The organism is Micromonospora sp. NPDC047793, assembly GCF_040642635.1.
GTDB lineage: Bacteria > Actinomycetota > Actinomycetes > Mycobacteriales > Micromonosporaceae > Micromonospora.
Genome location: NZ_JBEYSG010000004.1, coordinates 1 through 57,671 on the forward strand (window position 1 = coordinate 1; position 57,671 = coordinate 57,671).

Annotated in this window: 53 protein-coding genes (1 of these 53 running past the window's edge); 33 read left to right on the forward strand and 20 right to left on the reverse strand. The window is 72.6% G+C overall.

Going from position 1 to position 57,671, the window contains the following annotated elements:
- Positions 1–245: 245 nt before the first annotated feature.
- Positions 246–485 carry a DUF5522 domain-containing protein gene (locus tag ABZ738_RS10175; protein WP_131057813.1) on the forward strand — a complete coding sequence of 80 codons (240 nt, stop codon included), beginning with the start codon at positions 246–248 and terminating at the stop codon, positions 483–485.
- A gap of 30 nt (positions 486–515) precedes the next feature.
- On the opposite strand, the gene ABZ738_RS10180 is transcribed toward ABZ738_RS10175, so the two are convergent.
- Positions 516–1,205: a metal-dependent transcriptional regulator gene (locus ABZ738_RS10180; RefSeq protein ID WP_131057812.1), complete on the reverse strand. Its 690-nt coding sequence runs from the start codon at positions 1,203–1,205 to the stop codon at positions 516–518.
- A 97-nt stretch (positions 1,206–1,302) separates the two neighbouring features.
- On the opposite strand from ABZ738_RS10180, the gene ABZ738_RS10185 reads away from it, so the two are divergent.
- From ABZ738_RS10185 to ABZ738_RS10195, 3 genes are read left to right on the forward strand one after another with little or no spacing between them, the layout of a single operon-like run.
- Positions 1,303–2,157, forward strand: coding sequence for a sulfurtransferase (locus ABZ738_RS10185; protein ID WP_357212286.1), 855 nt, complete (start codon positions 1,303–1,305; stop codon positions 2,155–2,157).
- Between the two features lie 37 nt (positions 2,158–2,194).
- A complete protein-coding gene (locus ABZ738_RS10190; RefSeq protein WP_357212288.1) occupies positions 2,195–3,376 on the forward strand; it encodes an acetoin utilization protein AcuC in 1,182 nt (393 codons plus the stop codon).
- A 25-nt stretch (positions 3,377–3,401) separates the two neighbouring features.
- Positions 3,402–5,954 carry a GNAT family N-acetyltransferase gene (locus ABZ738_RS10195; protein ID WP_357212290.1) on the forward strand — a complete coding sequence of 851 codons (2,553 nt, stop codon included), beginning with the start codon at positions 3,402–3,404 and terminating at the stop codon, positions 5,952–5,954.
- Between the two features lie 48 nt (positions 5,955–6,002).
- On the opposite strand, the gene ABZ738_RS10200 is transcribed toward ABZ738_RS10195, so the two are convergent.
- Both ABZ738_RS10200 and sigB read right to left on the reverse strand, forming a co-directional pair.
- Positions 6,003–6,419, reverse strand: a complete 417-nt coding sequence (locus tag ABZ738_RS10200) for a VOC family protein (RefSeq protein WP_176093052.1) — start codon at positions 6,417–6,419, stop codon at positions 6,003–6,005.
- Positions 6,420–6,595: 176 nt separating this feature from the next.
- A complete protein-coding gene (sigB, locus tag ABZ738_RS10205) occupies positions 6,596–7,606 on the reverse strand; it encodes an RNA polymerase sigma factor SigB (protein WP_131054431.1) in 1,011 nt (336 codons plus the stop codon).
- A 272-nt stretch (positions 7,607–7,878) separates the two neighbouring features.
- Between sigB and ABZ738_RS10210 the strand changes: the two genes are divergently transcribed.
- Positions 7,879–8,667 carry a sporulation protein gene (locus ABZ738_RS10210; protein ID WP_131054434.1) on the forward strand — a complete coding sequence of 263 codons (789 nt, stop codon included), beginning with the start codon at positions 7,879–7,881 and terminating at the stop codon, positions 8,665–8,667.
- Between the two features lie 60 nt (positions 8,668–8,727).
- On the opposite strand, the gene dtd is transcribed toward ABZ738_RS10210, so the two are convergent.
- Both dtd and ABZ738_RS10220 read right to left on the reverse strand, forming a co-directional pair.
- Entirely contained in the window at positions 8,728–9,150 is a 423-nt protein-coding gene (gene dtd / locus ABZ738_RS10215) for a D-aminoacyl-tRNA deacylase (RefSeq protein ID WP_131054430.1), read from the reverse strand.
- Entirely contained in the window at positions 9,150–10,634 is a 1,485-nt protein-coding gene (locus tag ABZ738_RS10220) for a methyltransferase (protein WP_357212293.1), read from the reverse strand. Before ABZ738_RS10220 ends, dtd begins: the two co-directional genes overlap by 1 nt.
- A gap of 178 nt (positions 10,635–10,812) precedes the next feature.
- Between ABZ738_RS10220 and ABZ738_RS10225 the strand changes: the two genes are divergently transcribed.
- Positions 10,813–12,033 carry a S8 family peptidase gene (locus tag ABZ738_RS10225; RefSeq protein ID WP_131054429.1) on the forward strand — a complete coding sequence of 407 codons (1,221 nt, stop codon included), beginning with the start codon at positions 10,813–10,815 and terminating at the stop codon, positions 12,031–12,033.
- A 128-nt stretch (positions 12,034–12,161) separates the two neighbouring features.
- Here ABZ738_RS10225 and ABZ738_RS10230 read toward each other — a convergent pair whose 3' ends face one another.
- From ABZ738_RS10230 to ABZ738_RS10240, 3 genes are all read right to left on the reverse strand, one after another.
- Positions 12,162–13,220: an ABC transporter ATP-binding protein gene (locus ABZ738_RS10230; protein WP_131054428.1), complete on the reverse strand. Its 1,059-nt coding sequence runs from the start codon at positions 13,218–13,220 to the stop codon at positions 12,162–12,164.
- A 239-nt stretch (positions 13,221–13,459) separates the two neighbouring features.
- Entirely contained in the window at positions 13,460–14,995 is a 1,536-nt protein-coding gene (locus ABZ738_RS10235) for an iron ABC transporter permease (protein ID WP_176093056.1), read from the reverse strand.
- Positions 14,996–15,060: 65 nt separating this feature from the next.
- Positions 15,061–16,119 carry an iron ABC transporter substrate-binding protein gene (locus tag ABZ738_RS10240; protein ID WP_357212296.1) on the reverse strand — a complete coding sequence of 353 codons (1,059 nt, stop codon included), beginning with the start codon at positions 16,117–16,119 and terminating at the stop codon, positions 15,061–15,063.
- A 137-nt stretch (positions 16,120–16,256) separates the two neighbouring features.
- On the opposite strand from ABZ738_RS10240, the gene ABZ738_RS10245 reads away from it, so the two are divergent.
- Together ABZ738_RS10245 and ABZ738_RS10250 are read left to right on the forward strand one after the other, a co-directional pair.
- Entirely contained in the window at positions 16,257–16,838 is a 582-nt protein-coding gene (locus ABZ738_RS10245) for an HhH-GPD-type base excision DNA repair protein (RefSeq protein ID WP_357212298.1), read from the forward strand.
- Positions 16,839–16,949: 111 nt separating this feature from the next.
- On the forward strand, positions 16,950–17,306 hold the full coding sequence (locus ABZ738_RS10250) for a DUF3099 domain-containing protein (RefSeq protein WP_131057093.1): 357 nt from the start codon (positions 16,950–16,952) through the stop codon (positions 17,304–17,306).
- A gap of 73 nt (positions 17,307–17,379) precedes the next feature.
- Here the strand turns inward: ABZ738_RS10250 and ABZ738_RS10255 are convergent, their stop codons facing one another.
- Both ABZ738_RS10255 and ABZ738_RS10260 read right to left on the reverse strand, forming a co-directional pair.
- Positions 17,380–18,321, reverse strand: a complete 942-nt coding sequence (locus ABZ738_RS10255) for a sugar kinase (protein WP_357212301.1) — start codon at positions 18,319–18,321, stop codon at positions 17,380–17,382.
- A complete protein-coding gene (locus tag ABZ738_RS10260; protein ID WP_357212303.1) occupies positions 18,318–19,253 on the reverse strand; it encodes a pseudouridine-5'-phosphate glycosidase in 936 nt (311 codons plus the stop codon). Before ABZ738_RS10260 ends, ABZ738_RS10255 begins: the two co-directional genes overlap by 4 nt.
- An 89-nt stretch (positions 19,254–19,342) precedes the next feature.
- Between ABZ738_RS10260 and ABZ738_RS10265 the strand changes: the two genes are divergently transcribed.
- The 3 genes from ABZ738_RS10265 (at position 19,343) to ABZ738_RS10275 (ending at position 22,301) form a co-directional block, all read left to right on the forward strand.
- Complete coding sequence (locus ABZ738_RS10265) at positions 19,343–19,561, forward strand: DUF3039 domain-containing protein (protein WP_131057695.1); 219 nt, start codon at positions 19,343–19,345, stop codon at positions 19,559–19,561.
- A gap of 40 nt (positions 19,562–19,601) precedes the next feature.
- Entirely contained in the window at positions 19,602–20,255 is a 654-nt protein-coding gene (locus ABZ738_RS10270) for a trimeric intracellular cation channel family protein (protein ID WP_357212306.1), read from the forward strand.
- Positions 20,256–20,576: 321 nt separating this feature from the next.
- Positions 20,577–22,301, forward strand: coding sequence for a DEAD/DEAH box helicase (locus ABZ738_RS10275; RefSeq protein ID WP_357212308.1), 1,725 nt, complete (start codon positions 20,577–20,579; stop codon positions 22,299–22,301).
- 212 nt (positions 22,302–22,513) lie between these two features.
- On the opposite strand, the gene ABZ738_RS10280 is transcribed toward ABZ738_RS10275, so the two are convergent.
- A complete protein-coding gene (locus tag ABZ738_RS10280; protein WP_117226588.1) occupies positions 22,514–22,747 on the reverse strand; it encodes a hypothetical protein in 234 nt (77 codons plus the stop codon).
- Positions 22,748–22,989: 242 nt separating this feature from the next.
- Entirely contained in the window at positions 22,990–24,588 is a 1,599-nt protein-coding gene (locus ABZ738_RS10285; protein ID WP_176093060.1) for an RNA polymerase sigma factor, read from the reverse strand.
- 287 nt (positions 24,589–24,875) lie between these two features.
- Here ABZ738_RS10285 and ABZ738_RS10290 point away from each other — a divergent pair, with 287 nt between their 5' ends.
- Positions 24,876–25,697, forward strand: a complete 822-nt coding sequence (locus tag ABZ738_RS10290) for an inositol monophosphatase family protein (RefSeq protein WP_357212311.1) — start codon at positions 24,876–24,878, stop codon at positions 25,695–25,697.
- 93 nt (positions 25,698–25,790) lie between these two features.
- Here ABZ738_RS10290 and ABZ738_RS10295 read toward each other — a convergent pair whose 3' ends face one another.
- Positions 25,791–26,306 (reverse strand): LytR C-terminal domain-containing protein, encoded by a 516-nt coding sequence (locus tag ABZ738_RS10295; protein WP_201272485.1) that lies wholly within the window; start codon positions 26,304–26,306, stop codon positions 25,791–25,793.
- Between the two features lie 433 nt (positions 26,307–26,739).
- On the opposite strand from ABZ738_RS10295, the gene ABZ738_RS10300 reads away from it, so the two are divergent.
- Entirely contained in the window at positions 26,740–27,036 is a 297-nt protein-coding gene (locus ABZ738_RS10300; protein ID WP_007075406.1) for a DUF4193 domain-containing protein, read from the forward strand.
- A 222-nt stretch (positions 27,037–27,258) separates the two neighbouring features.
- Positions 27,259–28,098: a hypothetical protein gene (locus tag ABZ738_RS10305; protein ID WP_236145961.1), complete on the forward strand. Its 840-nt coding sequence runs from the start codon at positions 27,259–27,261 to the stop codon at positions 28,096–28,098.
- Between the two features lie 95 nt (positions 28,099–28,193).
- Here ABZ738_RS10305 and ABZ738_RS10310 read toward each other — a convergent pair whose 3' ends face one another.
- Positions 28,194–28,694 carry a DUF3093 domain-containing protein gene (locus ABZ738_RS10310; RefSeq protein WP_131056242.1) on the reverse strand — a complete coding sequence of 167 codons (501 nt, stop codon included), beginning with the start codon at positions 28,692–28,694 and terminating at the stop codon, positions 28,194–28,196.
- A 77-nt stretch (positions 28,695–28,771) separates the two neighbouring features.
- Here ABZ738_RS10310 and dut point away from each other — a divergent pair, with 77 nt between their 5' ends.
- The 4 genes from dut (at position 28,772) to ABZ738_RS10330 (ending at position 31,188) form a co-directional block, all read left to right on the forward strand.
- Positions 28,772–29,302 (forward strand): dUTP diphosphatase, encoded by a 531-nt coding sequence (gene dut / locus ABZ738_RS10315; RefSeq protein ID WP_131056240.1) that lies wholly within the window; start codon positions 28,772–28,774, stop codon positions 29,300–29,302.
- Positions 29,299–29,967, forward strand: a complete 669-nt coding sequence (locus ABZ738_RS10320) for a DUF3710 domain-containing protein (protein WP_176093063.1) — start codon at positions 29,299–29,301, stop codon at positions 29,965–29,967. Before dut ends, ABZ738_RS10320 begins: the two co-directional genes overlap by 4 nt.
- Before the next feature lie 128 nt (positions 29,968–30,095).
- Positions 30,096–30,476 (forward strand): OB-fold nucleic acid binding domain-containing protein, encoded by a 381-nt coding sequence (locus tag ABZ738_RS10325; RefSeq protein WP_131056108.1) that lies wholly within the window; start codon positions 30,096–30,098, stop codon positions 30,474–30,476.
- A 31-nt stretch (positions 30,477–30,507) separates the two neighbouring features.
- Positions 30,508–31,188: a DUF3159 domain-containing protein gene (locus ABZ738_RS10330; RefSeq protein WP_131056110.1), complete on the forward strand. Its 681-nt coding sequence runs from the start codon at positions 30,508–30,510 to the stop codon at positions 31,186–31,188.
- A gap of 13 nt (positions 31,189–31,201) precedes the next feature.
- Here ABZ738_RS10330 and ABZ738_RS10335 read toward each other — a convergent pair whose 3' ends face one another.
- Both ABZ738_RS10335 and ABZ738_RS10340 read right to left on the reverse strand, forming a co-directional pair.
- Positions 31,202–31,891, reverse strand: coding sequence for a TrkA family potassium uptake protein (locus tag ABZ738_RS10335; RefSeq protein WP_131056112.1), 690 nt, complete (start codon positions 31,889–31,891; stop codon positions 31,202–31,204).
- Position 31,892: 1 nt separating this feature from the next.
- Positions 31,893–32,555 (reverse strand): TrkA family potassium uptake protein, encoded by a 663-nt coding sequence (locus ABZ738_RS10340; RefSeq protein ID WP_131056114.1) that lies wholly within the window; start codon positions 32,553–32,555, stop codon positions 31,893–31,895.
- Positions 32,556–32,707: 152 nt separating this feature from the next.
- On the opposite strand from ABZ738_RS10340, the gene ABZ738_RS10345 reads away from it, so the two are divergent.
- From ABZ738_RS10345 to dxs, 3 genes are all read left to right on the forward strand, one after another.
- Positions 32,708–34,783 carry an APC family permease gene (locus ABZ738_RS10345; RefSeq protein ID WP_357212316.1) on the forward strand — a complete coding sequence of 692 codons (2,076 nt, stop codon included), beginning with the start codon at positions 32,708–32,710 and terminating at the stop codon, positions 34,781–34,783.
- Entirely contained in the window at positions 34,780–36,015 is a 1,236-nt protein-coding gene (locus ABZ738_RS10350; protein WP_357212318.1) for a TRAM domain-containing protein, read from the forward strand. The genes ABZ738_RS10345 and ABZ738_RS10350 overlap by 4 nt, the downstream gene beginning before the upstream one ends.
- Positions 36,016–36,127: 112 nt before the next feature.
- The gene (gene dxs, locus ABZ738_RS10355) at positions 36,128–38,086 is read left to right on the forward strand and encodes a 1-deoxy-D-xylulose-5-phosphate synthase (protein ID WP_131053359.1); all 1,959 of its coding nucleotides are present in this window, start codon (positions 36,128–36,130) and stop codon (positions 38,084–38,086) included.
- A 289-nt stretch (positions 38,087–38,375) separates the two neighbouring features.
- Here dxs and ABZ738_RS10360 read toward each other — a convergent pair whose 3' ends face one another.
- Positions 38,376–39,572, reverse strand: coding sequence for a hypothetical protein (locus ABZ738_RS10360; protein WP_357212320.1), 1,197 nt, complete (start codon positions 39,570–39,572; stop codon positions 38,376–38,378).
- Positions 39,573–40,011: 439 nt separating this feature from the next.
- Between ABZ738_RS10360 and ABZ738_RS10365 the strand changes: the two genes are divergently transcribed.
- The 8 genes from ABZ738_RS10365 (at position 40,012) to ABZ738_RS10400 (ending at position 49,872) form a co-directional block, all read left to right on the forward strand.
- Positions 40,012–41,787 (forward strand): hypothetical protein, encoded by a 1,776-nt coding sequence (locus ABZ738_RS10365; RefSeq protein WP_357212718.1) that lies wholly within the window; start codon positions 40,012–40,014, stop codon positions 41,785–41,787.
- Complete coding sequence (locus ABZ738_RS10370) at positions 41,751–43,583, forward strand: hypothetical protein (RefSeq protein WP_357212322.1); 1,833 nt, start codon at positions 41,751–41,753, stop codon at positions 43,581–43,583. Before ABZ738_RS10365 ends, ABZ738_RS10370 begins: the two co-directional genes overlap by 37 nt.
- 48 nt (positions 43,584–43,631) lie before the next feature.
- Entirely contained in the window at positions 43,632–44,297 is a 666-nt protein-coding gene (locus tag ABZ738_RS10375; protein WP_131053366.1) for a GntR family transcriptional regulator, read from the forward strand.
- Positions 44,298–44,372: 75 nt separating this feature from the next.
- Positions 44,373–46,286 (forward strand): allophanate hydrolase, encoded by a 1,914-nt coding sequence (gene atzF / locus ABZ738_RS10380; RefSeq protein WP_131053365.1) that lies wholly within the window; start codon positions 44,373–44,375, stop codon positions 46,284–46,286.
- A gap of 17 nt (positions 46,287–46,303) precedes the next feature.
- Positions 46,304–46,993, forward strand: coding sequence for an isochorismatase family cysteine hydrolase (locus ABZ738_RS10385; protein WP_131053364.1), 690 nt, complete (start codon positions 46,304–46,306; stop codon positions 46,991–46,993).
- Positions 46,994–47,002: 9 nt separating this feature from the next.
- Positions 47,003–47,695 (forward strand): cysteine hydrolase, encoded by a 693-nt coding sequence (locus ABZ738_RS10390; protein ID WP_131053363.1) that lies wholly within the window; start codon positions 47,003–47,005, stop codon positions 47,693–47,695.
- A gap of 13 nt (positions 47,696–47,708) precedes the next feature.
- Positions 47,709–49,388 carry a regulator gene (locus ABZ738_RS10395; protein WP_131053362.1) on the forward strand — a complete coding sequence of 560 codons (1,680 nt, stop codon included), beginning with the start codon at positions 47,709–47,711 and terminating at the stop codon, positions 49,386–49,388.
- Entirely contained in the window at positions 49,381–49,872 is a 492-nt protein-coding gene (locus tag ABZ738_RS10400; RefSeq protein WP_357212326.1) for an AtzH-like domain-containing protein, read from the forward strand. Before ABZ738_RS10395 ends, ABZ738_RS10400 begins: the two co-directional genes overlap by 8 nt.
- Before the next feature lie 65 nt (positions 49,873–49,937).
- Here the strand turns inward: ABZ738_RS10400 and ABZ738_RS10405 are convergent, their stop codons facing one another.
- Complete coding sequence (locus tag ABZ738_RS10405; protein WP_357212328.1) at positions 49,938–51,797, reverse strand: hypothetical protein; 1,860 nt, start codon at positions 51,795–51,797, stop codon at positions 49,938–49,940.
- Between the two features lie 79 nt (positions 51,798–51,876).
- Between ABZ738_RS10405 and ABZ738_RS10410 the strand changes: the two genes are divergently transcribed.
- From ABZ738_RS10410 to ABZ738_RS10425, 4 genes are all read left to right on the forward strand, one after another.
- Positions 51,877–53,178, forward strand: coding sequence for a PQQ-binding-like beta-propeller repeat protein (locus ABZ738_RS10410; protein ID WP_357212330.1), 1,302 nt, complete (start codon positions 51,877–51,879; stop codon positions 53,176–53,178).
- Positions 53,179–53,255: 77 nt separating this feature from the next.
- The gene (locus ABZ738_RS10415) at positions 53,256–53,924 is read left to right on the forward strand and encodes a response regulator transcription factor (protein ID WP_357212332.1); all 669 of its coding nucleotides are present in this window, start codon (positions 53,256–53,258) and stop codon (positions 53,922–53,924) included.
- On the forward strand, positions 53,921–55,120 hold the full coding sequence (locus ABZ738_RS10420; protein ID WP_236145613.1) for a HAMP domain-containing sensor histidine kinase: 1,200 nt from the start codon (positions 53,921–53,923) through the stop codon (positions 55,118–55,120). Before ABZ738_RS10415 ends, ABZ738_RS10420 begins: the two co-directional genes overlap by 4 nt.
- 45 nt (positions 55,121–55,165) lie before the next feature.
- Positions 55,166–55,561 (forward strand): VOC family protein, encoded by a 396-nt coding sequence (locus ABZ738_RS10425; protein WP_131051957.1) that lies wholly within the window; start codon positions 55,166–55,168, stop codon positions 55,559–55,561.
- Between the two features lie 57 nt (positions 55,562–55,618).
- On the opposite strand, the gene ABZ738_RS10430 is transcribed toward ABZ738_RS10425, so the two are convergent.
- Both ABZ738_RS10430 and ABZ738_RS10435 read right to left on the reverse strand, forming a co-directional pair.
- Entirely contained in the window at positions 55,619–56,422 is an 804-nt protein-coding gene (locus ABZ738_RS10430; protein WP_131051956.1) for a hypothetical protein, read from the reverse strand.
- A gap of 124 nt (positions 56,423–56,546) precedes the next feature.
- Positions 56,547–57,671, reverse strand: partial view of a 3-hydroxyacyl-CoA dehydrogenase NAD-binding domain-containing protein gene (locus ABZ738_RS10435; RefSeq protein WP_357212334.1) — the 3' portion only. It continues 942 nt past the right edge of the window; only the last 1,125 of its 2,067 coding nucleotides appear in the window; the start codon falls outside the window, past its right edge; it ends in the stop codon at positions 56,547–56,549.

The following is a 57,671-nucleotide window of genomic DNA, read 5'->3' on the forward strand; positions in this document are numbered from 1 at the left end:
CCCCACCCCACCCACCCCGCCTCGCCCCCACCCCCCGGTCCCAACCCACCCGGCTCGCCCCGTCGATCATGGAGTCGTGGCGGTGACGAAACTGGGCATTCAGGTGCTTTCCGAGTGCCACAAGTCCATGATCGGCGAGCTCACGGCCGGCCGGGCTGCGACCCGGGACACGGCGGATAGGGCGAGGCGCGGCAGGGCGGCGGGCGGGGCCGGGTGGAGGGCGGTGGCTGCCTAGACTGCGCGGGATGAGTGGAGAGCGACGACCTCTGGCGGCGCGGCCCCTGACCGAGCCGCACCCGTCGCGGCTGTCGCCCGGGCACCCCGGCCGGGAGCAGATCATCGCCGCGCACGACGCGGCACTGGCTGCCGGGGACGCCGGTTACCTCGACCCGGACACCGGGCTGTTCGTACTCAGTGCCGGCTTCCTGGCCCGCCGGGGAACGTGCTGCGGGCGGGGTTGCCGGCACTGCCCGTACGTGGAGTGAAAACGGTCAGGCCGTAGGTGGAGTGAACGGTCAGGCAGCGGCGACGAAGACCCGGGAGGCGACCTCGCGGGGCAACCGGACGCTCTCGCCGGAACGGTCGATCGACACGCCGTCGCGTTCCTGCGCCACGGTGACCGTGGCCCCCGGGTCGACCCCGGCGGCGTGCAGTTGGCGGAGGACCTCGGCGTCGGTCTGCACGCTCTCGCAGATCCGCCGGACGATCACCTTGCCGCTCAGGCCGGGGAAGGCGAGGTTGCGCTCGCTCTCGGCCAGTTCCGGCTCGGTCTGCGTCGGCGGACCGAGCTCGTCCAGGCCCGGGATCGGGTTGCCGTACGGCGACCGGGTGGGCCGGTTGAGCAGGTCGTAGACCCGCTTCTCGACCGCGTCGCTCATCACGTGCTCCCACCGGCAGGCCTCTTCGTGAGCCTCCTCGTAGGGCATCCCGATCACGTTGACCAGCAGCAACTCGGCGAGCCGGTGCTTGCGCATCACCGAGACGGCGGTGGCGCGGCCGAGGTCGGTGAGTGTGAGGTGCCGATCGCCCTCCACGGTGAGCAGTCCGTCGCGTTCCATCCGGGCGACGGTCTGACTGACGGTGGGGCCGCTCTGGCGCAACCGTTCAGCGATCCGGGCGCGTAGCGGCGGCACTCCCTCCTCTTCGAGTTCGAGGATGGTGCGCAGGTACATTTCGGTCGTATCGACCAAGTCGTGAGACTTCATGGTGTCAGCGGCCCTCCGGCATCGATGGTACCCTGCCGCGCCCCGATCGATGGTCACCGAACCACCGCCGTCGTCACTGATGGTGTTGACTGGTTGCATGTCCGGTACAGACGATCTTCTGGTCGGGGCGCGGGCGCTCGCCGCCGAACTCGACGCGTCCGAACCGCCCACCCTGCTCGACGTACGGTGGCGTCTGGTCGGCCCACCCGGCCGGGACGACTACGCGGCCGGGCACGTTCCGGGCGCGGTCTTCGTCGACCTGGACACCGCGCTCTGCGGTCCGCCCGGTCGATCGGGCCGGCATCCCCTGCCCGATCCGGCGGCGCTCGAAGCGGCCCTGCGGTCCGCCGGGGTCCGCGACGGTCGTCCCGTGGTGGTGTACGACGGCGGCGACGGCATGGCCGCCGCCCGCGCCTGGTGGACGCTGCGCTGGGCGGGCCACCGGCCGGTACGCCTGCTCTCCGGTGGCTACCCGGCCTGGCTGGCTGCCGGCCTGCCCACCAGCGACGACGTGCCGACGCCCGAGCCCGGTGACGTGACCGTGCGCCCGGGTGCGCTGCCGGTGCTCGACGCCTCGGCCGCCGCCCGGCTGGCCGCCGGTGACGGGGTGCTGCTCGACGTGCGCGCCGCCCCGCGCTACCGGGGCGAGCAGGAGCCGGTCGACCCGGTCGCCGGGCACGTCCCCGGCGCGGTGAACGTGCCCGCGCCCGAGTACGTCACCGACGGCCGCTTCCCCGCCGCCGAGGCGCTGCGGGACCGGTTCGCCGCAGCCGGGGTGACCGCCGGGGTGCTGGTCGGGGCGTACTGCGGCTCGGGGGTGACCGCCGCGCAGGCCGTCCTCGCGTTGCATGTGGCCGGACGTCCGGACGCCGCGCTCTATGTCGGCTCGTGGAGCGAGTGGGTGGCCGACCCGGAGCGACCGGTGGCCACCGGCCCGGGGTCGACCGCCTGATCAGGCCGGTTGCCCGGTCGCGTGCGACCATGGGCAGATGTCCGACGACACGGTGGTGATGTGGGACGAGTCGCTGCTCGCCTACGACCTCGGCGACCACCCGCTCGATCCGGTCCGGGTGGAGTTGACCCTGGCGCTCGCGTGGGAACTCGGCGTGCTGCACCGGCCCGGGGTCCGCATGGTCAAGCCGTACCCGGCCGACGACGAACTGCTCGGTCGGGTCCACGACCCGCGCTACCTGGGCGCGGTCCGGATGGCGCCGCGCGAGCCGTTCTTCACCGGCTTCGGCCTGGGCACCTCGGACAACCCGGTCTTCGAGGGGATGCACGAGTCGAGCGCGTTGATCGCCGGGGCGACGGTGGCCGCCGCCGAGGCGGTCTGGCGCGGCCAGGCCCGGCGCGCGGTCAACGTGGCCGGCGGTCTGCACCACGCCATGGCCGACCGGGCGGCCGGGTTCTGCGTCTACAACGACCCGGCGGTGGCCATCGCCCGGCTGCTCGACCTGGGCGCGGAGCGCATCGCGTACGTCGACGTCGACGTGCACCACGGCGACGGGGTGCAGCAGATCTTCTGGGACGACCCGAGGGTGCTGACCGTCAGCCTGCACGAGACACCGCTCGCGCTCTTCCCCGGCACCGGGTTCCCCGACGAGACGGGCGGCCCGAACGCCGCCGGTACGGCGGTCAACGTCCCGCTGCCGCCGGGGGTGGAGGACGCCGGCTGGCAACGCGCCTTCCACGCGGTCGTGCCGTCGGTGCTGCGCGCGTTCCGCCCGCAGGTGCTGTTCACCCAGTGCGGCGCGGACGCCCACCGCGTCGACCCGCTTGCCGATCTGCACCTGTCGGTGGACGGGCAGCGCGCCACCTACCTGGCGTTGCGGGCGCTTGCCGACGAGCTGTGCGACGGGCGGTGGGTGGCCACCGGCGGCGGCGGGTACGCGCTCGTCGAGGTGGTGCCCCGGGCCTGGACGCATCTGCTCGCGGTGGCCACCGGCGCGCCGTTGGACCCGGCGACGCCGACTCCGCCGGGCTGGCGGGATCTGGCCCGGGCCCGGCGTCCCGGCACCGACATCCCGTTGCGGATGACCGACGACGTCGACCCGAGCTACGAGCCGTGGCAGCCCACCGGCGAGCCGAACCCGGTGGACCGGGCCATCGCGGCCACCCGGAAGGCGGTCTTCCCGCTGCTCGGCCTCGACCCACACGATCCCCGCGACTGAGCCGGCCGGGGGAGGGCCGCCCGAGGTGACCAGAACCGAACCAGTCGTCGACGTGCTGCTCAGTGACGGCAGCACCGTCCAGTTGCGACCGATCCGTCCCACCGACGCGCCGGCGATCGTCGAGATGCACGCCCGGTTCTCCGAGCGCACCCGGTACCTGCGGTACTTCTCGCCGTACCCGCGCATACCCGAACGGGACCTGCACCGCTTCGTCAACGTCGACCACCGCGACCGGGAGGCGTTCGTGGTGCTGGCCGGCGACCGGATCGTCGCCGTCGGCCGGTACGAGCGGCTCGGCCCGGCCTCGCCCGACGCCGAGGTCGCGTTCGTGGTCGAGGACGCCTACCAGGGCCGGGGCATCGGCTCGGTGCTGCTGGAACACCTCGCCGACGCGGCCCGCCGCAGCGGGATCGTCAACTTCGTGGCCGAGGTGCTGCCGGCCAACGGCGCGATGCTGCGGGTCTTCGCCGACTTCGGCTACCAGATCCAGCGCCAGTTCGCCGACGGCGTGGTGCACCTGACCTTCCCGATCGCGCCCACCGAGGCGACCCTGGAGGTGCAGCGGGGGCGGGAGCACCGCACCGAGGCCCGGTCCATCGCCCGGCTGCTCGCCCCGCGTGGCGTGGTCGTCTATGGCGCCAGCGCCACCGGCCAGGGCGTCGGCGCGGCCGTGCTCGGGCACCTGCGCGACGGCGGGTTCACCGGGTCGGTGGTGCCGGTGCACCCGAGCGCCGCCCGGGTCGCCGGGCTGCCCGCGTACCCGTCGGCGGTCGACGCCGACCTGCCGGTGGACCTGGCCGTGGTGGCGGTGCCGCCGGAGTCGGCGCCCGAGGTGGTCGCCGACGCCGCCGCGGCCGGCGTACACGGCCTGGTGGTCATCTCGGCGGGCTTCGCCGAGGCCGGGATGGCCGGCGCCGCCGCGCAGCGCACGCTGGTGCGCGCGGCGCACGCGGCGGGCATGCGGGTGATCGGCCCCAACTGCCTGGGGGTGGCCAACACCGACCCGGCGGTACGCCTCAACGCCACCCTCGCCCCCCGACTGCCGGAGCCCGGCCGGGTCGGCATCTTCAGCCAGTCCGGCGTGTTCGGGGTGGCGCTGCTGGCCGAGGCGGACCGGCGCGGGCTGGGCGTCTCCAGCTTCGTCTCGGCCGGCAACCGGGCCGACGTCTCCGGCAACGACCTGTTGCAGTACTGGCAGGACGATCCGGCCACCGACGTGATCATGTTGTACCTGGAGACGTTCGGCAACCCGCGCAAGTTCGCCCGGCTGGCCCGGCGGATCGGTCGCGACAAACCGGTGGTGGCGTTGGCGTCCCCGGCCCGCCCGCCCGGACTGGGCGACTCCGCCGGCCCGGACGAGACGGCGGTGAGCGCCCTGTTCGCCCAGTCCGGGGTGATCCGGGTGGACACCGTGGCCGAGCTGCTCGACGTCGGGACGCTCCTGGCCAACCAGCCGCTACCGGCCGGGAAGCGGGTCGGCGTGGTCGGTAACTCCTCGGCGTTGGCCGGGCTGGCGGCCACCGCTTGTGCGGCACAGGGCCTCCGGGTCGCGCCGGGCTACCCTTGTGACGTCGGCCCCCGGGCCAGTGCCGCCGAGTTCGGTGCGGCGCTCGCCGGGGCCGCCGCCGACGACTCGGTCGACGCGCTGGTGGTCCTCTTCGCACCACCGTTGCCGGGGCAGCTCACCGGCACCGAGGCCGACTTCGCCGCCGCGCTCGCCGTCCCGGCGGCCGACAAACCGATGGTGGCCACCTTCCTGGTCGGGCAGGCCCCGGCGGGAACACCGGCCTACCCGAGCGTGGAGGAGGCGGTTCGCGCGCTGGCCCGGGTCACCGCGTACGCGGACTGGCGGCGTCGTCCGGCCGGCGTCCTGCCCGAGCTTCCCGACGTCGATCCGGTGGCGGCGCAGGTGGCGCTGCGGGCTGACGGAGGCGACCCGGAGGCGCTGCTCGCCGCGTACGGCATCGACGTGGTCGAGTCGGCACGGGTCGACTCGGTCGACGCGGCGGTCGACGCGGCGACGCGATTCGGCTTCCCGGTGGCCCTCAAGGCCGCCGCCGGTGGACTGCGGCACCGCCTCGACCTCGGTGCCGTCCGCCTGGACCTGCCCGACGCCGACACGGTCCGTCGCGCGTACGCCGAACTGGCCGCCGCGTTCGGCGCGGACGCGCTGGTGCAGCCGATGGTGCCGCCCGGGGTGGCCTGTGTGGTGGAGCTGGTCGAGGATCCCGCGTTCGGGCCGGTGGTGGGCTTCGGTCTCGGCGGGGTCGCCACCGACCTGCTCGGCGACCGCGCCTGGCGGGCGGTGCCGCTGACCGACCGGGACGCCACCGAGCTGGTGGACGCCCCACGGGCGGCCCCTCTGCTGCGGGGCCACCGGGGCGCCGCACCGGTGGACCGGGCGGCCCTGGCCGACCTGCTGCTGCGCATCGGGCGGCTCGCCGACGAGCAACCCCGGGTACGCGCACTGACGCTGAATCCGGTGCTGGCCCGCCCGGACGGGCTGTCCGTGCTGCACGCCTCGGTCCGCACCGGCTCGGCTGCCGCCCGCCCCGACACCGGCCCCCGCCGTTTGTGAAAGGAAGGGCCCCCTACTAACGCCTCGTGTATAGCAGGGGACCCCTCCTTACATTCCGGCCGGGCGGGCGGAGATCTGCTGGACCGCCCACGAGTTGCCGTCCGGGTCGTCGAAGAAGACGAAGCCGACGTTGTCCAACGGGTGCGGTGTCGGGCTGGGGTTCTGCCCGAGCACCTGGATCTCGCTCACCTGGACACCACGCTCGCTCAGCTCGGCGCGGGCCTTCTCCAAATCCGGCACGACGAGTTGGAGACCCTTGAGCGAGCCGGGCGGCATGTACGGCAGCGGCCCGGCGCCGATCACGATCGAACAGCCCGAGCCGGGCGGGGTGAGTTGCACGATGCGGGCGTCGTCACCCATCACCGTGTCGTGGTCCACGGTGAAGCCGACCTGGTCGGCGTAGAATGCCTTGGCCCGGTCCACGTCGGAGACCGGTACGACGACCACTTCCAACGTCCAGTTCACGATCAGTCCTCCTGACGCCCTCGTCGGCGGCTCCGACGCTGTGCACCACTCTGGACGACCGGCAGCCCGTTCGGCCCGCGCGACACGAGCCGCAGCCCGCTGGGCACCCAACGAGGGCCGGGGACACACGACATCGGCCCCGGCGCACCGCCGGGGCCGATCGCACACCAGTCACGTCAGGAGGCGTACGCCTCCAGCCGCTGCGCCCGCTCCGGGGCCCGCAGCTTCAGCAGCGTCACCTTCTCAATCTGCCGGATCCGCTCGCGGGACAGTCCGAACTCGCGGCCGACCTCGTCCAGGGTACGCTGCCGGCCGTCGTCGAGCCCGAAGCGCAGCCGGATCACGGCCTGCTCGCGCTGGGAGAGCGTGGCCAACACGATGCTCACCTCGTTGCGCAGCTCCCCCTGGGCGGCGGTGTCGCCCGGTCCGCCGGCCGGGTCGACGGAGGCGACGAAGTCACCGAGTGCGCTCTCCCCGTCCTCGCCGACGGCCTGGTCCAGGCTGACCGGCTCCCGGTCGTACGAGATCAGCTCGATCACCTGGAACTCGGGTACGTCCAGCGCGCGGGCCACCTCGGCGACCGTGGGTTCCCGACCCAACGAGACGGACAGCTCGCGGCGGGCCCGGACCATCCGGTTGACCTGCTCGACCATGTGTACCGGGATGCGGATGGTGCGGGCCTGGTCGGCCATGGCGCGGGTGATGGCCTGGCGGATCCACCAGGTGGCGTAGGTGGAGAACTTGTAGCCCTTGGTGTAGTCGAATTTCTCGACGGCGCGGATGAGGCCGAGGTTACCTTCCTGGATGAGGTCGAGGAAGGCCATGCCACGGCCGGTGTACCGCTTGGCGATGCTCACCACGAGGCGCAGGTTCGCCTCCAGCAGGTGGTTCTTGGCGGCCCGGCCCTGCTGCGCGACCACTTCCAGGTCTGCGTGCAGGCCGGCCGAGACCGGGGTGCAGGTGGACAGCTTCTCCTCGGCGAACAACCCGGCCTCGATCCGCTTCGCCAGGTCGACCTCTTCGGCCGCGGTGAGCAGCTTGGTCCGGCCGATCCCGTTGAGGTATGCGCGAACCAGGTCGGTGGAGACGCCACGTTCGTCGGTGGCGTCCAGGTCGGTAAGGGTGTCGACGCCGTGCTCCGCCTCGGTGCCGGCGCGCATCCGGTGCTCCATCATCTGCAGGGCCATCTCTGTCTCTCCCCGTTTCCACGTCCGTGCCGTGTCGCCCCGGCCCAGTAGCCGCCGGTGAGACACAGCTTGGCGGGTGGGGCGTAAAACGGGAGTGAGGCGATCGGAGAACCGACAGTGACCGTTCCGTTACCCCCTCCTTGCGGGTCGGTGTACGGGTTCGGCAGATGCGACTTGGCGGCGCCGGTTACCGTGCCAGCGGTCGGCCGTCGGGCCGACGCAACCCCGTACCCCGGGTGTCGGGGCCGGGCGACCAAGCGACGGAGGCAATGGTGGTCTTCAAGCGGCTCATGCAGGCGATGGGAGTCGGCGGCCCGTCCGTGGAGACGGTGCTGACGAACCCGAACTGCCGGCCGGGCGGTGAGCTGACGGGCACCATCGCGGTGACCGGTGGCGAGCACGGGGTGGACGTCTCGTACGTGGCTCTGGGCCTGATGACGCGGGTCGAGGTGGAGAGCGGCGACAACGAGTACGCGACGAACCAGGAGTTCCACCGGCAGCAGGTGACCGGCCCGTTCCGCCTCGAACCCGGGCAGCGCTACGACGTACCGTTCCGGTTTCCGGTGCCCTGGGAGACCCCGGTGACCGAGCTGTACGGGCAGCGCCTGCACGGCATGACGATGGGGCTGCGTACCGAGCTGGAGGTGGCCCGCGCACTGGACAAGGGTGACCTGGACCCGGTGGCGGTGCATCCGCTGCCGGCGCAGGAGCGGTTGCTGGAGGCGCTGCTGCGGCTCGGTTTCCGGTTCGCCCGGGCCGACGTCGAGCGGGGGCACATCTACGGCGTGCACCAGACGCTGCCGTTCTACCAGGAGATCGAGTTCTACCCCGCGCCGCAGTACGCGGGTGCGATGAAGCAACTGGAGGTCACCTTCGTCGCCGATCCCCGGCAGATGCAGGTGGTGTTGGAGCTGGACAAGCGTGGCGGCCTGTTGACCGAGGGCCGGGACGTCTTCGGCCGCTTCACCGTCGACTACGCCACGATGGACCGCACGGACTGGGCGGCGCAGCTCGACGGGTGGCTGCGTCAGTCCCTGCAACGCCGGGGCCTCTTCGGCTGACCGGTGACCACGGGCGGGCGGGCGACGTGGTGCGACGCCCGCCCGCCCCGTGGTCGCGCTTCAGAGGTCGAGGAGGATGGTGCGGGGCCCGACGTTGACGCTCTCGACCAGCATGTGCGTCCGGAATCGGCCGGTGGCGACCGTCGCGCCGCGTTGACGCAGCGCCTCGACCACCGCGTCGACCAGAGGTTCGGCCACCTCGGCGGGGGCCGCTGCGGTCCAGCTCGGACGGCGTCCCTTGCGGGCGTCGCCGTAGAGCGTGAACTGGCTGACCACCAGGATCGGCGCCCCGACGTCGGCGGCGGACCGCTCCTCGTCCAGGATGCGTAGCTCGTACACCTTGCGGGCCAGCGTCCGGGCGGTCTCGGCGGTGTCCGAGTGCGTCACCCCGACGAGCACCAGCAGCCCGTCGTCGACCGCGCCGACCACCTCGCCGTCCACGGTGACGCTGGCCCGTCCGACGGTCTGCACCACGGCCCGCATCAGGACCGCACCGGCTCGATGAAGCCGCGCTCGACCAGGTGCGCCACGATCGGTCCGGCGGCCTCGGCGAGCTCGTCCGGCGTCACGTCGTGCGCGACGGCGAGCAGCGCGATCTGGTCGCGCAGCGGCAGGCGTCCGTCGGCGCCACCCACCAGCGCGAGGACGAGTGGATCGATCTCCTCGGTCCAGCGCAGCCCGTGCGGCATGGTGAGGACCTGTCGGTCGACTCCCCAGCCCTCCGTGCCCATGGTCGCCTCCTGCCGCAGCTGGAGCCCGTCGGCGGCCCGGTAGCGGGCGTCCAGCAGCCCGTCGGTGCCCTGTCGGCGCAGCCAGTCCTGCCGGTCGAACCAGGTCGCGACCCGGTCGCCCATCGGGGCCTCCACCCGCTGCCGCAGGTCCTCCACCTGCAGCACCGGGTCGTCGTGCCCGCTCCGGCGCAGCGAGACGATGCCGAAGCCGATCGCCTCGACCTTGTGGGCGTCGAACCAGTCCAGCCAGTCGGCCATCCGCTGCGGGTCGGCCGACTCGCCGACGTCGGTGAGCCAGAGGTTGACGTACGCCATCGGGTCGGCGACCTCGCGCTGGATCACCCAGGCGTCCAGACCGGTCCCGGCGAACCAGCCGGCCACCCGCTCGCCCCAGTCCTCGCCGGCCACGTGCACCCAGTTCGCGAGGTACTGCATGGTGCCGCCCTCGGTGAGCAGGCCGTCGGCGGCGGCGGCCAGTTCGGCGCCGATCGCGTCGCCGACCCGGCCCGAGTCGCGGTAGACGTGCGTGGTGGTGCCCGGCCCGACCACGAAGGGCGGGTTGCTGACCACCAGGTCGAAGCGCCGTCCGGCGACGGGCTGCACCATGTCGCCGCGCAGCAGTTCCCACTGCTGGCCGTTGAGCGCGGCCGTGGTGGCGGCGAACCGCAGCGCCCGCCGGGAGACGTCGGTGGCGGTCACCTGCCGGGCGTGCGTACTCAGGTGCAGGGCCTGCACGCCGGAGCCGGTGCCCAGGTCGAGCGCGCTCTGCACCGGCTGCCGGACGGCCGCGCCGATCATCGTCTGGGTCGCCCCGCCGATGCCCAGCACGTGCTCGGCGTGCAGGGGCCGACCGGGGCGGGCGCTTGCCGGCACGTCGGCCAGCACCCACCAGTCGTCGCCGTACGGTTCGAGGTCCAGCCCCATCCGCAGCCCGTCGCCGTACCGTTCGACAAGCCCGGCGGCGAGCGCCTCGTCGATCGACAGCGGCGCGAGCGCGGCGGCGACGGCGGCCTCCGGCTCGGTCTGCTCGCAGATGAAGACCCGGATCAGGGTGTCGAGCGGCTCGCCGTCGGTGGTGGCGCGCAGCGCGGCCCGGAAGTCGTTACGGGCCACCCCGCCGGTGGCCTGCGGGCCGAGCCGGGCGGCGATGCCGTTGGCGGTGAAGGCGGCTCGCGTCAACGCGGTCCGCAGCGCCTCGACGCCGGCGGGGGAGAGCAGCATGTCGTGTCCGTCCACACCGCCATCCTGCCTGGTGACGTCGGGGCGGGGAGCGGGTGCCCGTGACAATCTCAGTCAATCGAAGAACGTCCCTGTCATATTCATCGATCTAACGCTAGCATCTCATCCATTCGAGTCCATGGGACGCACCGTCCGGCCATGACCCGGTCGGCCGTTCCGGTTAGGGAGGCAGACGATGTCCTCAGGGTTCACCGCGCGACGGCACGTCATCCGGGCGCTCGCCGTCGTCGCCACCGCGGCGGCCGTCTCGGCGGCCAGCACCACCGCGGCGGTCGCCGCACCCACCGGCGAGATCCGCGGCGCCGGTGCCGCGAACGCGGTCAGCGGCAGCTACCTCGTCGTGCTGCGCTCCGACGCGGTCGGCACCGCCGGTTCGTCGGCGGCCCGCACCGCAGTGCCGGACCGGGCCACCGCCCTGGTCCAGCGGTACGGGGGCAGCGTCTCCGACACCTTCTCGGCGGCACTGACCGGCTTCGCCGCCAAGATGTCCGCGAAGCAGGCGGCCCGGCTCGCCGCCAACTCGGCGGTCGCGTACGTCGAGCAGGACCAGGCGTTCACCGTCCAGGCCACCCAGACCAACCCCACCTGGGGCCTGGACCGCATCGACCAGCGGAACCGCCCGCTGAGCGGCACCTACACCTACCCGAACACGGCCTCGAACGTCCGGGCCTACATCATCGACACCGGCATCCGGACCACGCACAACGAGTTCGGCGGTCGGGCCACCTGGGGCACCAACACGGTCGACTCCAACAACACCGACTGCAACGGCCACGGCACCCACGTCGCCGGGACCGTCGGCGGCGCGACGTACGGCGTTGCCAAGTCCGTCCGCCTGGTCGCGGTAAAGGTGCTCAACTGCTCCGGTGGCGGCACCACCGCCAGCGTGGTCAACGGCGTGAACTGGGTGACCGCCAACGCGGTGAAGCCGGCCGTGGCGAACATGAGCCTCGGCGGCGGGGCCAGCAGCACGATCGACAACGCGGTGGCCAACTCGATCGCCTCCGGCATCAGCTACGCGGTGGCGGCCGGTAACTCCAACGCCAACGCCTGCAACTACTCGCCGGCCCGCACCTCGACCGCCATCACCGTCGGCTCGACGACCAGCACCGACGCCCGGTCGTCCTTCTCGAACTACGGCTCCTGCGTGCACATCTTCGCGCCCGGGTCGAGCGTGCTGTCCGCGTACCACACCAGCAACACCGCGACCAACACGCTGAACGGCACCTCGATGGCCTCCCCGCACGTGGCCGGTGCCGCCGCGCTCGTGCTCTCGGCCAACCCGTCCTACACCCCGGCCCAGGTCAAGAGCTACCTGACCAGCAACGCCACCACCGGCGTGGTGACCAGCCCGGGCAGCGGCTCGCCGAACCGCCTGCTGTTCGTGGTCAACTGACCCTGACGCACACCGGCCCGGCGGACGGCTCCAGCGTCCGCCGGGCCCGCGCGTGACCACCGAAGACCAGACCGACCCGGGCCGACGCCACCGGTGCCGACCCGGGTCGGCCGGACCACCGGTCGAGGTCAGGCGGCGAGGTCGACCGGGGACCTGCGCTCGGCGTCCGCCGGGAAGACCCGCGCCGCACCGTCCACCCGCACCGTGACCTCGCCGTCCATCGGCACGGTGGCACCGTCGAGCACCCGGGCGGTGATCGCCGTACCGTCGCCCAGTCGCAGACCGACGAGCGCGTCGTGGCCGTGGAAGTCGTGCCGCAGCACGGTGCCGGTGATCCCGTCCGGCCCGGCGGCCAGCCGGATCTGCTCCGGCCGCAGCAGCACGGTGACCGGCCCGTCGGTCACCGCACCGGCGACCGGCAGCACCCCCAACGCGGTCCGGGCCGTCCCGCTCTCCACGACCGCCGGCAGCAGCACCGCGTCACCGACGAAACCGGCCACCCACGGGTCGGCCGGCTCCCGGTAGACCGTGGTCGGCGCGGCGGCCTGCACCACCCGACCGTCGCGCAGCACCACCACCTTGTCGGCCACCGACAGCGCCTCCCCCTGATCGTGGGTCACCAGTACACCGGTCGCCCCGTCGGCGCGCAGCGCCTCGCGTACGTCGTGCCGCAGCCCGGCGCGCAGCCCCGCGTCCAGGGCGCTGAACGGCTCGTCGAGCAGCACCACCGACGGTCGGGGCGCGAGTGCGCGGGCCACCGCGACCCGCTGCTGCTGCCCACCGGAGAGCTGGTGCGGCATCCGGTCGCCGTACCCGGCGAGCCCGACCAGCGCCAGCACCTCCTCGACCCGGTCGGTCCGCCGGGTGGCCCGGTCCAGCCCGTACCCGATGTTCTCGGCCACCCGCAGATGCGGGAAGAGGGCACCCTCCTGGGGCACCACCGCGATACGACGCCGGTGCGCCGGCAGGTGCCGGCCGCCGCCCGCGACCACCGCGCCGTCGATGCGGATCTCGCCGCCGTCGAGCCGCTCGAAGCCGGCCAGGCAGCGCAGCAACGTGGTCTTGCCGCAGCCGGACGGCCCGAGCACCGCGGTCAACTGCCCGGACGGCACGCTGAGGTCGGCGCCGGCCAACGCGGTGACCCGCCCGTACCGCTTGACCACTCCGTCGAGCACGACCTCACTCATGCCGCCCCTCCACTTCGTTGCGTGGCGACATGCTCTGCTGAGCTGCTGATTCGTTCGCTTCGCTCACTCATGCCACCCCTCCACTCCGTTGCGTGGCGACATGCTCTGCTGAGCTGCTGATTCGTTCGCTTCGCTCACTCATGCCGCCCCTCCACTTCGTTGCGTGGCGACATGGCCTGCTGAGCTGCTGATTCGTTCGCTGTGCTCACTCATGCCACCCCTCCACTCCGTTACGTGTCTCATGCGTTGCGCTCCCGGTCGAGCAGGCCGCTGCGGGCGACCAGCAGCCAGGTGGGTACCGCCGAGATCAGCACCAGCAGCGCGGCGTAGGGGGCCGCTGCCGCGTAGGCGCCGACGGCCGTACTCGTCCACAGCTCGGTGGCCAGGGTGTCCGTGCCGGTGGGTCGCAGCAGCAGGGTGGCCGGGAGTTCCTTCATGCCGGTGAGGAAGACCAGCGCGGCCCCGGCGCCGATGCCCGGCAGGGTGAGCGGCAGGGTCACCGTGCGCAGCACGGTCCAGGGGCCACGGCCGAGCGACCGGGCCACCTCCTCCAGTCCGGCGGGGGACTGGGCGGCCGCGCCGGCTACCGCGCCGACCGCCAACGGCAGGAACAGCGTCGCGTACGCCAGGGCGAGCAGCCACCGGGTCTGATAGAGCGGGTACGCCACGTTGATCCCGAAGAAGATCAGCGAGAGCCCGATCACCACGCCGGGCAGGGCGTGGGCCAGGTACGCCAGCCGGTCCAGTGCGGTGGTCAGCGGACCCGGCGCCCGGGCGACGAGCAGCCCCAGCGGAAGCGCCAGCAGCATGGTGAGGGCGGCGCCGGCCAGCGAGACGGTCAGCGAGTTCCCGGCGGCGGTGAGCACCTCGGGCAGGGCACCCGGGCGGGACACCCCGGCGGCGAGCCGCCGACCGAGGCTGACCGCCGGCACCCCGAGCGCCAGCGCGGCGACGCCGGCCAGCACGGCGATGACCGGCCAGCGGGCCGCCCCGAGCGCCAGCCGGGGTGCGGGACGTCGGGTGCCGCCGAGCCGCGCGTACCGGGCACCGCGACGGCGGGTGGCGGTCTCGCCGGTGAGCAGCACCACCGTGAGCACCACCAGCACGCTGGAGAGCACCAGCGCCCCGGTGCGGTCGAAGCCGAGGTCGAAGGCGACGAAGATGGCCCGGGTGAAGGTGTCGGCGCGCAGGATGGAGACCGCGCCGAAGTCGGAGAGCACATAGAGGGCGACCAGCAGCGCACCGGCGGCGGTGGCCGGGCGGATCTGCCGCAGCGTCACCGCGGTGAAGGTCTGCCACCCGCTGCGCCCGAGCGAGCGGGACACCTCCTCCTGCGCCGGGTCCGCGCCGCGCAACGCCGCCGCGACCGGCAGCAGCACGTACGGGTAGGAGCAGAGGGTGAGCACCAGCGCCGCCGGCCAGAACCCCTCCCACCGGGGCAGCGCGGAGACCCAGGCGAAGGCGGCGATGTAGGTGGGCACGGCCAGCGGCAGCGCCGCCAGCACGGCGAAGGCCCGGCGGCCGGGCAGGTCGGTGCGGGTGACCAGGAACGCGGTACCCACGCCGAGCAGGACGCAGGCCGTGGTGACCACGGCGGCCAGTCCGAGACTGCGCAGGGCGAGCAGCGCGACGCGGTCGGTCCACAACTCGGCGACGACCGCGTCCCAGCCCGCCTCGGCGGTGCGTACCCCGAGGTAGGCCAGCGGGATCAGGGCGACGGCCACCGCGGCGGTCGAGGCCGCGAGCAACGCCGGCCGTGGGGCCAGCCGCCGCATCCCGCCGGGTACGCCGGACAGGGCCGACCCGGATCGGGACGGCCCTGCGACGGAGGGAGGTGCGGTCAGGGCACCAGGCCCGAGTTCTTGATCATGGTGACGGTGGCGTCGAGCGTGTCCAGGTCGTTCAGGTCGATCTGCGGCACCGCCAGCTCGGACAGGGCCGGCACGTACGCCGGGGAGGGCACCCCGTCGATCACCGGGTACTCGTAGGTCTGCTCGGCGAAGAACGTCTGGGCCTCGGTGCCGAGCAGGAAGTCGACGAACTTCTGCACGTCGGCGTTCTCGGCGGCCCGCTTGAGCACACCCACACCCGCGACGTTCACCAGGGCTCCGGTGTCACCGCCGGAGAAGAAGTGCAGCTTGACCTTGAGCGCGTCCGGCGTGGTGCCCTGCTCCTTGGCGATCTCGCCGAGGTAGTAGTGGTTGACCAGGCCGACCGGGATGGTGCCGGCGCCGACGTCTTCGAGGATCTTGCCGTTGCCGTCGCGGATCTGCGGGTCGTTGGCCTTCAGACCGCTGAGGAACTGCTCGGCCTTGGCGTCGTCGTGCTGCACCCGGATGGCGGTGACGAACGCCTGGAACGAGGCGTTGGTCGGGGCGACGCCGATCTTGCCCTTCCAGGCCGGGCCGGTCAGGTCGAACACCGAGGCGGGCAGCTCCTCGGCCTTCACCAGGTCGGCGTTGTACGCCAGCACCCGGGCCCGGGCGCTCACGCCGACCCACTGGCCGTTGCCGGCACGGTAGGACGCCGGCACCTTCGCCGTGGTCTCCTCGGCGAGCGTGGTGAACATGCCCTGCTTCGCCACGGTGCCGAGGGCGCCCGCGTCCTGCGCGAAGAACACGTCGGCGGGGGACCGGTCGCCCTCCTCGACGAGCTGGGCGGCGAGCTGCGCGGTGTTCGCGTACCGGGCGTTGACGGTGATGCCGGTCTGCTCGGTGAACTTGTCCAGCAGCGGCTTGACGAGCTGCTCGTTGCGGCCGCTGTAGACGGTGATCGACTTGTCGGTCGACTGGCCCGAGTCTGCTGCCGCGTCCTCCTCACCTGATCCGCAGGCGGCCAGCCCGACGGTGAGCAGGCTGGCGGCGAGCAACGCGCCGGTGGTACGGCGGGTGAGAAGCACGATGAACCCTTTCCTCTGCGGCCCGGGGCGACCGAGGCGCCGAAGTTAGCACAGCCTAACCTAATCGCGGAATCGAGCTGAGGGTGAGATCACGTGCCGGAGGCCAGGGCGGGGGCCGCGACGGGCAGGATGAGGGCATGACACTCGCGCTGCCCATCGATCCGGAGGCGAACCGGCTGCTCATGCAGAGTCCGCTGGCGTTGCTGACAGGAATGGTTCTTGATCAACAAGTCTCGATGGAGAAGGCGTTCACCTCGCCGTACGTGCTGACCCAGCGGCTCGGTCACGACCTGGACGCCCGGGAACTCGCCGAGTACGACCCGGAGGCGCTGGTGGCCCTCTTCGCCCAGCCGCCGGCCCTGCACCGGTTCCCGAAGGCGATGGCGGCCCGGGTGCAGGAGGTCTGTCGAGCGCTGGTCGACCGGTACGACGGCGACGCCGCCCGGCTCTGGGCCGACCCGGCCGACGGTGCCGACCTGCTCGCGCGGATCACCGCCCTGCCCGGGTTCGGCCGGCAGAAGGGGCAGATCTTCCTCGCCCTGCTCGGCAAGCGGTTCGGCGTACGGCCGGCGGGCTGGCGGGAGGCGGCCGGCGGCTACGGCGAGCCGGAGGTCCACCGGTCCGTGGCCGACGTCACCGACGGCGAGTCGTTGCGCCTGGTCCGGGAGTACAAGCAGCAGCAGAAGGCGGCGGCGAAGGCGAAGACCGCCGGAGGCTGAGCGGTCCGGCGGGGGATGTGCCGGGCTGGGTCGGCGGGGTAGCGGCACGACGAACGTCGTCGCGGGCCCGGTCGAGGTGACAGGATGGAGGCGACCCCGAGGAGGTACACGGTGAAGCATCAGGCGTACCGGCCGATCCTCATCACCGACGCCTCGCGCAGCCAGAACGACCAGCTCACCACCCGGCAGCGGCGGTACGTGGCGATGATGGGCGTCCGGGTGGCGTGCGTGATCGTCGGCGCGATCCTGGTCGGCACGCGGGCGCCCCTGCTCTGGCTCTGGCTGCCTCTGGTGGCGCTGGGCATGATCGTCGTCCCGTGGCTCGCGGTGCTGCTGGCCAACGACCGGCCGCCGAAGGAACAGCACCGGCTGATCGGCCGGTCGGCACGGCGGCAGCAGCAGGAGGCCCCGCCGATGAGCCTGACCGCCGAGGAACGGCCGCACAAGGTCATCGACGCCGAGCCCTGACGCGGGGCACGGTCCCACCCGGGGAGGCCGGTCGGTGTGGCCCGACCCGGGCGGGACTGTCGTCGTGAGCGGTTCAGCCGACCGGCCGGGCACCCACCTGGGAGACCGCCGCCGCGCCGAGGTCGGTGGCCCGGTTCAGGGCGGCCTCCGGGGTCGCCCCGGTCAGCCAGGCGGCGAGCAGCCCGGCCGCGAAGGCGTCACCCGCTCCCGTCACGTCCACCACCGCCACCCGGCGGGCCGGTGAGGTGACGAGCGTGCCGGTCCGTTCCACCCAGGTGGCACCCGCGCCACCGCGCTTGACCACCACCCGTCGGGCGGTGGCGGCCAGCGCCCGCCCCTGGGCCGCCGGATCCAGTCCGCCGGCCAGCACCGTCGCCTCGTCGGTGTTCACCAGCAGCAGGTCGACCCCGCGTACCCAGGACAGGAAGGCCGCCGGGCCGACGGCCCGCAGCGGTGCCGCGGAGGCCGCGTCCACGCTGGTGGTGAGGCCGCGCTCGCGGGCGGCGGCCAGCGCGTGCCGGCCCGCCGGGCGGGACTCCGGGTCCAGCAGGGTGTACCCGGACAGGTGCAGGTGGCTCGCCTCCGGCGCCTCGGCCAGGGCCGCGTCGACCTGCTCGGGGCGCAGCCGCACGTTCGCCCCGCGCTCGGTGACCATGGTGCGTTCGTCCTCACCGGCCAGCACGATCACCGTGCCGGTGCCGATTCCGGGCACCGTCCGCACCGCGCAGTCGACGCCGACGGCGGCCAGCTCCGCGATCCGGTCCCGTCCCGCGGCGTCGTCGCCGACGGCACCGACCAGCGTCACCGGTACGTGCTGCGTGGTCAGCCAGGCGGCGGTGTTCGCGGCCTGCCCGCCACCGGTGAACCGGATCGACGCGGGCGTGTCCGTGCCCCGGGCCAGCGGGGTGGTCAGCACCGCCACCACGTCGGTGATCACGTCACCGACGACCAGCACCCGGCCGGCGGGGCTGACGCGGCGCGTTCCGGTGCCGGTCCGTACGCCGGATCCGCTCACGCCGTGGCGCTGTCGCGCCGGGTGGTGGCGGCCACCGCGATCCGGGCGGCGAGATCGGCGTTGCGCAGGATGATCCGGACGTTGACCGCCAGGCTGGCGCCCTCCGTGGCGGAGTGGAAGTGGGAGAGCAGGTACGGGGTGACCGCCTTGCCGCTCACCCCGTCGCGCTCCAGTCGGGCCAGCCCCTCGGCGAGCGTCCGGTCGTGCAGGTCCGGGTCGAGCTGCTCGTCGACCGGCAGCGGGTTGGCGACGACCAGACCGCCGTGGTGCACGCCGTGCGCCTCGCGGGCGGCCAGCGCGTCGGCGATCAGCTCCGGCGAGTCGACCGACCAGTCCAGGTCGAAGCCGCTGTCGGTGATGAAGAAGCCCGGGAACCGACGGGTGCGGTAGCCGACCACGGCCACCCCGAGGGTCTCCAGACGCTCCAGCGTCGCGCCCACGTCGAGGATCGACTTGACCCCGGCACAGACCACCGTGATCGGCGTCCGGGCGAGGGTGACCAGGTCGGCGGACTCGTCGAAGGTCTGCGCAGCCTCGCGGTGCACCCCGCCCAGGCCGCCGGTGGCGAACACGCCGATCCCGGCCCGGGCCGCCACCGCGCTGGTCGCGGCCACGGTGGTGGCGCCGTCCGCGCCGGTCGCGGCGGCCACCGCGAGATCGCGTACGGAGAGTTTGGTCACGTCCTCGGCGGTGGCCAGCCGGGTCAGCTCGTCGTCGTCGAGGCCCACCACGAGTTCGCCGGAGACCATCCCGATGGTGGCCGGGACGGCGCCCGCGTCCCGGACGGCCTGTTCGATCTCCCGGGCCACCCGCAGGTTGTCCGGCCGGGGCAGGCCGTGCGAGACGATGGTGCTCTCCAGGGCGACCACAGGACGCCGCTCGCGCAGCGCCTGGGCCACCTCGACGCCGTGGCGAAGGTGAAAGTCGGTCACAGTCGCCCACCGTACTGCCGCCACCCCGGTCACCTCAGGTGGACCGGGGCCACAGTGACCTGCCAGACTTGTCGGTCGGAGGTGCAGACGTGAGCACAGAGGTCCTCGAGCGTCCGGAGCTGAAGGACGCCGACACCGGCCCGGAGATGTTCCACTACGTCCGGAAGGAAAAGATCGCCGAGAGTGCCGTCATGGGCACCTTCGTCGTGGCGCTGTGCGGAGAGACCTTCCCGGTGACAAAGACCCCCAAAAAGGGTTCACCGGTCTGCCCCAAGTGCAAAGAGATCTACGACTCGTACCGCGAGTGACCCCGGGCCGACCGCCCGTACGCCCGCGTAACCTGCGGCGGTGACCACCTCCACCGCCCTGCTCCTGGCCGACCTGGCCGGGGTCGCGGTCTTCGCCGCCTCGGGAGCCTCCGCGGCGGTCGCCAAGCGCCTCGATCTGTTCGGCGTGGTCTTCGTCGGTTTCGTCGCCGCCCTCGGCGGTGGGATCTTCCGTGACCTGGTCATCAACGAGGCGCCGCCGTTGGCCTTCGGCGACTGGCGATACGCGACCACCGCCGCGCTGACCGCCGGGGCGATCTTCTGGCTGCACCCGCAGTTCGCCCGGCTGCGGACCACCGTCCTGGTGCTGGACGCGGCCGGGCTGGGCCTGTTCACCGTCGTCGGCACCCTCAAAGCCCTCGAAGCCCAGGTCCCGCCCGTCGGTGCCTGCCTGATCGGCATGCTCACCGCGATCGGCGGTGGGCTGGTCCGTGACCTGCTCACCGCCGAGATCCCGGTGGTGCTACGGCGGGAGATCTACGCGCTCGCGGCACTGGTCGGCTCGATCGTGGTCGCGGTCCTGTACGGCCTCGACCGCACCGGCCCGGTCCCGCTCACCGCCGCGGCGGCGCTGGTCTTCGGCGTACGCCTGGTGGCGCTGCGGCGCCGGTGGTCGGCGCCGGTGGCGACGCTGCGCCCGCCCCGCGCCGGGGCGTCCGGCCCGCCGCCGGAGTGACGGCGACCGCCGCCGCTGCGGCCGTCACCACCCGGTGGACGCGGCGTCATGTCGCGGACGCGGCGCGGTGGCCGAGACGACGTGGTGCGGAGGCCGACGCGGCACGGTGACCTGGCGCTCTGGTCGTTGCGGCCGGGCAGTGGCGAAGGGCACCGGACGTCCGGTGTGGCGTCGCGTGGGGCCGGTCGCCGGTCCTGGTTATGCTGAGTCGGCCTTCGCGGCTTCTTCTGCGCGGAGGCGTTTTCGTGGGGCGACTACCGCGCCCCCGACCCGGGTCCGCCGGCCTGCGGTCGGGACACTGCGGTCGGAGAGGAGCGAGCCGTGGCACCCCGGACGCCGGCGCTCGAGACGTTCCCGCCCCTACGGGCCTGGCAACGCAAGGCGATGGTGGAGTACCTGCGCCGACGCAGCGAGGACTTCACCGCAGTCGCCACCCCGGGTGCCGGGAAGACCACCTTCGCCCTGCGGATCGCCGCCGAGCTGCTCGCGGACGGCACCGTCGAGGCGGTGACCGTGGTGGCGCCGACCGAGCACCTGAAGACCCAGTGGGCGGACGCGGCGGCCCGGATCGGCATCCAGCTCGACGCCGCGTTCCGTAACGCCGACCTGCACTCGTCGACGGACTTCCACGGTGCGGTGATCACCTACGCGCAGGTCGGCATGGCCCCGCACGTGCACCGGCGGCGCACCATGACCCGGCGCACCCTGGTCATCCTCGACGAGATCCACCACGCCGGCGACTCCCGCACCTGGGGCGACGGGGTGAAGGCCGCCTTCGAACCGGCCGTACGCCGGCTGATGCTGACCGGTACGCCGTTCCGCTCCGACGACAACCCGATCCCGTTCGTCGACTACGAGCGGGGTGGGGACGGGCTGCTGCGGTCCCGGGCCGACTCGGTGTACGGCTACAGCGACGCCCTGCGCGACGGCGTGGTGCGGCCGGTGCTGTTCCTGGCGTACTCCGGGGAGACCCGGTGGCGCACCAACGCCGGGGAGGAGCTGTCGGCCCGGCTGGGCGAGCCGATGACCCAGGATCTCATCGCCCAGGCCTGGCGTACCGCCCTGGATCCGGCCGGGGACTGGATGCCGCAGGTGCTGCGGGCCGCCGACGCCCGGCTGACCGTGCTGCGCGAGGCGGGCATGCCCGACGCGGCCGGTCTGGTGATCGCCACCGACCAGCAGTCCGCCCGCTCGTACGCCAAACTCATCGAGCAGGTCACCGGCGAGAAGGCGGCTGTCGTCCTCTCCGACGACGTGGGCGCTTCGGCCCGGATCGCGACGTTCGCGGCGTCCGAGCAGCGGTGGTTGGTCGCGGTGCGGATGGTCTCCGAGGGGGTCGACATCCCCCGGCTGGCCGTCGGCGTCTACGCCACCAGTGCGAGCACGCCGCTCTACTTCGCGCAGGCCATCGGGCGGTTCGTCCGGGCCCGTCGCCCGGGTGAGACCGCCTCGGTGTTCCTGCCCAGCGTCCCGCACCTGCTCGGGCTGGCCAGCGAGATGGAGGCCGAGCGGGACCACGTGCTCGGCAAGCCGAAGGACCGCGAGGGTTTCGACGACGACCTGCTGGAGCGGGCCCAGCGCGACGACCAGGCCAGCGGCGAACTGGAGAAGCGGTTCGCCGCCCTCTCCGCCACCGCCGAACTCGACCAGGTGATCTTCGACGGCGCCTCGTTCGGCACCGCCGCCCAGGCCGGTACGCCCGAGGAGGAGGAGTACCTGGGCCTGCCCGGGCTGCTGACCTCGGCACAGGTGGCGGAGCTGCTGTCCAAGCGGCAGTCCGAGCAACTGGCGGCCCGGAAGCGGCGCGCGACCGAGCGGCCCGCCGAGCCCTCCGCCCCGCCCGCGCCGGCACCGATGAACGCCGCACAGCGCCGGGTCGCGCTACGTCGTCAGCTCAACGCCCTGGTGGCCGCCCAGCACCACCGCACCGGCCAGCCGCACGGCAAGATCCACGCCGAGCTCCGCCGCCTCTGCGGTGGCCCGCCCAGCGCCCAGGCCACCATCGAACAGCTCGAAGAACGCATCGCGACCGTCCAGACCCTCTAATCCCACCCACCCCACCCACCCACCCCGCCTGACCCGGGTGATCAAGAGGTTTGCGTCGGGATGAGCCGGCGATCGTGGCCCAAATCTCTTGATCACCCGGGTAGGGCGGGGCGGGGAGAGGGAGGGCGGGGCGGGGAGAGGGCGGGGCGGGGAGACGGAGCCGGCCGGAGGCCCTTGTGGGGGCCTCCGGCCGGCTCTGTGTCTCGTGGGTTCTAGTTGGCCATCAGGTCGGCGCCGCGCCACGTGAACTCAGGATCCGTCGCGAACCGTACGGTGATCTTCACGAGATCTTCCGCGTACTTGTTGGCGTGGTGTCCACAGAACACCAGCTCACTGCCACCCGAGAGGGTGATCCGGAGCTTGCCGGCGGCATTGCAGCGGTCGCACCGTTCATCGGCGGCCGGGGGGCTCACCGTCTCGGGCGGCGGCGTGAGGGTCGGGGTCATCGCCTTCCTCCTCTGGTCGTCACCGATGAACACTCTCTTCGGTCTGGTCACCTATCGTGCAACACCCTTGCAGGGCCTCGCCTTCCCTGTGTGCCCGCGGGGGACCGAGGTCACACCTGGCACGGATAGTGTGCCGTGCACCCAGGGTGCCACGTCAACGATCACATTCGTGCAACCACCTGATCACCATCCGGCGTTGACGCCTGGTGATCAAAACGACACGATCGGTTGACGTGTGCTGATCAGTCGAGATAATCCCGGAGTACCTGGGAACGCGACGGGTGCCGCAACTTGGACATCGTCTTGGACTCGATCTGCCGGATCCGCTCCCGGGTCACCCCGTAGACTTGCCCGATCTCGTCCAGCGTGCGCGGCTGGCCGTCGGTCAGGCCGAAGCGCAGGCGGACGACGCCCGCCTCCCGCTCGGACAGCGTCTGGAGCACCTGCTGGAGCTGGTCCTGGAGCAGCGAGAAGGACACCGCGTCGACCGCGACGACCGCCTCCGAGTCCTCGATGAAGTCACCGAGCTGGCTGTCGCCCTCGTCGCCGATGGTCTGGTCGAGCGAGATCGGCTCCCGGGCGTACTGCTGGATCTCCAGCACCTTCTCCGGTGTGATGTCCATCTCCTTCGCCAGCTCCTCCGGAGTGGGCTCACGGCCCAGGTCCTGGAGCAGCTCGCGCTGGATCCGGCCCAACTTGTTGATCACTTCGACCATGTGTACCGGGATGCGGATGGTGCGGGCCTGGTCGGCCATGGCGCGGGTGATGGCCTGGCGGATCCACCAGGTGGCGTAGGTGGAGAACTTGTAGCCCTTGGTGTAGTCGAATTTCTCGACGGCGCGGATGAGGCCGAGGTTGCCTTCCTGGATGAGGTCGAGGAAGGCCATGCCACGGCCCGTGTACCGCTTGGCGAGCGAGACGACCAGGCGGAGGTTCGCCTCCAGCAGGTGGTTCTTGGCGCGCTCGCCGTCGCGGGAGATCCAGAGCAGGTCGCGCTGCATGTCGCGGACCAGCTTCTCCTCGCCCTCGTCGGCGGCGCGCAGTCGCTCGGCGGCGTAGAGCCCGGCCTCGATCCGCTTGGCCAGCTCCACCTCCTGCTCGGCGTTGAGCAGCGGCACCTTGCCGATCTGCTTGAGGTACGCCCGGACGGAGTCGGCCGACGCCGTCAGCTCGGCGTCCCGGCGCGCCTGCTTGAGCGCCTCGGACTCCTCGTCGTCCCACTCGAAGTCGTTGTCGGTGGCCGAACTCGCCGCGTCGGCCTCGGCGGCCCGGGTCAGCTCGGCCGGCTCCTCGACCACCACGTCCTCGATCTCGGCGGCGAGTTCCTCGGGGTCGACCTCACCCTCGGCACCCTCGCCCTTGCCGGCGGCCTTGGCCGGCTTGGCGCCGGTCGCGGCGGCCACCGTCGCCTTGGTGGCCCGGGTGGACTTCTTGGCCGGCGCGACGGCCTTGGCCACGTCGGCGGTGGTGCCGGTGGCCTTGCGCGCGGTCGCCTTGCGGGGTGCCGGCGCCGGCGCCTCGTCGGCGGCGGCCGCCTGCTTCGGGGCGGGCGGAGCCGCCTTCTTGGTGGTCTTGGCGGTGGTGGCCCGGGAGGCGGGAGTCGCGGAGCGGGCGGCGGCGACCCGGCGGCGGGTGCTGGCCGAACCGTCGACCACCACGGTCACCCCGGCCTCGGAGAGCGCCCGCAGGATCTTCTTGGCCTGGGCCGGAGTCACCTCGGCGGACTCGACGGTGCGCGCGAGCTGGGCCGACGTGAGCTGGCCGCCGGCGCTCTGCGCGTGGGCGATCAGGGTGTCGGTGAGCGAGCGAACGTCGGCGCCGGTCTGGCGGGGTTCTGTCACGAATGACCTTCCGGAGGCGAAGAGCGAGCACGGCCGGGATCGTCCGGCGCAGCGTGGGGCACCACGCCGGGCGATGTGGTTGAGGAACCCCCGTGTCCCCGGCCGACCGGTCGTCCGGTCGCCCGTGGCGGTGGGCAGGGGTGAATTGTAACGCCGTCTGCGGCGATCATCCTGCGCCGCACGGCTGACCGGCGGTCGAGACCGCCGATTCGGTGCACATCTGGACTTTGTAAGGATGATACCCGCGCAGGACTCGGAAACCCGCCCGTGCGGGAAGGGGACGGACGATGGACCGCTCGACGCCGCAGCCAGGGCAGTTGTTGGAGACCGCGATCGAGGTGGCGCGGGAGGCGGCGGCCACCGCATACCGGATGAGGGTCGAGGGCGTCTCCGTGGCGGCCACCAAGAGCACCGCCACCGACGTGGTGACCGCCGCCGACCGCGCGGTGGAGCGCCAGATCATCGACGCGTTGCGTCGGCGGCGTCCGGACGACGCGGTGCTGGGCGAGGAGTACGGCGCGGCGGAGCGCGGTACGGCGGCACCGGCGCCGGTGCGGTGGATCGTGGATCCGATCGACGGCACGGTCAACTACCTGTACGGGCTGGCGCACTGCGCGGTGTCGATCGCCGCCGAGGTGAACGGCGAGGTCGTGGCCGGTGTGGTGCGCAACATCCAGACCGGCGAGGAGTGGACCGCGACGAGCGGCGGCGGTGCCTGGCGGGACGGCCGGCGGTTGCGCGGCTCCGCCGAGACCGACCTCGGGCAGGCGCTGGTGATCACCGGTTTCGGCTACGACTCGGCCCGTCGGGTCCACCAGGCCCGGGTGGTGACCGAGTTGATCGCGCACGTCCGGGACATCCGTCGGCTCGGCGCCGCCGCCGTCGACCTCTGCCTGGTCGCCGAGGGGCGCGCCGACGCGTTCTACGAGAAGGGCCTGGCGGACTGGGACCGGGCCGCCGGCGGACTGGTGGCCACCGAGGCCGGCCTGCGGATCGGCGGGATCGACGGGCAGGACCCCGGGCCGGACATGGTCATCGCGGCGCCGCCGGAGCTGTTCGTGCCGCTGCACGACCGGCTGGCCGCGCTGGACGCCTCCGGCGGCCCCTGATCGTCCGGCCGGGTGACCCGTAGTCGGGACGCTCGGCCGATCAGATCGGCCCGCCCGGCTCGTCCGGTCCACCCGGTCGGGTCGATCCGTCGGTCAGTCCTCGATCGGCATCGGGCAGGTGCCCGGCGGGGCCACCGGCGAACCGAGGTCACCGAGGGACTGGTTCACCTCGGTGGTGGTCGCCAGTTGCCGGAAGCCGTTGCCGAGGACCACGTCGACCACGTCGTCCTCGCGCTTGGCGTCGTACTCGTACTCGGCGTTGTTGAGGAAGTACGCCCGCAGCAGGTGGGCGGAGCCGACGCCCTTCGGGCCGTACCGCAGCACCGCCACGTCGTCGACCTGCTTCTTCTGGCTCGCTTCCTTCTGGACCTGGAAGTCGCGGTTGCGGAACTCGTCGCCCACGCTGGCGGCCAACCCGGGGCGGTCGGTGGCGTTCAGCACTTTGATCTTGACGTCCTTGCGCTCGCGCAACGTCACGTCGGCGCGGGGCCAGTCCTCCGGGCAACCCTGGGCGGAGCCCGCGTTACCCTGGGTGTCCTTGACGAGTGCGACGACCACGAAGACCAGGGCGACCACCGCCAGCATGCCGACGACAACGAGTGCTCGCACTCGCGCAAAGCTCATCAGGGCGCTCCCGGGCGATGGATGGGTGGCAGCGGCCGTCGGCGTGGGGGGCCCGTCCCGCCGGCCGCCGGGTACGCCGCTGAGGTTAACGGTTGTCCGACCGTCGCGTGGAAACAGTCCGACATACCGGCGCGCCACCCTGGAACCGGGTACTACTACCCCTATCTTCGTGTCGCCTGAGTCACATTGGGAACAACTTCCCGTGCAGGGGCGTACATCTCAGCCACGAGGGCGGTATACATGCCTCGCCCAAGGGGGGGTAGGTTCCGCGCTCGTCGGGGAGATCCTCTGGCGGTCTGGCCCACACAGTCGTCGGGTCGGGTGGCCGACACTTGCGGTGGCCTGCCAGCGGAACCGAAACAGCGTCGTCCGGCGTTACAACCGGAAGCGACAACATCGAAATGGGAGAGTGAAACCGATGGCCACCGACTACGACGCCCCGCGCCGCGACGAGGTCGACCTCGGCGAGGACAGCCTCGAAGAGCTCAAGGCCCGGCGCGTCGACTCACAGTCGGGTGCCGTGGACGTCGACGAGGCGGAGGTGGCGGAGAGCTTCGAGCTGCCCGGCGCCGACCTGGCCGACGAGGAGCTCACGGTCAAGGTGCTGCCGATGCAGCAGGACGAGTTCCGCTGTGCCCGGTGCTTCCTGGTGCACCACCGCAGCCAGCTGGCAGTCGAGCGCAACGGCGAGCTGATCTGCCGTGAGTGTGTCTGACCGACGGCCCGACACCACCAGAACAGCGGCGGCTCCGGGACGGAGCCGCCGCTACCCGGCTCGGCGAGCGGTGGTGCCCGAGACCTGATTCACTCGTGAGGTGACGCGCCACGCGGTGGCCGTCAGCCGGGGGAGGTCAGGCATGGGCGCGCGGCAGTGGTCGAGTCATCGATTCCGGGCCGCGGTGTCGCGTGGCGGCACGGAGGGCAGCGGAGTGGCGGCATGAGCGAGCCGAACGCGAACAGGCGGGACGCGGACGAGCAGGGCACGCACGGGCAGGACACGGACGAGCTGGGCGCGACGGTGGTGGCGTTGACCGCCGACGACGTCGAGCCGGCGGCGCGTCGGAAGTTGCTCGGGCGTCTGGTGCAGCAGGCCCGGAACCGGGGCATCGGTGATCTCTTCAAGCCCAAGGCGGCCGTGCGGTGGATGGTCGACACCGTCGCCGAGGTCGCCCCGCACGTACCGATCCGGGACCTGGCGACCCTGCGCCGGCACTTCCCGGGCCTGGACGACGAGCAGTTGGCCGACCGGCTGGTCCGCAACGCGTCCCGGGCGACCGCGGGGATCGGCGCGGCCGGTGGCGGCGCCTCCGCCGTGCAGTGGACGGTCACCCCGAGCCTGTTGTCCGCGCCGGTGCTGCTGGCCGCCGAGACGGTCACCGTGGTGACGATCGAGCTGAAGCTGACCGGCGAGCTGCACGAGATCTACGGCGCGCCGCTGCCCAGCGGCGGCACGGAGCGTACGGTCGCCCTGGTGCAGGCGTGGGCCAACCGGCGCGGCGTCAACCCGATGATGCCGGGCGTGGGGGTCGGCGCGGTGCTCGGCACCGCCGCCCGGCACGAGCTGCGGGACACCCTGCTCAAGCGGTTCGGTCGTAACCTGACCACGCTCGGGCCCTTCCTCACCGGCGCGGCGGTGGCGAGCTTCCTGAACCGGCGGGCGACCCGGGCGCTGGCCGACGAACTCCGCACCGACCTGCGCCGGCAGCGGCGGACGCTGCCCGGTGGACCGGCCGGGCCACCCGTGCCCGGTGGCCCGCCCGCGCTGCCCGCTTCCTGAACGGCCGTCCGGCGGCGGCTGAGCCCCGGGACAGTGCCGGCAACGGCCCTGAGAGCGCCGAGGAGGCCCGAGTCTGCCCGGAGTGGGGTACGAGGTCAGCGCGCCGAATCCCGGGCGGCCAGGAGCGCCTCGGCGAGTTCGACCGGGCGCCGGGAACTGACCACCCAGAACGGGGTGGGGTCGTCCGGGTCGTCGAGGACCACCTGGACGGCGCCGGAGATCCACGGCCGCTGCACCACGAACGCCAGCGGGTCGGCGGCGACACCGAGCACCTCACGCCGCCCGTCGGCGTCCAGCGCGACGGCGTCGGCGACGAAGCGCGCCGGCAGTCGGGCGTCGTCGACCTGGAGTTCCCCGTCGGTCACCGCGACCCGGATCCGGCCCAGCCAGGCCATGGTCGCCAGCGCGAGCGGGACGAGCACCGCGAACGGCAGCCAGGCGCGTACGCCGGTCGCGCCCATCCAGACCTCCACCGACAGCAGTGCGGCGACCGCGATCCCGGCCGGCCACAACCACCAGGGCAGCCGGAGCCGTTCGGTGTACGTCGGGGGTGCCGTGGTGGGGGAGGAGGACGGTGACGTGCTCACTCGTGCCAGGGTACGGCGCGCGGCGGCCCGGGTACCGGGCAGGATGGCAGGGTCACCCCCAGCGGAACGGACGAAAGAGGTAGACCGTGACCGACCTGGTGCCCGTACCGGTACGGCAACTCGACCCCGATTTGCCGCTGCCGGCGTACTCGCATCCCGGTGACGCCGGTGCCGACCTGGTGGCCGCCGCCGACGTCGAGTTGCCGCCCGGCGGCCGGGCTCTGGTGCCGACCGGCGTGGCGATCGCGTTGCCCGAGGGGTACGTGGGTCTGGTCCACCCCCGATCGGGGCTCGCGGCCAGACTCGGCGTGACGGTGCTCAACGCGCCCGGTACGGTCGACGCCGGCTACCGGGGTGAGATCCTGGTCAACCTGATCAACCATGATCGGGACGCACCGGTGAAGATCTCGCGGGGCGACCGGATCGCGCAACTCGTTGTGCAGCGGGTGGCACGGGCGGCCTTCCGGCCGGTGGCCGAACTGCCCGCGTCCGGCCGGGGCACCGGCGGGCACGGCTCCACCGGCGGACACGTCGGCCTGGTGCCGCCGCCGGCCACGGACGGCGTGGACGGAAGAGATGGCACGGTGAGTGCGAACAGCGGAGGGTGGACGCAGTGATCTTCTCCCGAAAGCGGGCCGCGGGACGGCACGCCCGTGACGAGCGAGCCACGGACGCGCTCCAGACCGTCGACGGCGCCGGGTCGGCGCCGGAGGCGCCGGCGCGCGGGCCGTACGACGTCTCCGAGGCGCCGGACGGGGTGCAGCGACTCGACCTGGGCAGCCTGCAGATCCCGGCGGTCCCCGAGGTCGAGGTGCGGGTGCAGGCCGACCCGCAGGGGGTGATCCAGCAGGTCGTGCTGGTGCACGGGCCGAGTGCCCTGCAACTCGGCGTCTTCGCCGCGCCCCGCTCCGAGGGGATCTGGGACGAGGTGCGCGAGGAGATCCGCAAGTCGTTGTTCAGCGACGGCGCCGCCGCCCAGGAGGTCGTCGGCGAGTACGGCACCGAGCTGCACGCCCGGGTGCGTACCGAGGACGGGCTGACCGACCTGCGGTTCGTCGGAGTGGACGGGCCGCGCTGGATGGTCCGGGCGGTGTACCAGGGCGCGGCGGCCACCGACCCCGACGCCGCCGGTCCGCTGGCCGACTGCCTCAACGGGCTCGTCGTCGACCGGGGACAGGAGGCCAAGCCGGTGCGGGAGCCGCTGCCGCTGCGGCTGCCCCGCGAGGCGTCCGACCAGGTCGAGGCCGATGCCGAGGTGGCGCCGGCGCCGGGTACGCGCTGAACCCGGCTCCGTCGTAGGCACCGGGACGGCCCGGACCGGCGTACGCTGGCGTGAGTCGTTCCGGTGCCGCCGGGATCGGCGGGTGCCGGCGACGTCCCGGCCGGCGTGGATGGGGTGACGCGGAGGTCATGAGCACCGGCGAGGGTCGGGGTTCGCTGCGGCGCATGTTGCGACGGCTCACCGCCAGCGAGGCCGAGATCGAGGCGCAGCAGTTGCAGTGGGACAGCGCCCGCTGCGGCGGTGTCCCGGCGGCGCAGTGCGCCCGGGGTCAGGTGGCCTCGGTCACCGGCCGCCTGCGTACGGTGGTCTACTCGCCACGGACCAACCTGCCGGCGCTGGAGGCCGACCTCTACGACGGCAGCGACGTCGTGACGCTGGTCTGGTTGGGTCAGCGGCGTATCACCGGCATCGAGCCCGGGCGACACCTGACCGCGAAGGGGCGGATCGCGGTGCGGGACGACCGCAAGGTGATCTACAACCCGTACTACGAGTTGGAGCCGTCGACGTGACTGCGCGGGCGCGGCGGATGAAAGGCGGGCGATGACCACCGGACAGCACCCGGCCACCCAGCCGGAGACCGAGCCGACCGACGAGGAGCGGCTGCCGACCGTCGCCGAGCAGATGGCCGACCAACTCGGCGGCTGGCGGGGGCTGGTGGAGTCCAGCATCCCGGTGGTCGTCTTCGTGGTGGTCAACATCCTCGGCGAGCTGCGTCCCGCGGTGATCGCCTCGGTGGGTGTGGCGGTCCTGATCGGCGTGCTGCGGCTGGCCCAGCGCCGGCCGGTGCGGCACGCGGTCAACGGACTGTTCGGCATCGGCATCGGCGCCGCCATCGCCTGGCGCACCGGCGAGGCACGCGACTTCTATCTGCCCGGCATCCTCTACGGCATCGGGTACGGAGTGGCGCTGCTGGTCTCGGCGGTGATCCGGCAGCCACTGGTCGGCTGGCTCTGGTCGGTGCTGGTGGCCAAGGGCAGCTCCGAGTGGCGCGACGATCCGAGGCTGGTGCGGACCTTCACCGGCCTGACCGTGCTCTGGGGCGTGGTCTGGTTGGCCAAGGTCGGGGTGCAGGCCGGGCTCTACCTGGCGGAGCAGGACACCGCGCTGGGCGTGGCCCGGCTCGCGCTGGGCTACCCGCCGTACGTACTGCTGTTGCTGATCACGGTCTGGACCGTCCGGCGGGTCATGCGGGAGTCGGAGCCGACGCCGCTGCCGAGCTGACCCGTCCGGCGGCTCAGCGCGACTCGCGGGTCCGCTCGACGCTGTCCGGGCCGAGGATCACCGCGCGTACCGCGTCCTCCATCTCGGCCGTGCACACGAAGATCAGCTCGTCCCCGGCCTCGACCGGGTCGTCGGGACTGGGCACCAGGACCCGCTTGCCGCGCAGGATGGCCACCAGCGCGGCGTCCCGGGGCAGCGGCACCGCCCGCAGTGGCTGCCCGACGTAGGGGGCGGTCGGCGGCAACGTGATCTCGACGAGGTTGGCCTCGCCCTGCCGGAAGGTCATCAGACGGACCAGGTCGCCGACGGTCACCGCCTCCTCGACCAGGGCGGCCATCACGCGCGGCTTGCTGACCGCCACGTCCACGCCCCACTGCTCGGTGAAGAGCCACTCGTTCTCGGCCCGGTTGACGCGGGCGACCACCCGGGGCACCGCGAACTCGGTCTTGGCCAGCAGCGAGACCACGAGGTTGGCCTTGTCGTCGCCGGTGGCCGCGACCACCACGTCACAACCGGCGAGGTCGGCCTGCTCCAGGCTGGTCAGCTCGCAGGCGTCGGCGAGTACCCACTGCGCGTCCGGCACCCGCTCCGGCCGCAGCTTCCGCCGCTGCCGTTCGATGAGCATCACCTGGTGGCCGTTCTCGATCAGCTCCTGGGCGATCGAGCGGCCCACGTTGCCGGCGCCGGCGATGGCGACCCGCATGTCACTGCCCCCCTTCCGGAGCCGCCGCCGTCGCGGTGACCGTGGCCACCATGTCGTCGGTGACCAGCATGAAGACCTGATCGCCCTCCTGCACCACGCTGGAGCCGGTGGACAGCGTGCCGATGCCGAAGCGGATCAGGTACGCCACCCGGGCCCCGGTCGCCTCCTCCAGCGCCCGGACGGGCCGGCCGATCCAGTCCTCGTGCACCGGCACCTCGATGATGGAGACCGTGCTGGTCGGATCCCGGAAGATCTCGACGTTGCCCTCCGGCAGCAGGTGCCGCAGCATCCGGTCGGCGGTCCAGCGGACGGTGGCCACGGTGGGGATGCCGAGGCGCTCGAAGACCTGGGCGCGGCGCTGGTCGTAGATGCGGGCCGCCACCCGGGACACGCCGAACGTCTCGCGGGCCAGCCGGGCGGAGATGATGTTGGAGTTGTCGCCGCTGGAGACCGCGGCGAAGGCGTCGGCCCGCTCGATGCCGGCCTCGCGCAGCACGTCGCCGTCGAAACCGGCCCCGGTGACCGTGATCCCGGCGAAGTCCGGCCCCAGGCGGCGGAACGCCTCGGCGTCGTGGTCGATCACCGCCACCGAGTGCCCCCGGGCTTCGAGGCTCTGCGCCAGGGTCGACCCGACCCGGCCACATCCCATGATCACGATATGCACGCTTCCTCCCACGGTGCGTACCGCCGCGCCTCGTCGCCTGCGAGCCTGCCACGTCGGCGTCGCGGACGGGGACCGACGGTACTCCGGCCTCGGGAGCGGCCGCGGGCGACCACCGTGCGTCCCGGCCGGCAGCGGTCGTACGCTTGGCGGCTGTGGCCCGATCCACCTCCCTGTTGAAGCGGCTGCTCGTCGGTCGACCGTTCCGGTCCGACCGCCTCAAGCACACCCTCCTGCCGAAGCGCATCGCCCTGCCCGTCTTCGCCTCGGACGCGCTGTCCAGCGTGGCGTACGCGCCGGACGAGATCCTTCTGATGCTCTCCATCGCGGGGGCCTCGGCCTTCGTGTTCTCGCCCTGGGTGGCCCTCGGCGTCGTCGTGGTGATGCTGACCGTGGTGGCCAGCTACCGGCAGAACGTGCACGCCTATCCCTCCGGCGGCGGCGACTACGAGGTGGCCACGGTCAACCTCGGCCCACGGGCCGGGGTCGGGGTGGCCAGCGCCCTGCTGGTCGACTACGTGTTGACGGTCGCCGTGTCGGTCTCCTCCGGGGTGGCCAACCTCGGCTCGGTGATCCCCTTCGTGGCGACCCACAAGGTGCTGATCGCGGTCTGCGCGGTGGTCCTGCTCACCGCCGTCAACCTGCGCGGGCTCAAGGAGGCCGGCAGCGCGTTCGCCATCCCCACCTACGGCTTCATGATCGTCATCGTCGGCATGATCCTCACCGGGCTGGTCCGGATCGTGGTGCTCGGCGAGGACCTGCGCGCGCCCAGCGCCGACCTGGTGATCGCCGCCGAGTGGCACGACACCACCGGCTGGGCGATGGCGTTCCTGCTGCTGCGCAGCTTCTCCTCCGGGTGCGCCGCGCTCACCGGCGTCGAGGCGATCTCCAACGGGGTACCGGCGTTCAAGGCGCCCAAGAGCCGCAACGCCGCCACCACGCTGCTGATGCTCGGCCTGGTCGCGGTGACCATGCTGATCGGGATCGTCTGGCTGGCCCGGCTCACCGGGTTGCAGTTCGTCGAGGACCCGGGCCACCAGATCGTCGGCGGCCCGGACGGCTACGTGCAGAAGACCGTCACCGCGCAGCTCGCGGAGACCATCTTCGGGTCCGGCTCGGTGCTGCTGTTCCTGGTGGTCGGGGTGACCGCCACGATCCTCTTCGTGGCCGCGAACACCGCCTTCACCGGCTTCCCGGTGCTCGGCTCGATCCTGGCCCAGGACCGCTACCTGCCCCGGCAGCTGCACACCCGGGGCGACCGGCTGGCCTTCTCCAACGGCATCCTGTTCCTGGCCGCCTTCGCGATCGTGCTGATCATCGGCTTCCAGGCCGAGGTGACCAAGCTCATCCAGCTCTACATCGTCGGGGTCTTCGTCTCGTTCACGCTCTCCCAGGCCGGGATGATCCGGCACTGGAACCGGCTGCTGCGCAACGAACGCGACCCTCGGGTGCGGTCCCGGATGATCCGTTCCCGGGCGATCAACGCCTTCGGCATGGCGATGACCGGGACCGTGCTGGTCATCGTGCTGATCACCAAGTTCCTGCTGGGCGCGTGGATCGCGATCGTCGCGATGGGGGTGATCTATCTGCTGATGCTGGCCATCCGTCGGCACTACGACCGGGTCGCGGTGGAGCTGACCCCGGACGAGGGACGCCCGGTGCTGCCCGCCCGCAACCACGCGATCGTGCTGGTCAGCAAGCTTCACCAGCCGACCCTGCGGGCGGTGGCGTACGCGCAGGCCACCCGGCCGGACACGCTGACCGCGGTGACCGTGAACGTGGACGACACCGACACCCGGCAGTTGCAGGCGGACTGGGAGCGGCGGGAGGTGCCGATCACGCTGACCGTGGTCGACTCGCCGTACCGCGAGATCACCCGGCCGATCCTGAACTATGTTGCGGGGGTCCGCCGCGAGTCGCCGCGCGACGTGGTCACCGTCTTCATCCCCGAGTACGTCGTCGGACGCTGGTGGGAGCACCTGCTGCACAACCAGAGCGCGTTGCGGCTCAAGGGCCGCCTGCTCTTCGAACCGGGAGTGATGGTGACCAGTGTGCCGTGGCAACTCGCCTCGACGGCCGGCAAGGACCTGGACCGGATGGACGCAACGCTGAGCCGGGGACCGGCCCGGGGCCCCCGGGCGACGCCGCGCAGCACGCTGCCGCCGAGCGTCCCGCCGGCCGCCCCGGTGGCGGCCCGCGACGGCGAGGCGCCGGGCGGTGAGCCGCGATGACCGGGTCGACCGGTGGCGGGCTGGAGGAGGCCCAGCGGGTGGAGTTGACCGTCGCGGCGGTCGCCCCCGGAGGTCACTGCGTGGCCCGGGTCGACGGGCAGGTGGTCTTCGTCCGGCACGCGCTGCCCGGTGAGCGGGTGGTGGCCGAGGTGACCGAGGTGCACCGGGGGTTCGTCCGGGCCGACGCGGTGACCGTGCTGGAGCCCGCCGAGCAGCGGGTCACCCCGCCCTGCCCGTACGCCCGGCCGGGCCGCTGCGGTGGATGCGACCTGCAACACGTCGCCCCGCAGGCCCAGCTCGACTGGAAGACCACGGTCGTCCGCGAGCAACTCGTCCGACTCGGCGGTCTCGACGAGGCCGCCTGCGACGCGCTGGGCGTCCGGGTCGAGGCACTGCCCGGCGGGCCGCTGGGCTGGCGGTCCCGGGTCCGCTACGCGGTCGACGCGGCGGGTCGGGCCGGGCTGCTCAAACACCGCTCGCACGAGGTGGTGCCGATCGACCGCTGCCTGATCGCCCACCCGGCCGTGCAGGAACTGCCGGTGCTGACCTCCGCCGGTGCGCGGTGGCCGGACGACGAGGCGGTGGAGACGGTCGCCTCCACCGGCGGGGACGTGACGGTGACCGCCGTCGCGGCCGGGCGTACCCGGATCGTGAGCGGCCCGGAACAGGTGCGTGAGCGGGCCGCCGGCCGGGAGTGGGCGCTGCCCGCCTCGTCCTTCTGGCAGGTGCACCCGGCGGCGGCGGACACGCTCGTCGACGCGGTGCTGGCACTCACCGACCCGCAGCCGGCCGAGACCGCCTGGGACCTCTACGGCGGGGCGGGGCTGTTCGCCGCCGCGCTGGCCGACCGGGTCGGCGGGTCCGGCCGGGTCACCCTGGTCGAGGCGGCCGGTGACGGCGTCACGGCGGCCCGGCAGAACCTGCGCGACCTGCCCCGGGTCGAGGTGGTGGCGGCCCGGGTGGAGACCGCGCTGGCCCGCCGTCGGATCACCGGACCGGTCGACGTGGTGGTGCTCGACCCGCCCCGGGCGGGCGCCGGTGCCAGGGTGGTGCGCGACGTGGTCGCCGCCGGGCCGCGTGCCGTCGCCTACGTCGCCTGCGACCCGGCCGCGTTCGCCCGGGACCTGCGGGTCTTCACCGGGCTGGGCTGGCGGCTGGCGGAGCTGCGCGGGTACGACCTCTTCCCGATGACCCAGCACGTGGAGTTGGTGGGCCTGCTGGTCCCGGGCTAGGCGGGGTGCTGCCGCCACGCCCGCCTACGGGTGCGGGCCTGACCTGGCGGTCAGGGTGAGGGCCCGGTGACCCGGGCTGCGAGGTGTGCGAGGGCCGATAGACTCTGCGGTCATGAGTGTTGAAGAGGACACGGCCAACCAGGGCCGGCTGCTGGCCACGGTGCACGGTCCCCAGGACGTCAAGCGGATGTCCGCCAGCGAACTGGACATCCTCAGCGCGGAGATCCGTGACTTCCTGGTCGCCAAGGTGTCCCGCACCGGCGGTCACATCGGCCCCAACCTGGGCGTGGTCGAACTCACCCTCGCCATGCACCGGGTCTTCGACTCTCCCCGGGACCGGCTGCTGTTCGACACCGGTCACCAGGCGTACGTTCACAAGATCATTACCGGCCGCCAGGAGGGCTTCGACCAGCTGCGTCAGCGCGGCGGGCTCTCCGGCTACCCGAGCCGGGCCGAGAGCGACCACGACATCATCGAGAACTCGCACGCCTCCACCGCCCTGTCGTACGCCGACGGGCTGGCCAAGGCGTACGCGCTGCGGGGCGAGGCGCGCAGCGTGGTCGCCGTGGTCGGCGACGGCGCGCTGACCGGCGGCATGTGCTGGGAGGCGCTGAACAACATCGCCGCCACCGGCAACCCGCTGGTGATCGTGGTCAACGACAACGGGCGCTCGTACGCACCGACCATCGGCGGCCTCGCCGACCACCTCTCGACGCTGCGGCTGAACCCGGGCTACGAGAAGGTCCTCGACACCGTCAAGGACGCCCTCGGCTCGACCCCGCTGGTCGGCAGGCCGATGTACGAGGTGCTGCACGCGGTCAAGAAGGGCATCAAGGACGCCGTCGCGCCGCAGGCGATGTTCGAGGACCTCGGCATCAAGTACGTCGGCCCGGTCGACGGGCACGACGTGGCCGCCGTCGAGTCCGCGCTGCGCGCGGCGAAGAACTTCGGCGGTCCGGTGATCGTGCACGCGGTCACCCGCAAGGGCTACGGCTACCGCCCGGCCGAGGAGGACGAGGCCGACTGCTTCCACGGCCCGGGCGCCTTCGACATCGCCACCGGCAAGGCCACCGCCGCGCCGTCGGTGAAGTGGACGAACGTGTTCGGCGACGAGCTGGTCGCGATCGCCGACGAGCGGCCCGACGTGGTGGGCATCACCGCCGCGATGGCCGAGCCCACCGGCATCGCGAAGCTGGCCCGCAAGTACCCCGAGCGCACCTACGACGTGGGCATCGCCGAGCAGCACGCGGTCACCTCGGCGGCCGGTCTGGCGCTCGGCGGGCTGCACCCGGTCGTGGGGGTCTACGCGACCTTCCTCAACCGGGCCTTCGACCAGGTCCTGCTGGACGTGGCGATGCACAAGCTGCCGGTCACCTTCGTGCTGGACCGGGCCGGCATCACCGGGCCGGACGGGCCGAGCCACTACGGCATCTGGGACATGTCGGTCTTCGGGGTGGTGCCGGGCCTGCGGATGGCGGCCCCCCGGGACGCCGCCACGCTGCGCGAGGAGCTGCGCGAGGCGGTCGCCGTCGACGACGGCCCGACCGTGCTGCGCTACCCGACCGGTGCCGTCGCCGCCGACCTGCCCGCGATCCGTCGGATCGGCACGGTCGACGTACTGGCCGAGTCGGCGCGTACCGACGTGCTGCTGGTCGCGGTGGGTGCCTTCGGCCAACTCGGTATGGAGGTCGCCACCCGCGTCGCCGAGCAGGGCTACGGGGTCACCGTGGTCGACCCGCGCTGGGTGCGTCCCGTCCCGGCCGAGCTGGTGGAGCTGGCCGCCGGGCACCGCCTGGTGGTCACCGTCGAGGACGGCGTCCGGCAGGGCGGCGTCGGCGACGCGCTGGCCCAGGCCATGCGGGACGCGGGCGTCCACGTGCCGTTGCGCGACCTGGGCGTACCGGCCGAGTGGCACCCGCACGGCACCCGCGCGCAGATCCTGGCCGACCTCGGCCTGACCGCGCAGGACGTGGCGCGTGACGTCACCGGCTGGATCTCCCGCCTGGAGACCACCCCGGTCGACCCGACCCGGCTGACCTCCGAGAACACCCCCACCCCGTCCGCCAACTGACCCTGCCCGACGTCCCAGCGGGAATGCCGTGCGCCACCCACCCACCCGCACGCCGTCGTCGTCGGCGCGCGGGTGGCGCCTGGCCCCGCCGATCATGGAGTCGTGGTCGGCGCAGCGTCGATCATGGAGTTCGGGCAGTGCTTTTGGCTTTCTATACCCTTTTTGTGACTGCCATCGCTCCATGATCGGCGGGGCGTCGCACGGTGCGGGGCGGCCGAGGCGGGGCGAGCGTGCGGGGCGCGGGGGGCTGGGTGGCGCGGGGTGGCGCGTGTGGCGTGGCCTGTGGGGGTCAGCGGCGGTGGCCGGCGGAGCGGTAGTGCGTCTTGTCGTCGGCGGCGAGGCTGAAGGTCTCGCTGCGCTCCGGCAGCGGCGCCACCACCAGGCCGGGGCGGTCGAGCAGACGGGTCGTGTCCGGCGGCACCGACAGCGTGGTGTCCTTGGTGGCGCGCCAGCTCAGTACGACCAGTGGCTGACCCGGCACCGGCAGTTCGTAGACCTGCAACGGGTTGGTCCGGTCGGCGGGGGAGAGCACCGTCTGGCCGCCGTCCGCAGGCCGGTAGACCAGCGCGGTCATCGTGCCGTCCGCGGTCTCCCAGGTGAGCTGCTCCAGCTCCGCCGGTTCGCCGCCGCCGAGGGCCAGCTCGCCGAGGGTACGCACGGCGACCTTCGCCTTGGGCCACGACGCCGGCACCGAATCCGGGGTGTCCCGGTCGCCCACCCGCCGGGTCACGCTGCCGAACGGACCGTCCTCGTCGGCCAGCGCACAGGTGTCCAGCTCGGCCAGGGCCCGCCGGCCCGAGCCGCTGTCGTCACGGACCAGCGGGTACCGGGGATTCGCGGTGCCGGTGCCGAGGTCCAGCAGCCGGTCGGTGGCACGCCCCCGGGGCAGCGACTCGGTGGAGCGCAGCGTGGCGGTCACCGGCACGGCCTCGCACTGCGGGACCTCCACCGGGTCGGTCAGGCCGTCGGTGGCCGGTACCGGACGGCCGTCCGGGCCGACCAGCCGCCGCACCCGCTCCGAGGTGAGGTAACGCCGCCCCTCGGCGGTCTGCACCGGCAGCACGTCGGAGTAGACGAGATAGCCCGGGTCGGTGTACTCGGTGGCCTGACTGACCTCGTACCCGCCGTCGCCGCCGTGGAGTTGGAGCAGCCAGGACGCGGCCTGGCCGGGCACCGACGCGGCCACCAGGGCCAGCGGGACACCCTCCACCTCGCCGGAGAAGAGGATGCCGGAGGAGGGTACGTGCACACGGTCGTCGACCGGTGAACGCCACTCACGGACCGCCTCGGTCACCGCGGCGGTGGTCGCCGCGTCCCCGGCCAGCGAGCCCCGTGGCGGCCACACCGTCAACGACCCGTCCATGCTGTCGTAGCCGACCCGGAGGTCCTGCGGCCGACGCTCGGCGACCGGGCCGCAGGCGGTGACGGCGACCAGCAGGCTGGACAGGCCGGTGGCCGCCACGCCGCGCCAGCGGGCTGAAGCCACCTGTCACGCCCCCGATCACATCGGCCGTCGTTTCGGAGGGCAATAGTACGAGACGCCCGGTCGTCGGCTCGCGCCGCCTCACGCTGCGTCGCCCGGACGGCACACTAGCCACAGGGGACGCCGCGTCGACTTGGGAGCTATTTCCCCACTCGGGTAGACTCCGCCGACTGTGACGCCTGCTGAGACCCGCGCCGCATCGCCGCCGAAACCCGACGTCGTGGCAGGCTCGCCGTCCGAACCCGTCACGCTGGGTGAGGGTACGCGCGACTCCGCGCTGCCGGACGACACCACGGACGCCCCCGTGGGCACCACGACATCAACCGTCGACGCGGCACCTGCCGACCCGGTGGTGCCCGACGCGGCGCCCACTGTGGAGGCCGGTACGACCACGCCGGAGCCCGAGGCGCCGACCGGGGCGGTGGACCCGCCGGCGGGTGCCGTGGCGGCCGGCTCGGCCCCGTCGCGCTGGCGCCGGTTCCGCTGGACGCGGCGGCGGCAGGACCTGGCCGTCTTCGGCGGCTTTCTGCTCACCGCGATCTGGGTGACCAGCCAGATCTGGATGGACCCGGCCGGTCGGGTGGCCTCGCTCTACAGCAGCGACCCGGCGCAGGTGCAGTTCTTCCTCGCCCACTCGGTGCGGGTGGTGCTGCACGGGGAGTTCCCGTTCTTCACCGAGCAGTTCAACTATCCGGACGGCGTGAACCTGATGGCCAACACGGCCATCCTGGCGCTGGGCATCCCGATGGTGCCGGTGACCTTGCTGTTCGGGCCCGCCGTCACCTTCGTACTGCTGGTCACGCTCGCCCTCGCCGGCACCGCCTCGGCCTGGTACTACGTGCTGTCCCGGCACGTGGTCAGCTACCCGCTGGCCGCGATCGTCGGCGGCTGGCTCTGCGGGTTCTCCCCCGCGATGCTGTCGCACGCCAGTTGGCATCCGAACATCATCAGCCAGTTCCTGCTGCCGTTCATCGTGTGGCGGGTCATGGTCATCACCCGCTCCACCCGGCCGTACCGGGACGGTGCGCTGCTGGCCCTGCTGGTCACCGTGCAGGCGTTCATCAACGAGGAGATCCTGCTCTTCACCGCGATGGGCTGCGGCATCTTCCTGATCGCGATGGTCGTCCAACGTCCCGGCCTCTGGTCGGCGGCCTGGCGCCCGCTGGGCAAGGCGGTGGCCACCTGCACGGTGATCGCGGGCGCACTGCTGGCGTACCCGCTCTACATCCAGTTCGCCGGGCCGATGGCGTACCACGGGCTCAGCGACGCGGTCCGCGACTACGGCAACGACATCGCCGCGTACTTCGCGCCGGGCTCGCCGACCATCGGCGGCAACCAGCGCGCCAACGTGAACCTGGCCCCGAACTACTCGGAGGAGAACGCCTTCTTCGGGTGGAGTCTGGCCCTGATCGCGGTCGGCATCGTGCTCTGGCTGCGCCGGGAGCTGCTGGTCCGCGCGTTGGCGGCGACTGCCGGGTTCTACGTCATCCTCTCCCTCGGTGAGCGCATCACCTGGTGGGACCGGGAGCTGATGGTCGGCCCGTGGGAGTGGCTGGTCCGGCTGCCGCTGCTCGACGCGGTGGTGCCGACCCGGTTCGGCATGATCGTCAGCGTGGTGGTGGCGATCCTGCTGGCGCTCGCCATCGAGCGCAGCCGCGACCTGGACCTGGACCGGCAGGTGGTGCGTACGCTGACCGTGGCCGGTCTGGTGCTCGCCCTGCTGCCGATCGCCCCGATGCCGCTGCCGATGACCTCCCGACCGCCGGTGCCGGACTTCATCACCTCGGACCGCTGGCGCGCCTACGTCGGGCCGGACCAGACGCTGGTCCCCATCCCGGTGCCGAGCATGGGCAACACCCACGGGATGCGCTGGGCCGCCTCGACGAATCTCGACTTCAAGATGCCCGGCGGCTACTTCCTGGCCCCGCGCAACGCCACCACCGGTGACCCGGGCCGCTTCAACGGGCGGCCCAGCGGCGTCGGCAAGCTGCTGGAGGAGGTCGCCACGACCGGCCGTACGCCGGAACTGGACGACCGTCAGCGGCGGCGCTCCCTGGACGAGCTGCGGCACTGGAAGGCGGCCGTGCTGGTGCTGCCGCTGCGCCAGCCGCACTCGGAGCCGCTGCGGCAGACCGTCGAGCAGTTGGTCGGCCCGGCCCGGCAGGAGCTGGACGTCTGGGTGTGGGACGTACGGCCGTTGACCGCTCCGACGGGCTGATGGTCGTCGGCACCGCCGACCGTACCGCCGAGGTGGCGTCGCGCCGGTGGCTGCCGGCGCGTACCCCGGACGTGGCGGTGCCGGTCGGCTACCTCGCGCTGGCGGTGTGGCTGACCCACCGCCAGTGGGGTCGCCCGGACCGGCTGTTCCACCAGGCCGGTGACCAGATCCTCTTCGAGTGGATGCTGTCCCGCGCGGCCCGTGCCGTGGCCGGGCTGGAGAACCCGCTGTGGAGCGACGCGTTGAACGCGCCCGGCGGGGTGAACCTGATGGCGAACACCTCGGTGCTCGGCCTCGGCGTTCCGCTGGCCCCGGTCACGCTGCTGCTCGGGTCGCAGGCCGCCTTCGTCGTCGCGGTGGTGCTCTGCCTCGCCGGCACCGCGACCGCCTGGTACGTGCTGCTGCGCCGCCGCCTGGTCGACTCCTGGCCGGCCGCCGCCGTCGGGGGCCTGGTCTGCGGTTTCGCGCCCGGGATGATCGCCCAGGCCGGTACGCACCTGCACATGGCCGCCCAGTTCCTGGTGCCGCTGATCTTGGCGCTGGTGTTCCGCCCCGAGCCGGGCGGCCGGGTGTGGCGGCACGGGGTGCTGCTCGGGCTGGTCGTGACGTACCAGGTCTTCCTCGGTGAGGAGGTGCTGCTCTTCGTGGCGCTGGCCGCCGGCGTGCTCGTCGGCGCGTACGCGATCGCCGACCCGTCGGCCGCCCGTCGGCTCGCCCCGTCGACGGCCGGGCGGATCGGGGTCGGCGCGCTGGTGGCGGGGGTGCTGCTGGCGTACCCGCTGTGGTTCCAGTTCTTCGGGCCGGGCCACTACCGGGGGATGCCGTTCCACGCGTACAGCTACCAGTTGGACGCGGCGTCGTTCACCCGGTTCGCCCGGCAGACGCTGTTCGGCGTGGACCGTCCGCCCGGCCTGCTGGCGCCCAATCCGACCGAGGAGAACTCGTTCTTCGGCGTCGGGCTGCTCCTGCTGGCCGTGGTCGTCGCGGTCTGGCTCCGGCGCCGACCACTGGTCCGCGCGCTGGCCGCCTGTGGGCTGGTGTTCGCCCTGCTCTCCCTCGGTCCCCGGGTACGCCTCGACGGGCGCGCCACCGACCTGCCCGGGCCGTACCGGCTGATCGCCGAACTGCCGTTGCTCGACCATGTGGTGCCGGCCCGGTTCGCGCTGGTCTGCATCCCGGTGCTGGGCGTCCTGATCGCGCTCGGAGTGGACCGCTGGGTGCGGCGGACAGCCGTCGACACCGCGCCCGCCGGGCCCCGACGGCGTGCGACGGTCCGCCTTGTCGGAGTCGTCGCGCTGGCCGTCGCGCTGCTGCCGCTGGTGCCGACGCCGATCCGTACCGTGTCGAGCCGGCCGGTGCCGGCGTTCGTCGCCGACGGCACCTGGCGGACGTACGTGCCGGCGGGCCGCACGCTGGTGCCGGTGCCCCCGGTGACCAACGCCGGCCGCAGTCCGGGCATGCTCTGGTCGGCGCGGACCGGACTGGCCTTCACCGCGCCGGGCGGCTTCTTCATCGGCCCCCACGCCCCGGGCGACCCGACGGCCCGGTGGGGCGCCCCGGACCGGCCGACCTCGCTGCTGTTGCGGCGGGTGGCGGAGACCGGCGTGGTGCCGCCGATCACCGAGACGGACCGCCGGCAGGCGGTGGCGGACCTGCGGCACTGGCGGGCGGCCGTCGTCGTGCAGGGCGGGCTGCACCACGGCGACCCGGTGCGGCACACCGTGGAGGCGCTGCTCGGGCCGCCCCGGGAGATCGACGGCGCGCTGGTCTGGGACGTCCGCCCGTTCGTCGGCTGAGGTGCGCCCGCGCCGGTCGCCTCTCCGCCGGATGGCAGACTCGTCGGGGTGAGCGACGTGGCCGCGACGCCGATGGACGGTGAGCTGGAGAGTGTCAGTCTGGTGGACCTCGCCGTCTCCCGGCTGACCCGGGAACTCCTCAGCGGACGGAGCGAGCCGGGTGAGCGCCTGGTGGAGGAGCAGTTGACCCGGCGGCTGGGGATCAGCCGGGCGCCGTTACGCGAGGCGTTGCGCCTGCTGGCGCAGCGGGGGTTGGTCGAGCACGTGCCCCGGCGCGGGGTCCGCGTCGCCACCCTCTCCGACCGGGACGTGCAGGAACTGTACGAGGTGCGCGACGTGCTGGAGCGGTTCGCGGTCCGGGCAGCGATCCCGGTGGGCCGGGAGAGCGACCTGGTCGGGTTGCGGGCGGCGCTGGACCGGATGCGGGAGGCGACGCGCGCGGGTGACCGGTTGGCGGTCGCCGAGTCGCACCGCGCGTTCCACGTCGCGTTGGTGGCGCTGGCCGGCAACCGTCAGCTCTCCGGGGTGTACGACTCGATCCTGGTGAAGTTGCAGCTCTACATGGCCATCAACCTGCGCCGCGAGGCGGAGCAGGCGCAACCCCTGGACGGTGTGCACCGGCACGAGCGGCTCTTCGAGGCGGTGGCCGGGGGAGACCCGGAGGTGGTCCTCGCCGCTCTCTCGGTGCACGGAGCGCGGTCGTATCTGGGGTAGCGGATCGGCAGCGGCGTCATGCCGTCGTTACGTTCGGCGTCGGCTCTCGAAACAGAACGGTCGACAATCGACTGTATGCCGGAGCGGATCGGATCGATCTCGGAATTGCGGTCGGCGTACCGCGAGCACCGTCTCACCCCCGTCGACCTGACCGAGACCGTCCTCGAAGGACTGGCCGGTCGAGCCGGTGAACCGGTCTGGATCAGCACCGTGTCCCCCGACGACCTGCGGGCCCGTGCCGCCGTCCTGGCCGACACCGACCCGCAGACACTGCCGCTGTACGGGATCCCGTTCGCGGTGAAGGACAACATCGACGTCGCCGGCATGGTCACCACGGCCGGCTGCCCCGACTTCGGGTACCGCGCCACCGAGGACGCACCGGTGGTACGCCGGCTCCTCGACGCCGGTGCCCTGCTGGTCGGCAAGACCAACCTCGACCAGTTCGCCACCGGCCTGACCGGCTCGCGATCCCCGTACGGCAGCGTCGAGAGCGTGTTCGGTGGCGGCCTCGTCTCCGGCGGGTCCAGTTCCGGCTCGGCGGTCGCGGTCGCCACCGGTCAGGTCACCTTCGCCCTCGGCACGGACACCGCCGGCTCCGGCCGGGTTCCCGCCGCGCTCAACGGGATCGTCGGCCTCAAACCCACCCGGGGACTGCTCAGCACCGCCGGTGTGGTGCCGGCCTGCCGCTCGCTGGACTGCGTCTCGGTCTTCGCCACCGACGTCGCGGACGCCACGGAGGTGCTGCACGCCGCTCGCGCCGTGACCACAGCCGACCCCTGGGGACGTCCACTGCCGGCCGCGAGTCTGGCCTCCCGGGCACCGGAGACGCTCCGCCTCGGCGTACCCCGGACCGCAGACCTGGAGTTCTTCGGCGATGCCGGGCAGGCGGTCCGGTTCGCGGCCGGCGTGCACCGCCTGCGGGACCTGGTCGACACCGTGCGGCAGGTGCCGCTGGCTCCCTTCCTGGCTGCCGGAGACCTCCTCTACCAGGGCCCCTGGGTGGCCGAGCGGCTCGCCGGGCTGGACGACTTCCTGCGGACGCATCCGGAGTCGGTCCTCCCGGTCACCCGGACCGTGTTGGAGACCGGGCGGCGTTACGACGCCGTCGACGCCTTCCGGGGCCGACACCGGCTCCGTGAGTTGCGGGCCGAGGTCGACCGGTGGTGGCAGGAGATGGACGTGCTGGTGGTGCCGACCGTCGGCACCACCTTCACGCTCGCCGAGGTCGCCGAGGACCCGATCGGACGCAACGCGGTACTCGGCCGGTACACCCAGTTCGCGAACCTGCTCGACCTGGCGGCGGTGACCGTGCCGAACGGATTCACCGCCGACGGTCGACCGGCCAGCCTGACCCTGGTCGGCCCGGCCTTCAGCGACACCACACTGGCCCGGCTCGCCGCCGCCTGTGCCGGAGCCGACGCGCACCCGGTGGCCGAGAGCACGTCGGGCAACGGGGCCGCGCCGCCGATCCGGGGAGGTGGGGTACCGACAGGCCGCAGGGAGGTGCTGATCGCCGTGGTCGGGCGGCACCTGAGCGGGGAGTCGCGCAACACCGAGCTGACCGACCTCGGGGCCACCCTCGCCGGCACCACCCGCACCGCACCGCTCTACCGGCTGTTCCGGATGCCGACCCCGGACGGCGAAGGATTGCCCGGCCTGGTCCGGGTCGCCTCAGCCACCCCCGACGGTCACGGAATCGAAGTCGAACTCTGGTCGCTGCCGACCTCGGCAGTGGGCGGATTCCTGGCCGGAGTGCCGGCCCCGCTCTCGCTCGGCTGGGTGCGGCTGCACGACGGGCGGCACGTGCTCGGGTTCCTCTGCGAGGCGTACGCGGCCGGCCCGGAGGCCGAGGACATCAGCGCCACCGGTGGGTGGCGCGCGTACCGGCGGTTGACGTGTAAGGAGGGGTCCCCTGCTAACGCCTCGTGCATAGCAGGGGACCCCTCCTCACACCGCCGCCCGACGGTCAACGGCGGCGACGCCGCCTGAGCAGGACAGGAGGAGCGATGGCAACGATCGGTCCGGTACCGGCGAACCCCTACCCGTGGCCGTACGACGGCACGGTCGACACCGTGCGTACCGCACTGCTCTGCGTGGACTGGCAGACCGACTTCTGCGGGCCGGGCGGCTACGTCGACGCGATGGGCTACGACATCGGCCTCACCCGGGCCGGCCTGCCGGCCACCGCCCGGCTGCTGACGCACGTCCGTTCGCTCGGCATGCTGGTTGTGCACACCCGTGAGGGACACGACCCCGACCTGTCCGACCTGCCGCCGAACAAACGCTGGCGCTCGGCCCGGATCGGCGCCGAGATCGGCGGAGCCGGGCCCTGCGGCCGGATCCTCGTCAAGGGCGAACCGGGATGGGAGATCGTGCCCGAGGTCGCCCCGGCCCCCGGCGAGGTGGTCGTGGACAAGCCGGGCAAAGGCGCCTTCTATGCGACCAACCTGGACCTGGTGCTGCGTACCCGGGGCATCACCCACCTGATCCTCACCGGCATCACCACCGACGTCTGCGTGCACACCACGATGCGCGAGGCGAACGACCGGGGCTACGAGTGCCTGATCCTGTCGGACTGCACCGGCGCCACCGACAAGGGCAATCACGAGGCCGCCCTGCACATGGTGACCATGCAGGGCGGCGTCTTCGGCTGCGTGGCCACCTCCGACGACGTCATCGCCGCCACGACCGGGTGAGGTGGACCAATGCCGACCATCGCCGCCGCGCGACCCTTCCCGTACACCTTCGACCTCACGACCACGGCGCTGCTCGTCATCGACATGCAGCGCGACTTCCTGGAACCGGGCGGTTTCGGCGAGAGCCTGGGTAACGACGTCAGCCGGCTGCGGCGCACCATCGCGCCGCTGGGCGCGCTGCTGGCCGCCGCCCGTGCCGCCGGCATGACCGTCGTGCACACCCGCGAAGGCCACCTGCCGGACCTCTCCGACTGCCCACCGGCCAAGCTCCAGCGGGGTGCCCCCCGCATGCGCATCGGCGACCCCGGGCCCAACGGCCGGATCCTGATCCGGGGCGAGTACGGCCACGACATCGTCGACGAACTGGCGCCGCTGCCCGGCGAGCCGGTCGTCGACAAGCCCGGCAAGGGCGCCTTCCACGCCACCGGCCTGGGGGAGTTGCTCGCCGAACAGAAGATCGACAGTCTCCTGGTCACCGGTGTCACCACCGAGGTGTGCGTGCACACCACCGTCCGGGAGGCGAACGACCGCGGGTACGAGTGCCTCGTGCTCGCCGACTGCGTCGGGTCCTACTTCCCGGAGTTCCACCGGGCCGGACTCGACATGATCGCCGCCCAGGGCGGCATCTTCGGCTGGGTGGCCGACTCGACGGACGTACTCGCCGTGCTGCCCACCACCCCCTCGTCGTACGCCTCCTCCTGACCGGGAGCAGCCCATGCAACCCACCACGACATCCCCGCCACGTCTGCCGTACTGGGTACGCGGTGACACCAACGCGTTCTTCGGCTTCGGCGTCAACGTCCTGGTCAACGTGCTCACTCTGACCGGGCTCTGCATCTTCGTGGTGAACCTGCCCGAACGGGAGGTGTTCGGCACGATCCTGCCGGCCCTCGGCATCGCCCTGGTCGCCGGCAACATCTACTACACCCACCTGGCCCGCCGCCTGGCCCGACGGGAGGGGCGTGCCGACGTGACCGCCCTGCCGTACGGGCCGAGCGTGCCGCACATGTTCATCGTCATCTTCGTCATCATGCTGCCGATCTTCCTGAGTACCGGTGACCCGACGCGGGCCTGGGCGGCCGGGCTGGCGTGGGCGTTCATCATCGGCGTGATCGTGCTGGTCGGTGCGTTCGTCGGGCCGTACATCCGCCGGTACACCCCCCGCGCCGCGTTGCTCGGCACGCTGGCCGGCATCAGCATCACCTTCATCTCGATGAACCCGGCAGGGCAGATGTGGCGGATGGCCTGGATCGCTCTGCCGGTCCTCGCGCTGCTGCTGATCGGACTGCTCACCGACGTGAGACTGCCGTTCAACTTCCCGATCGGGCTGGCCGCCCTGCTGCTGGGTACGGCGATCGGCTGGCTCGGTGGGGCGATGTCGGTGCCGGACGTGACAGCAGCGGCGCGCGACATCGCCGTCGCCCTCCCCACGTTCCAACTCGACCTGCTGGGACGTGGCCTGTCCGACATGGCGCCACTGCTGGCTACCGCGATCCCGCTCGGGGTCTACAACTTCACCGAGGCGATGACCAACGTGGAGAGCGCCGCCACCGCCGGGGACAACTACAACCTGCGCAGTGTCCTGCTCGCCGACGGCGCCGGGGCGGTGGTCGGTGCGGCCCTCGGTTCACCCTTTCCGCCCGCCGTGTACGTCGGGCATCCCGGCTGGAAGGCCGCCGGAGGCCGGACCGGCTACTCGATGGCGACCGGGGTGGTCATCGCGCTGCTCTGCTTCCTCGGGATGTTCTCCCTGCTCGGTGCGATCTTCCCGACCGCGGCGATCGTGCCGATCCTGCTCTATATCGGACTGCTGATCGGCGCGCAGGCGTTCCAGGCCACGCCTCGGGCCCACGCGGCGGCGGTCGTGGCGGCGCTGATCCCCAACATCGCGGCGTGGGCGACCGGGCAGATGAACAACGTGCTGGCGGCGGCCGGCACCACCGCTGCCGAGGTCGGCGACGAGGCGCTCGCCGGTGCCGGGGTGGTCTACGACGGGCTGCGGATACTCGGTGAAGGGGCCATCCTCGCCGGTCTGGTGCTCGGCGCGATCGTGGCGTTCATCATCGACAAACGCTTCGTGCACGCGGCCGTGTTCGCCGCGTCGGGCGCGGTGCTCGCCTTCATCGGTCTGATCCATGGCGAGGAGGTCCGGTGGAACGCCAACGGGCAGGTGGCCCTCGGCTACCTCTTCGTGGCGGTGATCTGCGGGATCGTCGCGCTCGGGTCGCACCCGCCCCGGGTGCCCGCGCCGGAGGAGGCCGAGCTGGACCGCCCGCACGGCGGCACTCCTTCCCGCGCAGAGGACGTACCCGCCGACTCGGTCACCGCGCCGGGCCGTCCGGCCGGTGCCGCCCCGGCGGACGACGACACCCGCGAGGCGGCGGTGAGTGGCTGAGGCGGTGTCCCCGGTCGGGCGGCAGGTCCCGCCGCCCGACCGGGGACACTCCGCCGCCCGCTGCCGGTCCCGACTGGAGAGGACGAACCCGATGGAGATCGACCGCGCCGACGTGGTGGCCGAGGTAACGACCGCCTTCGCCGGCTACGAGCAGGCCCTGGTCGACGGGGACGCGGAGCGGATCTGCGGCTACTTCTGGGACTCCGACCGGACGGTGCGCTTCGGCCTCGCCGACCACCAGTACGGCCTTGAGGAACAGCGGAAATGGCGGGCCGCGCAGCCGCCGTTGCCACCGGGTCGCCGGCTGGTCGACCCGGTGATCACCACCTTCGGCCTCGACCTCGCGGTCGTCACCACCCGGTTCGGCTACGTCGGCACGGCCGCCACCGGCCGACAGACCCAGACCTGGGTACGCCTGCCCGTCGGCTGGCGCATCGTCACCGCGCACGTATCCGAGCCGCTGCCCGCTGCGCCTGAGGTGTAAGGAGGGGTCCCCTGCTAACGCCTCGTGTATAGCAGGGGACCCCTCCTTACAACCCGGAGCGCGCGTCAGACGCGGTCGCGGACGTCCCAGAGCCAGACGTCGTCCACCCGCTGCGGCTCACCGAGCAGGCCGGTCAGCAGGTCCCGCAGCACGGCCTCCCGGGGATGGGCACCGAGCACCACCACCGAGGCCCGCCAGAAGCGCAGGTCCTCGACCGCCTGCTGACGGTTCTCGTCGGTCAGCTCGGGCACCTCACCGGCGTCCATGGAGCGGTAGACGAGGGTGCTGGTGGGCCGGTTCGGTGCGCCGAAGACACCCTCGCCGTCGAGGTTGGGGCCGATGAAGTAGCCCGCCGGGATCGGGAACTCGTGCTGGGTCAACGCGCTCCAGCGCAACGTGGACAGTCCGTGCACGTTGCTCGGGATGGGGACCGGCACCAGCGTGCGGCCCTCCGGCACGTACGGCCGCCAGGCGCCCGAGGTGATGAAGGTCGGCGGCGGGGCGACCTCCTTCGCCGGCAGCGGGGTGGGGAACAGCGGCAGCACGGCCAGCGAGATGGCCGCGTACCCGACGCCGCGCTGCCAGCGCGGCCGGGAGCCGGCGGTGGCGGTGGCGGGCACGGGTTCGCCGGAGCGCGGTGCCGGCACCGGAGACCGGCGGTTGCCGGCCACCGCGTCCCAGGCCAGGGCGAGCAGGACACCGAGCGCGGCGGTGGTGACCAGCGTCAGCCGCGTCGGCATCATCATCTCGACCAGCGGTACGTCCTCCGAGATGTACGACCACGGGCCGGCGATGCCGGTGAGTTCGCCGTTGAACCGGATCTCCGGTCCGAGCGAGGCCACCGAGAAGAGCAGCACCAGCACGGCGATGATCCGGGCCACCAGCGACCGGCGCACCAGCAGCGCCAGCGCCACCACCGTGAACAGCACCATCGGCCAGCCGAACCAGGTGTTCTGCTCGGTCATCCCGATGGTCGCCTCGACCGCCTCGTTGCCGGCGATGGTGTCGCGCGGGAAGGTGACGAAGGCGACGATGTCCTCGCCCCAACTGTGGAACACCCCGCCCTGCAGGCCCCGGTAGGACTGCGGGCCGTTGAACTGGTACCAGATCGGGTAGGCGGTGAGCAGCAGGGCGACGCCACCACCGAAGCCCAGCCCGGCACCGAACGTACCGGCGCGGGCCCGCGCCGTACGCGGGCGCATGATCGCGTAGGCGATCACGATGACCAGGCAGGCCAGCGCCGTGAGCAGCAGCATCTCCTCGTTGATGAAGATCTGGTACGCCACCAGCAGGCCCAGCACCAGCCCGTTGCGCCGCCACCGGCCGGGCTCGGTCAGCCGGAACACCCGCACCACGATCAGCGGCAGCAGGAAGTTGGAGACGAAGTTCGGTTGGCCGTTGGCGTGGTGCACGATGCCGGGGGCGAAGCCGAGGAACGCGCCGCCGACGAAGGCGGCGGCCCGGGAGCGCACCAGGTGCCGGGAGAGCATCCAGTACGAGGTGGCGGCGGTGGCCGCCAGCGCACCGCCCAGGTAGAGCGCGTACACCACCTGCGGGCCGAGCAGCCAGGTGAGCGGGGCCAGCGGCAGGGTCACCCCGAGCAGCGAGGTGTTGGCCATCATGTTCACCCCGTCGGGGGCGTTCTGCCTGGTGCTGAAGAGCGGGTTCTCCAGGTGCATCACCGAGTACGCACCGTGCGAGAACAACCACTCGAACCAACTGTGGTCGGTGGGCAGATGTGACGAGACGCGGTTCTGCACGTCCACCCAGTAGTAGAGGCAGACGAGGACACCGAGCAGCACGTAGGCTCCGATGGCCAACACGTCGACGCGCGTCGGCCCGCGTCGGCGAGGTCGTGTCGCTGACTCCGCCTCGACGGTCTCGGGGGCAGGGTTCAACGAGGAATCAATCACCGGCACAGCCACGACGGGCCATCGTACAGGCGGTCGCCGGGGCCGCCGACGGCCGTGAGGGCCGCGTCGGCGCGCCGGAGGAAGGACGACCGTGACGGTGATCGACCTCGGTGACCTCACCGAGCCGACCTACCAGCCGCCGAGACGCCGCCGGATCGTCGCCGGTTCGCGCCGCTGGGGGGCCGCGTTGCTCGCGGTGGTCGTGCTGGTGTCGATGGCCGGAGCCGCGCCGCCGACCCGCCGGGTGTACGCGACGGTGCCGGTGCCACTCGGCGCCAACCTGCTCCTCGCGGCGGACCAGATCTTCGCCGTCATCCCGGGCACCGAGGTCACCGACGGCCACCCCGAACTGCTCGCCTTCCCCTATCCCGAGAAGGCCACCGGTGCGCCGCCGACGCTCACGCCGTCCTGGCGGACCCGACTGGCGTACGGCCATCGGGTCTTCCGGGCGCAGCCCGTCGCCGGCGGCGGGGTGCTGGTCTCGATGTCCGCCGAGGAGACCGAGAGCAGCCAGAGCGTGCTGCTCGACGCGCGTACCGGTCAGGAACGCTGGCGCGAGCCGGGCGTGGCGATGTTCGACGACCCCCGCCGCGCACTGCTGCGGACCCATCGCGAGAGCGCGCCGAACACGCTACGGATGATCGAGCTGCCGAGCGCCCGTGAGCTGTGGTCCATTCCGCTCTCCGCGTCCAGCGTCGACTACCGGCTGCGCGACGGTGTGGTCGACGCGATCGTGGTCTCCACACTCGACGGCGGCGTCGAGGTGCGTGACCCGGAGACCGGGGAGGTCCGGCACCGCCTGCCGCCGCCCGCCGACGACCCGGCCGGTTACCAGTCGGCGTGGGTGGTCGGCGACCTGGTGGCGGTGGTCCGCAACTCGAACACCGTCGCCGCCTACGCGGTCGACGGGCTGGTCCCGCTCTGGCAGACCACCGTGCCGACGATCTATCACGTCACTGCCTGCGCCGCACTGCTCTGCGCCTTTCCGGCCAGCGGCGGGGTGCAGGTCCTCGACCCGGCCACCGGCGCCGCCGGGTGGGACAACCGGAACATCGCCGACCTCCTGCTGGTGGGGGCGCGGCGTGCGCTGGTCCTGTCCGGGTGGGCCGAGGGGACGATGGAGCTGGCTACCTTTGACATGACGACCGGGGCGCTGCTCGTCGACCACGGTTCGTGGGAGCAGGTCCAGCGTTACGAGTACGCGCCGCAACTGCTCGCCGTGCGACCGGTGCCCGACGTCGGTGTGGTGCTGGCCCGACTACACCCCGACGAGGACCGGGCCCGGCCGATCGACGTGCTGGTCGGGGCGCGGGGCGAATGCCAGGCCCGCCACGACCTCGTCGCCTGCCGCCGGCAGGACGGCGACTTCGGCGTCTGGCGACTTCCGGGGTGACACCGCTCGGCGCGGCACATCGACTTGGCGGCCGGCGCTAGGTTGTCGGGTGGTCACCGGCGGAAAAGGGGCGTGACATGCGGGTACTGGTGGTCGAGGACGAGCGCAACCTCGCTGACGCGATCGCGCGCGGCCTACGCAAACGCGGCATGGCGGTGGATGTCGCGTACGACGGCGACAGCGGACACGAAATGGCCTTCGTCACCCGGTACGACGTGGTGGTGCTCGACCGTGACCTGCCCGGCATGCACGGTGACCAGATCTGCGCCGAGCTGGCCGCGTCCGGCGCGCTGACCCGGGTGCTGATGCTCACCGCCAGCGGCACGGTCGCCGACCGGGTCGAGGGCCTGCAACTCGGCGCCGACGACTACCTGCCCAAGCCGTTCGCCTTCGACGAACTGGTGGCCCGGGTGCTGGCGTTGGGCCGGCGGGCCACCCCGGCGGCACCGCCGGTGCTGGAACTGGCCGACCTGGTCGTCGACCCGGCGCGGCGGGTCGCCACCCGGGCCGGGCAGCCGGTGGAGTTGACCAACAAGGAGTTCGGGGTGCTCTGCGAGCTGCTCAGGGCCCGTGGCGCGGTGGTCTCCAGCGAGGAACTGCTGGAACGGGTGTGGGACGCCAACACCGACCCGTTCACCACCATCGTCCGGGTCACCGTGATGACCCTGCGCCGCAAGCTCGGCGACCCGCCGCTGATCGAGACCGTGGTGGGGGCCGGCTACCGCACCGCCGAGGGGTCGGCGTGACGCCCGCCCTGGGGCTCGGGCCGGTCACGCGGCTGCGGCTGCGGCCCACCCTGCGGCTGCGGCTGACCCTGCTCAACGGCGTCCTGCTGATCGGCGCCGGGGCGATCCTGCTGCTGCTGGCCTGGCTGCTGGTGCGCGACGCGCTGCGCCCCACCGACGAGCTGCTGCCCGGCACCACCGTGGTGCTGGCCGACGGCAGCACCCTGGAAGCCGGGGCGTGGCAGCGGCAACTGGTCAGCGCGGCCTCCGGCGAGCTGCTGGCGAAGGGGCTGGCCGCGCTGCTGGCGGTCGGGGCGGTCGGCGTGGTCGGGGCGTACGCGGTGGCGGGGCGGGCGCTGCGGCCACTGCACCAGGTCACCGCCACCGCGCGGCGGCTCGGCGAGACCACGCTGCACCAGCGGATCGGCTACTCCGGGGCGGACGACGAGGTGGCCGAGCTGGCCGACACCTTCGACGCGATGCTGGACCGGATAGGTGCCGCCTTCGAGTCGCAGAAGAGGTTCGTCGCCAACGCCTCGCACGAGTTACGGACACCGCTGGCGGTGATGCGTACCGAGATCGACGTGACGCTCAGCGACGACGACGCGGACGCGGCCGAGTACCGCCGGATGGCGACCGTGGTGCGCGACGCCTCCGAACGCGCCAACGGGCTGGTCGACGCCCTGTTGGTGCTGGCCCGCAGCGAGGCGCAGACGGGCCGACGGCTCGCCCGGCGTACCGAGTGCGACCTGGCCGCCGGCACGCTCAACGCGCTCTCCGCGGTGCGCCGGGAGGTGGAACGGATCAAGCTGGACGTGCGGACCTCGCTCCAGCCGGCACCGGTGGTCGGCGACCCCGGGCTGCTGGACCGGTTGGCCGGCAACCTGATCGAGAACGCGGTCCGCTACAACCACCTGCACGGGCGGCTCTGGGTGCGGACCGGCTCCGACGGTCAGCGATCGTGGCTGGTGGTGGGCAACACCGGATTCGAGGTCGACCCGGCCGACGTACCGGGGCTGTTCGAGCCGTTCCGGCGTGGCGGCCGGGAGCGGACCGGCGCCCGTGGGTCGGGCCTCGGCCTCTCCATCGTCCGGGCGGTCTGTGACGCGCACGGCGGCACGGTGGCGGCGGTGGCGCAGCCCGGGGGCGGCCTGGAGGTGACGGTGAACCTGCCGGCGGCCGACTCCGCGCCGACCGTGGAGCAGGGCACGCGCTGACCCGAGGCACGAATAATCGCTTGATCCCGATGAGAGGTTGGGGTCATGGCTTCCCGAGTACGTTGGATCGACGTCGACTGTGCCGACCCGTACACCATGGCGACCTTCTGGGCCGAGGTCACCGGGCTGCGGCCCGACCCGGACGACCGGCCGGGGGACGAGGAGTGCGCCCTGTTGTCCGGCCCGGACCTGGCCGGCGGTGGCATGCTCTTCCAGCGGATCCCCGAGGGCAAGACCGCCAAGAACCGCATCCACCTGGACCTCCAACCGACCGACCGGACCCGGGACGAGGAGGTGGAACGCCTGATCGGCCTGGGTGCCACACGGGTCGCCGACCGCCGCCGGCCGGACGGCACCGGCTGGGTGGTGCTGGCCGACCCGGAGGGCAACGAGTTCTGCGTGGAACGCAGCGCCGCGGAGCACTCCCCGACGGAGGGCTGACTCCTCACCGGGCCGGCGCGGGCGGGGATCCACCCCGCCCGGCCGTCGGCGCGTACGTCAGGACCGTTGTTCGACCTGGCCCCGGATGGTGAGGAACTCGGACGCGGCGTCGTTGCGGGAGGAGAAGAACATGACGATCATGCCGACGCTGCCCCGGTCGGCCCAGACGCAGATGCCCAGCGCCACGTCGGCCCGGCCGTCGCCGCAGCGGGCCTCGCCACCGAGCGGGCCCGGCTCGACCGCCGTCATGTTGCTGACCGTCAGCTCGGTCGAGATGGCCTGGACCGCCTCGTCGAGCTCCTTCTTCGGGTCGGACATCAACCCGGAGACGGCCACGATCATCACGAGGTTCTCCTGCGACGGATTGCCGTAGAAGGCGCCGACCGCACTCGTCTCGTTCTGGATCGAGGACTTCAGTTGCCGGACCATCGACTCGGAGAGCTGCTGCAACTCCGGCTCGGTGACCTTCGGGCGGCCGGCCAGCGTCTCCGGCGCCACCACCCGGGTCCGGGTGGCGTCGACCGCCTCGCCGACGGTGTCCCGGACCACGAACCAGACGACCGCGCCACCGCCCACGCAGAGCACCATGAGCACGGCGAGGACGATCAGCACGATCTTCCCGGTGTGGGACTTCTTCGGCGGTGGGGGCGGCGGGAAGGCGCCGTACGACTGGCCGGGCGCGGGGTACCCGCCGGCCTGCGGAGGCGGGGGATAGCCGGCACCCGACTGTGGCGGATTGCCCGCACCCGGCGGTGGTGGGTAGCCACCGGCCTGCGGGTACGCCCCGGCCGGCGGGTAGCCGCCGCCCTGCGGGTGCGGGCCGCCGCCGGGCGGATAGTGGTGCTGGTCCGGGTGGGACATGCGGTCAGCTCCTGGTGAAGGGTGGAACCGGAAGGGTAGCCAGCGACCGCACGCGCCGCTGCCCCAGACCGCCGGTCACGGTGGTCAACCCCCGGTCGGGGCGACCACCGTGACCCGGGTCGGCTCAGCCGGTCAGGCTGGCCACTCCCTGCGGCAGGAAACGCTGACCGGTGACCTGCTCACTGGTGCCGGTCCGGTCCAGGTACGGCGTGACGCCGCCCAGGTGGAACGGCCACCCGGCACCGAGGATCATGCACAGGTCGATGTCCTGCGCCTCGGCGACGACCCCCTCGTCCAGCATCAGCCGGATCTCCTGGGCCAGCGCGTCGAGCGCCTGCTGGCGTACCTGCTCCTCGGTGAGCGGCTGGTCGCCGACCACCAGCAGCTTCGCCACCTCGGCGTTGATCTCGTCGTCCACCACGATCGGCTGACCGGAGTCCGCGATCCGCTTCAGGTTCTCGCTGACCGTGAACCGGTCCGGGAAGGCCGCGTGCAGGGTGCCGCCGACGTGGTGGGCGACGGCCGGGCCGACGAGCTGGAGCAGTGCCAGCGGTCGCATCGGCAGGCCCAGCGGGTCCAGCGCGCGGTTCGCCACCTCCAGCGGGGTACCCGCGTCCACGGCGGCGAAGACGGTGCCGAGGAAGCGGGTGAGCAGCCGGTTGACCACGAACGCCGGGGCGTCCTTCACCAGCACCGACGACTTCTTGAGCTGCTTGCCGACCGCGAAGGCGGTGGCCAGCGTGGCGTCGTCGGTCCGCTCGCCGCGGACGATCTCCAGCAGCGGCAGCACCGCGACCGGGTTGAAGAAGTGGAAGCCGACCACCCGCTCCGGGTGCTCCAGGTCCTCGGCCATCGCCGTGATCGACAGCGACGAGGTGTTCGTCGCCAGCACCGCCTCCGCCGGGACGATCTTCTCCAGCTCGGCCCAGACCTGCTTCTTGACGGAGAGGTCCTCGAAGACGGCCTCGATGACGAAGTCGGCGTCCGCGAACGCGCTCTTGTCGACCGTGCCGCTGACCAGGCCGTACAGCTTGGCGGCGGTGCCCTTGTCCATCCGGCCCTTGCTGACGGCCTTCTCGATCTGGGTGTGCACGTAGCCGACGCCCTTGTCCACCCGAGCCTGGTCGAGGTCGGTGAGCACCACCGGCACCTGGAGACGGCGGGCGAACAGCAGCGCCAACTGACCGGCCATCAGTCCCGCGCCGACGATGCCGACCTTGGTCACCGGACGGGCCAGCCCCTTGTCCGG

Coding starts and splice junctions, on each gene's coding strand:
- ABZ738_RS10175 (WP_131057813.1), top strand. CDS start 246: ATGAGTGGAGAGCGACGACCTCTGGCGGCGCGGCCCCTGACCGAGCCG.
- dtd (WP_131054430.1), bottom strand. CDS start 9,150: ATGCGGGCCGTGGTGCAGACCGTCGGACGGGCCAGCGTCACCGTGGAC.
- ABZ738_RS10395 (WP_131053362.1), top strand. CDS start 47,709: ATGCAACCCACCACGACATCCCCGCCACGTCTGCCGTACTGGGTACGC.
- ABZ738_RS10280 (WP_117226588.1), bottom strand. CDS start 22,747: ATGACCCCGACCCTCACGCCGCCGCCCGAGACGGTGAGCCCCCCGGCC.
- ABZ738_RS10290 (WP_357212311.1), top strand. CDS start 24,876: ATGGACCGCTCGACGCCGCAGCCAGGGCAGTTGTTGGAGACCGCGATC.
- ABZ738_RS10230 (WP_131054428.1), bottom strand. CDS start 13,220: ATGAGTGAGGTCGTGCTCGACGGAGTGGTCAAGCGGTACGGGCGGGTC.
- ABZ738_RS10330 (WP_131056110.1), top strand. CDS start 30,508: ATGACCACCGGACAGCACCCGGCCACCCAGCCGGAGACCGAGCCGACC.
- ABZ738_RS10180 (WP_131057812.1), bottom strand. CDS start 1,205: ATGAAGTCTCACGACTTGGTCGATACGACCGAAATGTACCTGCGCACC.
- ABZ738_RS10350 (WP_357212318.1), top strand. CDS start 34,780: ATGACCGGGTCGACCGGTGGCGGGCTGGAGGAGGCCCAGCGGGTGGAG.
- atzF (WP_131053365.1), top strand. CDS start 44,373: ATGCCGGAGCGGATCGGATCGATCTCGGAATTGCGGTCGGCGTACCGC.
- ABZ738_RS10225 (WP_131054429.1), top strand. CDS start 10,813: ATGTCCTCAGGGTTCACCGCGCGACGGCACGTCATCCGGGCGCTCGCC.
- ABZ738_RS10335 (WP_131056112.1), bottom strand. CDS start 31,891: ATGCGGGTCGCCATCGCCGGCGCCGGCAACGTGGGCCGCTCGATCGCC.
- ABZ738_RS10325 (WP_131056108.1), top strand. CDS start 30,096: ATGAGCACCGGCGAGGGTCGGGGTTCGCTGCGGCGCATGTTGCGACGG.
- sigB (WP_131054431.1), bottom strand. CDS start 7,606: ATGGCCCTGCAGATGATGGAGCACCGGATGCGCGCCGGCACCGAGGCG.
- ABZ738_RS10425 (WP_131051957.1), top strand. CDS start 55,166: ATGGCTTCCCGAGTACGTTGGATCGACGTCGACTGTGCCGACCCGTAC.
- ABZ738_RS10415 (WP_357212332.1), top strand. CDS start 53,256: ATGCGGGTACTGGTGGTCGAGGACGAGCGCAACCTCGCTGACGCGATC.
- ABZ738_RS10190 (WP_357212288.1), top strand. CDS start 2,195: ATGTCCGACGACACGGTGGTGATGTGGGACGAGTCGCTGCTCGCCTAC.
- dxs (WP_131053359.1), top strand. CDS start 36,128: ATGAGTGTTGAAGAGGACACGGCCAACCAGGGCCGGCTGCTGGCCACG.
- ABZ738_RS10305 (WP_236145961.1), top strand. CDS start 27,259: ATGAGCGAGCCGAACGCGAACAGGCGGGACGCGGACGAGCAGGGCACG.
- ABZ738_RS10245 (WP_357212298.1), top strand. CDS start 16,257: ATGACACTCGCGCTGCCCATCGATCCGGAGGCGAACCGGCTGCTCATG.
- ABZ738_RS10185 (WP_357212286.1), top strand. CDS start 1,303: ATGTCCGGTACAGACGATCTTCTGGTCGGGGCGCGGGCGCTCGCCGCC.
- ABZ738_RS10300 (WP_007075406.1), top strand. CDS start 26,740: ATGGCCACCGACTACGACGCCCCGCGCCGCGACGAGGTCGACCTCGGC.
- ABZ738_RS10430 (WP_131051956.1), bottom strand. CDS start 56,422: ATGTCCCACCCGGACCAGCACCACTATCCGCCCGGCGGCGGCCCGCAC.
- ABZ738_RS10385 (WP_131053364.1), top strand. CDS start 46,304: ATGGCAACGATCGGTCCGGTACCGGCGAACCCCTACCCGTGGCCGTAC.
- ABZ738_RS10235 (WP_176093056.1), bottom strand. CDS start 14,995: ATGCGGCGGCTGGCCCCACGGCCGGCGTTGCTCGCGGCCTCGACCGCC.
- ABZ738_RS10390 (WP_131053363.1), top strand. CDS start 47,003: ATGCCGACCATCGCCGCCGCGCGACCCTTCCCGTACACCTTCGACCTC.